The organism is Pseudomonas sp. F007, assembly GCF_057814275.1.
In genome coordinates this window covers 230,687-285,727 of the sequence record NZ_JBVATA010000002.1, presented here as the reverse complement: position 1 = coordinate 285,727, position 55,041 = coordinate 230,687, and the positions used below count along the sequence as shown (strand labels likewise).

Genomic DNA, 55,041 nt, shown 5'->3' with positions numbered 1-55,041 from the left:
GCCCAACGCCAGGCCGACACTCAGGACCGACGCCAAAACGGCGAAATAGGTGCCCCAACGCATGTTCCACGCTCCTGTGGATAATTTTTATGGCAGAGACAACACAGCCGGGCCTTCTTGCGAAGAGCCCGGCTGCGAGTGGATCAAGGCAGGCGTGGTACGCCCGCCAGAGAAGTTACAGCTTGATCCAGGTCGCCTTCAGTTCGGTGTACTTGTCGAACGCGTGCAGCGACTTGTCACGGCCGTTGCCCGACTGCTTGAAGCCGCCGAACGGTGCGGTCATGTCGCCACCATCGTACTGGTTGACCCACACGCTACCGGCGCGCAGGGCCTTGGCGGTCAGGTGCGCCTTGGAGATGTCCTGGGTCCATACCGCTGCGGCCAGGCCGTAAGGCGTGTCGTTGGCGATCGCAACGGCTTCTTCGGCGCTATCGAAAGTAATCACCGACAGCACGGGGCCGAAGATTTCTTCCTGGGCGATTTTCATCGCGTTGCTCACACCGTCGAAAATGGTCGGCTCGACGTAGGTACCACCGGTTTCCTCGAGGATGCGCTTGCCGCCGGCAACCAGTTTGGCGCCGTCGCTGTGCCCGGACTCGATGTACGACAGGACGGTGTTCATTTGCTGGGTGTCGACCAGCGCACCCACAGTGGTCGACGGATCCAGCGGATTGCCCGGCTTCCAGGTTTTCAGCGCCTCGATCACCAGTGGCAGGAATGTGTCCTTGATCGAACGCTCCACCAGCAGGCGCGAGCCGGCGGTGCACACCTCGCCCTGGTTGAACGCGATGGCGCCGGCTGCGGACTCTGCAGCGGCCTGCAGGTCCGGCGCATCGGCGAACACGATGTTCGGGCTCTTGCCACCGGCTTCCAGCCACACACGTTTCATGTTCGATTCGCCGGAATAGATCATCAGTTGCTTGGCGATCTTGGTCGAACCGGTGAACACCAGGGTATCGACGTCCATGTGCAGGGCGAGCGCCTTGCCCACGGTGTGGCCGTAACCCGGCAGCACGTTGAGCACGCCTTTCGGGATACCGGCTTCGACGGCCAGTGCGGCGATGCGGATGGCGGTCAGCGGTGATTTTTCCGACGGCTTGAGGATCACCGAGTTACCGGTGGACAACGCCGGCCCCAGTTTCCAGCAGGCCATCATCAACGGGAAGTTCCACGGCACGATAGCGCCCACCACGCCCACTGGCTCACGGGTCACCAGACCTAGCTGGTCATGGGGAGTTGCAGCCACTTCGTCGTAGATCTTGTCGATGGCCTCGCCGCTCCAGCTCAGCGCCTGGGCAGCACCGGGAACGTCGATGTACAGCGAGTCGCTGATCGGCTTGCCCATGTCCAGGGTTTCAAGCAAGGCCAGTTCTTCGGCATGCTGCTTGAGCAGGCCGGCAAAACGAATCATGGTGGATTTGCGCTTGGCCGGCGCCAGGCGCGACCAGACACCGGAATTGAAGGTGGCGCGGGCGTTTTCCACGGCGCGCTGGGCGTCGGCGGCGTCACAGCTGGCGATCTTGCCCAGCAGACGACCATCGACCGGGCTGATGCACTCGAATGTCTCGCTGGAGACCGCATCGGTGTATTCGCCATTGATATAGGCGCGGCCTTCGATTTTCAGGTCGCGGGCACGTTGTTCCCAGTCGGCACGGGTCAGGGTGGTCATGCGAGTGTCCTCCTCTTATTGAAAACGACGCCCGCGTCGTTGGCGGGCGCTGTCAGGAATTGGGCCCGGCCAGCCTGAAAATCGGCCCTGGGCACCCGCCACCCTAAACCAGCCACACCCGAAGTTTCAATATATTTGACAAATGCTCAACAAACGGCCTTGCGATGTTCATTTTAATAAACATAGACTCGGCCTTTTCCAACCACTCGCGCCGCAATCACGGGGGATTACAAGAATGAGCATCCAGGACGTCGTCGACTTCAGCCAAGCCACCACTGCCGCCGAGCGCTACCGCCCGGACCCGGCCAAAGTCCTCAAGGGCGATCCGGAACAAACCGTCTACAACCACTACAACAGCCCCTGTGGCCAGTTGAATGCCGGCGTGTGGGAAGGTGCGGTTGGCCACTGGACGGTGAATTTCACCGAACATGAATACTGCGAAATCGTTCAGGGCGTGTCAGTTCTGCGGGACCAGGACGGCAATGCCAAGACCCTGCGCACCGGCGATCGGTTTGTCATCCCTGCCGGGTTCAAAGGCACCTGGGAAGTGCTGGAACACTGCCGCAAGATCTACGTGGCGTTTGAGGCAAAAGCCTAACTATTTACCGCATCGCGGGTCATGCACGGGAGGAGGATCGCCCTGTCCATCCGGACACCTCACTTCATTAATGGAATAATGAACATGACCAACGAAGAAGCTCTACAGGCACTGCAACACCTGATCGGCCAGCCATACAGCACGTCTGTGAAGGCTACTGTCAGCCAACTGACCGGCCGTAACCGCGTTGTAGGTGCCAATGAAGTCGCGACCAAGGAAATGGATCCTGCGCGCATTCACATCATCGTCAGTGCCAGCGGCACCATCGAAGCCTTCCGCTTCGGTTGATACTCGCTACATCTGTTAAGCGCACTATGAGGAAGGCCCGTCTCTCGTGAGACGGGCCTTTTCCGTATCAACGGGAGCGCACAGGATTTGTGCTACCCGAAACCCGCAAGGAGGCACCATGCCTGATACACAAGACCCCTGCGATATTTCGGTCGCCCAATACACGGTGGGCCAGACGTTCACCACGCAATTGCTCGAAGAAGTGCGCGCCAGGGCAAATGGCGCACCAGTGCGGGTCACGGGCCCACGCTACGCATCAGACTTCAGACGCGTACCGCGCCGGATCAGCCTGCTGACCAACGCCGAGAATGTCATTGTCGCGATTCAGTGCGGCTGATTGACCGGCAGCTTTTCAAACGAAACAAAAAAGGCCCGTATCTCGCGATACGGGCCTTTTTCGTAAGAGGGGAAAATCAATTACTTGATTTTGCCTTCCTTGTAGATCACGTGCTTGCGAACAACCGGATCATATTTCTTGATCTCGATTTTGTCCGGGGTAGTACGCTTGTTCTTGTCGGTAGTGTAGAAGTGACCAGTACCGGCGCTCGAGATCAAACGAATCAATTCACGCATGATTAGCTCCCTTAAACCTTGCCATCGCGACGAAGTTCGGCCAGCACTACGCTGATGCCGCGCTTGTCGATGATACGCATGCCTTTGGCGGATACGCGCAGACGCACGAAACGTTTCTCTTCTTCAACCCAGAAGCGGTGATGCTGCAGGTTCGGCAGGAAACGACGACGGGTTTTGTTGTTTGCGTGGGAAATGTTATTCCCGGTTACCGGACCCTTACCGGTAACTTGACATACTCTAGACATGCCTCAGCCCTCTAAAACCACATGCCCAACCCGGCATGGGTTGGCCGCTTAATCTCTAGTCATTGTGGCGCCAGGCGCCGCGATTCTTTAGAGGTCTTACCGGCTACACCTACAGTGAAGGAACCGGGCCCCTAGAAAAGAGCGCTGCTTTATACCAGAAAGACCTCAGGGCAACAACTATTGGTGTAAACAGAGTTTTCCAAAAGCCCGAAATTCCGGCGCCAGGCGCTTTGGATAAAGGCTATCGACGGCAAAGACCACTCGTCGCAGAACATCGACCAAGTGCCTCACCCTCACGCCACACCGGCGCCACTTTACGCTAATTCGCCCCGCCGCGGGACCTTGCCCGGCTTATAAGAGCACCGACAAAACGAAAAAGGGGATAGTCATTTGCAGGACAGCCCACTAGGGTAGGCCTTTTCCAGACTGCACTCGCAGATGGGCCTTCGATCTGCAAAGGAATCCACACATGCGCCTCGCTGCCCTACCGCTGTTGCTTGCCCCACTCCTGCTGAGCCCACTGGCCCAGGCAGCCGCCCTGAGCGTCTGCACCGAGGCCAGCCCGGAGGGCTTCGATGTCGTCCAATACAACTCGCTGACCACCACCAACGCGTCGGCCGACGTCTTGATGAATCGCCTTGTGGATTTTGACACCCAGAGCGCCAAGGTGGTCCCAAGCCTGGCCGACAGTTGGGAAGTCTCGCCCGACGGCCTGACCTATGTATTCAAGCTGCACCCACAGGTGAAGTTCCACCGCACCGACTACTTCACCCCGACCCGTGAGCTGACGGCCGAAGACGTGAAGTTCAGCTTCGATCGCATGCTCGACCCGGCCAATCCCTGGCACAAGGTCGCCCAGAGCGGCTTCCCCCATGCCCAGTCGATGCAGTTGCCTGCACTGATCAAGAAAATCGACGCCCTTGACCCACTGACAGTGCGCTTCACTCTCGACCACGCCGACTCGACGTTTCTCGCCACCCTGAGCATGGGGTTCGCCTCGATCTATTCGGCGGAGTATGCCGATCAACTGCTCAAGGCCGGCACCCCGGAAAAGCTCAATACCCAGCCGATTGGCAGTGGCCCGTTCGTTTTTGGTCGTTTCCAGAAAGACGCTTCGATCCGCTACAAATCCAACCGTGACTACTTCGCGGGCAAGCCGGCGGTCGATACCCTGATCTTCGCCATCACCCCGGATGCCAACGTGCGCCTGCAGAAACTGCGGCGCAATGAATGCCAGATCGCCCTGTCGCCCAAGCCATTGGACGTTCAGGCTGCGACTCAGGAACCGACCCTCAAGGTCGAGAGCACGCCTGCGTTCATGACCGCGTTCGTGGCAATCAACAGCACCCATCCACCGCTGGACAAGCCGGAAGTACGCCAGGCGATCAACCTTGCGTTCGACAAGCCGAGCTACCTCAAAGCCGTCTTCGAGGACACCGCGCAAGCCGCCAACGGCCCATACCCGCCCAATACCTGGAGCTATGCCAAGGACGTGCCCGGCTACCCGCAGGACCTCGCCAAGGCCCGTGCACTGATGGCCAAGGCCGGCCTCAAGGAAGGTTTCCAGACCACCATCTGGACCCGCCCGTCCGGCAGCCTGCTCAACCCCAACCCGAGCCTGGGCGCCCAACTGCTGCAGGCGGATCTGGCGGAGATCGGCATTCAGGCGGAAATTCGTGTGATCGAATGGGGTGAACTGATTCGTCGCGCCAAGGCCGGCGAACACGACCTTCTATTCATGGGCTGGGCCGGCGACAACGGTGATCCGGATAACTTCCTCACCCCGCAATTCTCCTGCGCTGCGGTGAAATCGGGCACCAACTTTGCCCGGTATTGCGATCAGGGCCTGGATAAATTGATCAACGCCGGCAAGACCACCACCGAGCAAGGCGTGCGCAGCAAACTCTACGAGCAGGCCCAGGCGCAGATCCACCAGCAAGCCCTGTGGCTGCCCCTGGCCCACCCGACCGCCTACGCGCTGACGCGCAAGGACGTCGAGGGTTACCAGGTCAGCCCGTTTGGGCGGCAGGATTTTTCGAAGGTCAATCTCAAATAACCCGCAAACCTCTGTAGGAGCGAGCCTGCTCGCGATGGCGCCGTGTCAGTCGCCCCATGCGGCAATTAAAAAATGGCATCGCGAGCAGGCTCGCTCCTACAGGGGGCTCGGCGTTTACATCCAGCCGTATTCGGCCATCGACAGTGGATCACCGTCGCCCACGATAAAGTGGTCGAGCACCCGCACGTCGATCAACTCCAGAGCCTCCTGCAAACGCTTGGTCAGCACCCGGTCAGCCTGACTGGCCTCGGTGTGCCCGGAAGGATGGTTGTGGCAGAGGATCAACGCTGCGGCATTGTGGGCCAGGGCGCGCTTGACCACCTGGCGCGGATGCACGCTGGTGTTGTCGATCGAGCCGCGGAACAGCGTCTCGAAGGCCAGCACCCGATGCCGGGTATCCAGGAACAGGCAGCCAAACACCTCATGCGGCTCGTGTCGCAACATGGCCTTGAGGTAGTTGCGCACATCGACCGGGCTCTTGAGCACCGAGTCCAGGCTCAAGCGCTCGGCCAAGTGCCGGCGCGCCATCTCCAGCACCGCCTGCAACTGGGCGAATTTCGCCGGCCCCAGCCCCAACTGGCTGGCAAACGCCTGCTGGTCCGCCTCGAACAGACTGCGCAGGCTGCCGAATTGCTGCAACAGATGCCGCGCAAGGTCGACGGCACTTTTGCCGGTGACTCCGGTGCGCAGGAATATCGCCAGTAACTCGGCATCAGACAGGCTCGCCGAGCCCTGCTCCAGAAGTTTTTCCCGTGGCCGTTCCGTCGCCGGCCAATGTCGAATGCTCATAGCACCTCCCTGTATGTGGGCGCCGCTGTTCCGTTGCGGTCGCTGTGATATCGTAGCCCATCTTTTTTGCAGGCGATTTCACCCTGGGGAGGGGGTTTCGCCCTGCAGTCATCAACGAAATGAAAGGCAGACCTATGCAGCGGCTGTATCGGAAACGCATCGTTCTGGGCGTCGGCGGCGGCATTGCTGCCTACAAGAGCGCCGAACTGGTTCGCCGCCTGATCGACCAGGGCGCAGAAGTGCGCGTCGTCATGACCCGTGGCGGCAGCGAGTTCATTACTCCGCTGACCATGCAGGCCCTGTCCGGGCACCCGGTGCACCTGGACCTGCTGGACCCGGCAGCCGAAGCCGCGATGGGCCACATCGAACTGGCCAAATGGGCCGACCTGGTGCTGATCGCCCCGGCCACCGCGGACGTGATCGCCCGCCTGGCCCAGGGTATCGCCAACGACCTGCTGACCACCCTGGTGCTGGCCACCGATGCCATCGTCGCCCTGGCGCCCGCCATGAACCAGGCCATGTGGCGCGACCCGGCCACCCAGGCCAATACCCAACTGCTCGAGAGCCGGGGCCTCAAGGTCTTCGGCCCGGCGTCGGGCAGCCAGGCCTGCGGCGACGTGGGCATGGGCCGCATGATGGAAGCCGACGACCTGGCCCAGTGCGCCGCCGATTGCTTCCAGCGCCAGGCGCTGACTGGCCGCCACGTACTGATTACCGCCGGCCCGACCCAGGAAAACATCGACCCGGTACGCTACATCACCAACCACAGCTCCGGAAAAATGGGCTTTGCCCTGGCCGAAGCTGCCGTTGAAGCAGGTGCCCGCGTAACCCTGATCACCGGCCCGGTGCATTTGCCGACGCCGGATCGGGTGACGCGCATCGACGTGGTCAGCGCCCGCGACATGCTCGCGGCCTGTGAAGCGGCGATCCCCTGTGATCTGTTTATTGCTTCCGCCGCAGTAGCTGACTACCGCCCGGAAGTCGTTGCACCACAGAAACTCAAGAAAGACCCTACGACCGGCGACGGCTTTGTCCTGCAAATGGTGCGCAATCCAGACATCCTGGCCACCATTTCCACCCGTCCCGACCGTCCGTTCAGCGTCGGTTTCGCCGCCGAGACCGAACACCTGCTCGATTACGCCGCACGCAAGCTCAAGGACAAAAATCTCGACTTGATCGTCGCCAATGACGTGGCCAACCCCAGCATTGGCTTCAACAGCGAGGAGAACGCTTGCAGCGTGATCGACCGTGAACTGCACGCTACCCTTTTCGCCCAGACCAGCAAGGGCAAGATTGCCCGCCAGCTGATCACCTTTATCGCCGAACGTCTGAACCAGGTTTAACTCGTATGCACGCTTTGCAAGCCAAGATCCTCGACCCACGCATCGGCCGCGAATTCCCGCTGCCCCAGTACGCCACCCCGGGCTCCGCCGGCCTTGACCTGCGGGCCATGCTGGATCAGGACACGGTGATCAAACCGGGTGAAACCCTGCTGATTCCTACCGGCCTGTCGGTGTACATCGGCGATCCAGGCCTGGCAGCGCTGATCCTTCCGCGCTCGGGCCTGGGCCACAAGCACGGGATCGTGCTGGGCAACCTGGTCGGCCTGATCGACTCCGACTACCAGGGCCCGCTGATGGTGTCCTGCTGGAACCGCGGCCAGACCGATTTCACCATGACCGTCGGCGAGCGCCTGGCGCAGCTGGTGCTGGTGCCGGTGGTGCAGGCACATTTCGAGATGGTCGAGGAATTTGTCGAAACCCAGCGTGGGACCGGCGGATTCGGACATTCGGGCACTCAATGATTACACCCGTGCCGATATCGAGCGCACTGCCCGGTTCGGCACTTTGTTTTGCATTTCAGGATGAAACTTTGCACAGACATCATCTGCAGGGTTGAACGACTACCGACTCGGCCAAAGTCGACCGCACAGATGCCAGACCGCAAGGCCTGATACCTGCGCCCCACGAACTCTATGCCGAAAACGTCGTCTTACCCTTCAGTTTGAACCCGTCAACGAGCCCCTCGTCGACCCGTCCGGCAACCTTTGAATTGGAGCTAGCCAGTAATGAGCAACACGACCCGCGTCGCCCCTGCATTTCCCGACAGCATTTTCCGCGCCTACGACATTCGCGGCACGGTGCCGGAATTCCTCAATGCCGAAACGGCCTACTGGCTCGGCCGCGCCATCGGCGCGCAGACGCTGGCGCAGGACGAACCGAACATTTCGGTGGGCCGTGATGGGCGCCTGTCGGGTCCAGAGCTGGTAGAACAACTGATCCAGGGCCTGGCCGACAGCGGCTGCCATGTCAGCGACGTTGGCCTGGTACCGACACCGGCGCTGTACTACGCCGCCAACGTGCTGGCCGGCAAGTCCGGGGTGATGCTCACTGGCAGCCACAACCCGTCGAACTACAACGGTTTCAAGATCGTCATTGCCGGCGACACCCTGGCCAATGAGCAGATCCAGGCGCTGCATGAGCGCCTGAAAAGCAACAATCTGACCAGCGGTCAGGGCAGCGTCACCCGGGTTGAAATTCTCGATCGCTACACCACTGAAGTCGTCCAGGACATCAAGCTCGCCCGTCGCCTGAAAGTCGTGGTCGATTGCGGCAACGGTGCCGCTGGCGTCGTCGCCCCGCAACTGATCGAAGCGCTGAACTGCGAAGTGATTCCGTTGTTCTGCGAAGTCGACGGCAACTTCCCCAACCACCACCCGGATCCGGGCAAGCCAGAGAACCTGGTCGACCTGATTGCCAAGGTCAAGGAAACCAAGGCTGACCTGGGCCTGGCATTCGACGGTGATGGCGACCGCGTCGGCGTGGTGACCAACACCGGCGACATCGTCTTCCCGGACCGCTTGCTGATGCTGTTCGCCAAGGATGTGGTCGCCCGCAACCCGGACGCCGAGATCATCTTCGACGTCAAATGCACCCGCCGCCTGACCCCGCTGATCAAGGAGTACGGTGGCCGTCCATTGATGTGGAAAACCGGTCACTCGTTGATCAAGAAGAAAATGAAACAGTCCGGTGCCTTGCTGGCCGGTGAAATGAGCGGGCACATTTTCTTCAAGGAGCGCTGGTTCGGTTTCGACGACGGCATCTACAGCGCTGCACGGCTGCTGGAAATCCTCAGCCAGGAAAAATCCACCGCGCAGGAACTGTTCGAGACCTTCCCGAACGATATTTCCACGCCGGAAATCAATATCCATGTGACCGAAGAGAGCAAATTCAGCATCATTGATGCACTGCACGATGCGCAGTGGGGCCCAGGCGCCGACCTGACCACCATTGACGGCGTGCGGGTCGATTACGCAAAAGGCTGGGGCCTGGTGCGCGCCTCCAACACCACACCGGTGCTGGTACTGCGCTTCGAGGCCGATGACGAGGCTGAATTGCAGCGCATCAAGGACGTGTTCCATAGCCAGCTGAAACGTGTTGCACCTGATCTCCAACTACCGTTCTGATTCACCCGGAGCCCTGAATGACCCTCGAACGCGAAGCCGCCGCCCACACCGCCCAGGTCCTGTCCGAAGCGTTGCCTTACATCCGACGTTATGTCGGCAAGACCCTGGTGATCAAATACGGCGGCAACGCGATGGAAAGCGAGGAGCTGAAAACCGGCTTTGCCCGCGACATCGTCTTGATGAAAGCCGTGGGCATCAACCCGGTGGTGGTTCACGGCGGCGGCCCGCAGATCGGTGATCTGCTCAAGCGCCTGTCGATCGAAAGCCACTTCGTCGACGGCATGCGCGTGACCGACGCCGCGACCATGGACGTGGTGGAAATGGTCCTCGGCGGCCAGGTGAACAAGAGCATCGTCAACCTGATCAACAGTCACGGTGGCAGCGCCATCGGCCTGACCGGCAAGGACGCCGGACTGATCCGCGCGAAGAAGCTCACGGTCACCCGCCAGACCCCGGAGATGACCCAACCGGAAATCATCGACATCGGTCAGGTAGGCGAAGTGACGGGCATCAACACCGAGCTGCTGAACCTGCTGGTCAAGGGCAACTTCATCCCGGTGATCGCGCCGATCGGCGTAGGGGATAATGGCGAGTCGTACAACATCAACGCCGACCTGGTGGCCGGCAAGGTGGCCGAAGCGCTGAAAGCCGAGAAGCTGATGCTGCTGACCAACATCGCTGGCCTGATGGACAAGTCCGGGCAAGTCCTGACCGGCCTGACCACCCAGCAAGTCGACGAGTTGATCGCCGACGGCACCATCTATGGCGGCATGCTGCCGAAGATCCGTTGCGCACTGGAAGCGGTGCAAGGCGGCGTCGGCAGCTCGCTGATCATCGACGGCCGCGTGCCGAATGCGATCCTGCTGGAAATCTTCACCGACACGGGTGTGGGTACCCTGATCAGCAATCGCAAGCGTCCGTAAGCAACACCGCACACAAAAAGACCCCGCTCAGCCTGGCTGAGCGGGGTCTTTTTGTGTTGGGCGAAAAACCTGTGATCAGACGCCGAACTGCGCTCGGTACGCTTCCACGGCTGGCAAATGCTGCTTGAGCTGCGGATCGTCGGCGAGGAATTCCAGCACCTGGTTCAGCGAAACGATGCTGATCACCGGAATGCCGAAATCGCGCTCCACTTCCTGGATCGCCGACAATTCACCATTGCCGCGTTCCTGGCGGTTCAACGCGATCAACACGCCGGCGGCCTTGGCACCGTCCTGGGAAGCGATGATCTGCATCACCTCGCGGATTGCCGTGCCAGCCGTGATCACGTCGTCGATGATCAGCACCTCACCGGTCAGCGGCGCGCCCACCAGGCTGCCACCTTCACCATGGGCCTTGGCTTCCTTGCGGTTGAAGCACCAAGGCAGGTCACGGTCGTGATGCTCGGCCAGCGCCACGGCCGTCGTTGCCGCCAGGGGAATACCCTTGTAAGCCGGGCCGAAGAGTACGTCGAAGGAAATTCCGCTCTCGGCGATGGCCGCGGCGTAGAAACGCCCCAGCTGCGCCAGCGCCGAACCCGAGTTGAACAGGCCGGCATTGAAGAAGTAAGGACTGGTACGCCCGGACTTCAGGGTGAACTCACCGAAGCGCAAAACGCCGCGATCGATGGCAAAACGAATGAAATCGCGCTGATACGCCTGCATGTAAAAAACCCCAAATACCACGGATTTAGCTAATTAGCTTGACGCCGTGTATCATACACGCACGCGATTTTTGGGGCCATTTATGCGGATCATCAGTGTGAACGTCAATGGTATTCAGGCGGCAGTCGAGCGCGGTTTGCTCAGTTGGCTGCAGGCCCAGAATGCCGACGTCATCTGCTTGCAGGACACCCGCGCCTCCGCCTTTGAACTGGACGATCCAGCCTTCCAACTGGATGGCTACTTCCTTTATGCCTGCGATGCCGAAGTTCCCGCCCAAGGCGGCGTGGCTTTGTATTCGCGGCTGCAACCGAAGGCGGTCATCAGCGGTCTCGGTTTCGAGACGGCAGACCGCTACGGGCGCTACCTGCAAGCCGATTTCGACAAGGTCAGCATCGCGACCTTGCTGCTCCCTTCGGGGCAGAACGGCGATGAAGACTTGAACCAGAAGTTCAAGCTAATGGACGATTTCGCCCGTTATCTGGATAAACAGCGGCGCAAACGGCGCGAGTACATCTACTGTGGCTCGTTGTACGTGGCGCAACAGAAGCTGGATATCAAGAACTGGCGCGATAGCCAGCAATCCCCGGGCTTCCTGGCACCTGAGCGTGCCTGGATGGACGAGATTGTCGGCAACATGGGTTACGTCGACGCGCTGCGCGAAGTCAGCCGTGAAGGCGATCAGTACAGCTGGTGGCCAGACAACGAACAGGCTGAGATGCTCAACCTGGGCTGGCGTTTCGACTATCAGCTGCTAACCCCGGGCCTGCGTCGCTTTGTGCGCAGCGCACGCCTGCCACGTCAGCCGCGGTTCTCGCAACACGCGCCGTTGATCGTGGACTATGACTGGACGCTGACGATCTAAATGATCGGTGACAGACGTTCATAAAAAATGCCCGTATCGCAGGATACGGGCATTTTTTTGCGTTCCAACCAATGGCTTCCCGCGCCCCACACTTCAAGCGGCGGTGAAAAACGGCAACACCAGGTACAACTTGATCACGATGACGTTAACAATGTCGATGAAGAAAGCACCGACCATGGGTACCACCAGGAACGCTATCTGCGAAGGGCCGTAGCGCTGCGTCACCGCTTGCATATTGGCAATGGCCGTTGGCGTGGCACCCAGGCCGAAACCGCAATGTCCCGCCGACAGTACTGCCGCGTCATAATTACTGCCCATGATCCTGAACGTCACAAAGATGGCGAACAGTGCCATGACCAGCGTTTGCGCAGCCAGGATGATAAATATCGGCAATGCCAATGCAGCCAGATCCCAGAGTTTAAGTGACATAAGTGCGATCGCCAGGAACAGCGACAAACTGACATTACCCAGAACGGAAACTTCTCGTTCAAACACCTGATACAGGCCAAGCGCTGATAGCCCATTTCTTAACAGTACGCCGACAAACAATACGCAAACAAAGGTCGGTAATTCAAACGCGGTTCCCAGCAGCAGGCCATTGAGCTGAGTACCCGCCAATAGACTGACCGCAATCAATGCCAGGGTTTCGATAAACGAAAATGGCGTGATTGCCCGCTCCTTGTTTGGCTGCTCAAAGCCTTTTGGACATTGCGGCTTTCCATGGTCAAGGCCAGGGGTCTGGACACGACTGATGAGCAGGCGCGCAACAGGACCACCAATCAAGCCACCCAGCACCAAGCCAAAGGTCGCGGAAGCCATCGCCAGTTCAGAGGCGGAGGCCAGGCCGTACTGTTCACTGAAGGTCGCCCCCCACGCAGCGCCAGTACCATGGCCGCCTGCCAATGTAATCGAGCCGGTCAGAAGGCCCATCAACGGATCGAGCCCCAACGCCGTGGCAAGTCCAATGCCCATGGCGTTTTGCACAACCAGTAGTCCGGTGACCGCCAGCAGGAAGATCCCCACTACCCGGCCACCTTTCTTCAAACTCGCGAAGTCGGCACTCAGGCCAATGGTGGCGAAAAACGCCAGCATCAACGGCGTTTGCAGGGAAGTATCAAATCGAACTTCAATATCAAGTACGCGCAAGATCAAAAGAAACAGAGCGACTACCAGTCCGCCCGCTACAGGTTCAGGAATATTGTAAGTGCGAAGAAATCCGAAACGGGCAACAAGTCCACGCCCCAATAACAGCACTAAAGAGGCGGCGACAAGCGTCCCATAAAAATCGAGCTGAAGCATTTGCAAGTTCTTTATCATTCATTCAGAGGCGAACTGTTTACCTGGACACGCCTCTTGAACAGGTTGATTCGTCTCAACACCGGCTAGCTTTTAATTCAACGACCGTCAATGGCCCGAATATATCGAAATATTTCTGAACGAATATTACGTGGCGCAACTTTATCAATCGTTAAATCTGATTGCCAAGCATTCAAGACATTGCAGCTTGTAACTGGATATTTTATATATCAGCTATATATACGAATGAGTTTTATTTATAGGGCAGCCATCTACTGAAATTGTCAGAAGAATCCAACCCTGGAAAAACAAATGCCCCGATATATCGGGGCATTTGCTTGAGCTGCGGGCTTATTTGATCAACCGCCAGGTAAATGGATACCGATAAGGCACCCCTTCATTGGCTTTGACCCCAGCAATGATCGTCAACACCAGCGCGCCAATGGCCACCAGGCCGAACAGGAAGAAGCCAACCACCACGACCATCAACAGCAGGCAGATGGCCGAGGCGATGGCCACGCTGATCTGGAAATTCAGCGCCTCCTTGCCCTGATCGTCGATGAACGGATGCATTTCCCGCTTCATCTGCCACAGAATCAGCGGCCCGATCAGCGAGCCGAAAGGTACCCAGATCCCCAGCAAGGCCGAGAGATGGCAGAACATCGCCCACTGGCGAACCTGACGGCTCGGCGTGGGCAGCGGCAGTTGCTCATCACTCATGACGCTCTCCTTGCTGGCAACGGATCAATCAGTCCGCCAGTGCGGCTTGTTGCAGGGCGAAGATTTCGCCCATGCCTTTTTTCGCCAGCTCCAGCATCGCGGTCAGCTCTTCAGGCTGGAACGGCGCGCCTTCGGCAGTGCCCTGAACTTCGATGAAACCACCGGTGCTGGTCATCACCACGTTCAGATCGGTCTCGGCAGCCGAGTCTTCGAGGTAGTCGAGATCCAGTACCGGCTCGCCCTGATACATGCCCACCGACACCGCGGCAATCATTTGCTTGAGCGGATCGCCGCCTTTAAGGCCGCCGCGCTTCTTGATCACTTTCAAGGCATCGACCAGGGCCACCATGGCACCGGTGATCGATGCGGTACGGGTACCGCCGTCGGCCTGGATCACGTCGCAGTCGACATACAGGGTCACGTCGCCCAGCTTGGACATGTCCAGCGCAGCGCGCAGGGAGCGGCCGATCAGGCGCTGGATTTCCAGGGTGCGACCGCCTTGCTTGCCGCGGCTCGCCTCACGTTGGTTACGTTCGCCGGTGGCGCGCGGCAGCATGCCGTATTCGGCGGTCAACCAACCCTGGCCCTGGCCCTTGAGGAAACGCGGCACACCATTCTCGACGCTGACGGTGCAGATCACCTTGGTATCACCGAACTCGACCAGTACAGATCCCTCGGCGTGTTTGGTGTAGTTGCGGGTGATGCGGATCGAGCGGAGCTGATCGGCGGCGCGACCACTTGGACGTTTCATAGAGGAACACCTGTACGGAGGACGGAAAACTACCCGGCATTATAGGGCGACCGGGCACGCCTGGGCAGTTCTAAAAAAAACCGGCGACGAGCGAAGGCTCTACGGCGCCCGCCGCGAGGCGCTGGCGCGCTTTGTCACACGCCCGGTTTGGGAGCATCCCTTGCTCTGCGTTACAATCCTGCGCCTTTGCAGCCTGTGGGCTTTAATTCATTCAATCAGGAGCGTCGAACCTCGCGGTTTGGCGCCGACCTGTATCGCGAGGTACCTCCATGGTGCACAGCATGACCGCCTTCGCCCGCGTCGAAAAAGCCGGCAGCCAGGGCACCCTGAGCTGGGAGCTGCGCTCGGTCAACAGCCGCTACCTGGAACCGCACCTGCGCCTGCCGGAGTCGTTCCGCGACCTCGAAGGCAACGTGCGCGAGGCGCTGCGCCAGGCCCTGTCGCGCGGCAAGCTGGAGTGCACGCTGCGCTTCACCGAAGAAAGCACAGGCAAGACGCTGCAGGTCGACCAGGTGCGCGCCGCGCAATTGATTGCCGCCGCCGAAACCGTCGCCAGCCTGATCACCAATCCGGCCGCCCTCAACCCGCTGGAAGTGCTGGCCTGGCCCGGCGTCCTGGTGGGCGATGCAACCGACCCGCAAGCCCTGAATGCCGAAGCGCTGGCGCTGTTCAACCAGGGCCTGAAAGAACTCAAGGCCGGCCGTGAGCGCGAAGGCGCGGAACTGGCGCGCCTGATCAACGAGCGCCTGACTTCGATTGAACAGGACGTCGTGACCCTGCGCGAACTGGTGCCGCAAATGCTCGCCACCCAGCGCCAGAAAGTCCTCGATCGCTTCGCCGACATGCAGGCCGAACTCGATCCGCAGCGCCTCGAGCAGGAAATGGTCATGCTCGCGCAAAAGAGCGACGTCGCCGAAGAACTGGACCGCCTGAGCACCCATATCATTGAAGTGCGCCGCGTGCTCAAGTCCGGCGGCGCTGCTGGCCGACGCCTGGACTTCCTGATGCAGGAACTCAACCGCGAAGCCAACACCCTCGGCTCCAAGGCCTTCGACCCGCGTAGCACCCAGGCGGCGGTCAACCTCAAGGTATTGATCGAGCAAATGCGCGAACAAGTGCAGAACATAGAGTAAGGCTACCCCGACATGACCCACAGCACCGGCACCCTGTACATCATTTCCGCCCCTTCGGGCGCGGGCAAAAGCAGCCTGGTCAAGGCCCTCACCGACGCCGACCAGGAGATCCGCGTCTCCGTCTCCCATACCACCCGCGCCATGCGTCCGGGTGAAGTAAACGGGGTGAACTATCACTTCGTCGAGCGCAGCGAGTTCGTCAAGATGATCGAGCACGGTGACTTCCTGGAGCGCGCCGAAGTCTTCGGCAATCTCTACGGAACGTCGCAAAGCCACCTGCAGCAGACGCTGGACGAAGGCCACGACCTGATCCTGGAGATCGACTGGCAGGGCGCCGAGCAAGTGCGCAAGCTGATGCCGCAGGCGCGCTCGATCTTCATCCTGCCACCGTCCTTGCAGGCGCTGCACCAGCGCCTGACCAACCGCGGCCAGGACAGTGACGAGATCATCGACGGGCGCATGCGCGAAGCCGTCAGCGAGATGAGCCACTATGTCGACTATGACTATCTGATCATCAACGACGATTTTGCCCACGCCCTGCACGACCTGAAGGCGATTTTTCGCGCCAATCAGTTGCACCAGAAACGCCAACAGCAGCGTCACGGCAAATTACTGGCCGAACTGCTGGGCTGAATCAGCACTTCCCAAAACCGCTGCAAGGGCTTTACATTGGCACTTGCAGCGCGTTGAAGGGCTTGGTTAAAAAATCAGCGCTTCCCTAATCGCTGGTGTTTTTTTAAACTGTCGAGTCCGCTCGCCCAACCGGGCAGCGCGCATATTGCATTCGCTCCGAGGAATACCATGGCCCGCGTAACCGTTGAAGACTGCCTAGAACACGTGGAAAACCGCTTTGAGCTGGTCATGCTCTCTACCAAGCGTGCCCGTCAACTGGCCACCGGCGGCAAAGAGCCACTGGTCCAGTGGGAAAACGACAAGCCTACCGTTGTCGCCCTGCGTGAAATCGCCGAAGGCCTGATGAGCTACGAGTTCATCGCCGAGCAGGAAATCGTCCAGGATGAACCGCTCTTCGCTGCATTCGAGGACGAGTCCAACGAGGCCGTCTAAGCCTATGCCTGGTCGACGTAGCACGGCGCGGGAACACAGCCTACGGCAGGAGTCATCATGCCGAGCATAGACGCCCTCGCCGATCGCTTATCGACCTACCTCGGCAATGACCAGGTCAACCTGGTCCGCCGAGCGTATTTCTACGCCGAACAAGCCCACGACGGTCAACGCCGCCGCAGTGGCGAGGCGTATGTCACGCATCCTCTTGCCGTGGCCAATATTCTTGCCGACATGCACATGGACCATCAGAGCCTGATGGCTGCGATGCTGCATGACGTGATCGAAGACACCGGCATCGCCAAGGAAGCGCTACAAGCGCAGTTCGGCGAAACCGTGGCCGAACTGGTCGACGGGGTCAGCAAACTGACCCAGATGAACTTCGAGACCAAGGCCGAAGCGCAGGCCGAAAACTTCCAGAAAATGGCCATGGCCATGGCGCGCGACATTCGCGTAATCCTGGTCAAGCTGGCCGACCGCCTGCACAACATGCGCACCCTGGAAGTGCTGTCCGGTGAAAAACGCCGGCGCATCGCCAAGGAAACCCTGGAAATCTACGCACCCATTGCCAACCGGCTGGGCATGCACGCCATTCGTATAGAATTCGAAGACCTCGGTTTCAAGGCCATGCACCCGATGCGCTCCGCGCGCATCAATCAGGCCGTCAAGCGCGCCCGGGGCAACCGCAAGGAAATCGTCAACAAGATCGAAGAGTCCCTGGGTCATTGCCTGGCGGTTGATGGCATCCAGGGTGAAGTCAGCGGTCGGCAGAAACACCTCTACGGCATCTACAAGAAAATGCGCGGCAAGCGTCGGGCCTTCAACGAGATCATGGACGTCTATGCGTTCCGGATCATCGTCGACAAGGTCGACACCTGCTACCGCGTGCTAGGCGCCGTGCACAACCTGTACAAGCCCCTGCCGGGACGCTTCAAGGATTACATCGCGATCCCCAAGGCCAACGGCTACCAGTCGCTGCACACCACGCTCTTCGGCATGCATGGCGTTCCGATCGAAATCCAGATCCGCACCCGTGAAATGGAAGAAATGGCCAACAACGGCATCGCCGCGCACTGGCTGTACAAGTCCAGTGGCGACGAGCAGCCGAAAGGCACCCACGCCCGCGCCCGCCAGTGGGTCAAGGGCGTACTGGAAATGCAGCAGCGCGCCGGCAACTCGCTGGAATTCATCGAGAGCGTGAAGATCGACCTGTTCCCGGACGAGGTCTACGTGTTCACGCCCAAAGGCCGGATCATGGAGCTGCCCAAAGGCTCCACGGCGGTCGACTTTGCCTATGCGGTGCACACCGACGTCGGCAACAGCTGCATCGCCTGCCGGATCAACCGCCGTCTCGCACCACTGTCCGAACCGCTGCAAAGCGGCTCCACCGTCGAGATCGTCAGCGCACCCGGCGCACGCCCGAACCCGGCCTGGCTCAACTTTGTGGTCACCGGCAAGGCCCGTACGCATATTCGCCACGCCCTGAAACTGCAGCGTCGTTCCGAGTCCATCAGCCTCGGCGAACGCCTGCTGAACAAGGTCCTCAACGGTTTCGACAGCTCGCTGGAGCAAATCCCGGCCGAGCGCGTCAAGGCGATGCTCGCCGAGTACCGCCTGGAGCTGATCGAAGATCTGCTGGAAGACATCGGCCTGGGCAATCGCATGGCCTACGTCGTGGCGCGCCGCCTGCTGGGCGAGGGCGAACAGCTGCCCAGCCCCGAAGGTCCGTTGGCAATTCGCGGCACCGAAGGCCTGGTGCTCAGTTACGCCAAGTGCTGTACGCCGATTCCGGGCGACCCGATCGTCGGCCATCTGTCCGCCGGCAAAGGCATGGTCGTGCACCTCGACAACTGCCGCAATATCAGCGAAATCCGCCACAACCCGGAAAAATGCATCCAGCTCTCGTGGGCCAAGGATGTCACCGGCGAATTCAATGTCGAGTTGCGCGTCGAGCTGGAACACCAGCGCGGGTTGATCGCGCTGCTGGCCAGCAGCGTCAACGCCGCCGACGGCAACATCGAGAAAATCAGCATGGACGAGCGCGATGGTCGCATCAGCGTGGTTCAACTGGTGGTCAGCGTGCACGACCGCGTACACCTGGCCCGCGTGATCAAGAAACTGCGCGCCCTGACCGGGGTGATCCGTATCACCCGCATGCGTGCCTAAGCCATTTATTACAAGGAGTCATACATGACCAAGACCGTTATCACCAGCGACAAGGCCCCGGCTGCCATCGGCACCTACTCCCAGGCAATCAAGGCTGGCAACACTGTCTACATGTCCGGTCAGATCCCGCTCGATCCAAAAACCATGGAACTGGTCGAGGGCTTCGAAGCCCAGACCGTCCAGGTATTCGAGAACCTCAAGGCGGTTGCCGAAGCCGCTGGCGGCTCGTTCAAGGACATCGTCAAGCTGAACATCTTCCTCACCGACCTGAGCCACTTCGCCAAGGTCAACGAGATCATGGGCAAGTACTTCGACCAGCCTTACCCTGCTCGCGCCGCCATCGGCGTAGCTGCCCTGCCGAAGGGCTCCCAGGTTGAAATGGACGCCATTCTGGTCATCGAGTAACACGCCCGGCGCATCCCCCAGCGGTTGCGCCAGCTCCGCCCCCAAAGGATTTCCTCATGCGCAAAGCGCTAGCTCTCTCGTTGCTCGCGGTGTTTCTGGGCGGCTGTGCCAGTGACCCTGCAGACCGCGACATCAGCGGCACCTGGATCAACCAGGCGGCAATCGATGCAGCCGCCAAAGGCGTTCCCCTGCGTGAAGCACTGCAAGCCAATGGCCCGAACCTGGAATGGGACGTCAACACCAAGGCCAGCCAGGCGCGCTACACCAATGGCTTTGAAAATGTCGAAGGCAAGGTGTTGGGCGAGCAATCCGGTGCCTGGAAGATCGAGATCTACGGCAGCTCCGGCACCGAATTGAAGCGTGACGGCAAACAACTGCAGCAAGTGGCCAACGACAACGAGCCAGAACAGCTGTTTGACCGCCCCAAGGACGTGGTTCCGGAAGGTGCACCGCTGGGCGCCAGCTTCGAACGCGCGCTGTACGCCGCCTACCTGGGTGGCAGCTGGAAGATCGTTGATGGCCAGGGCCAGGGCAACACCGTGCAGTTCCAGGCCGACGGCGCTGTCCAGGGCTTGCCTGGTGCCGATCGTTACGCCCTGTGCCTGGCGGGCGACTGCGCCTCGATGAGCGGCGGCAACGACACCATCTGGCTGCAACTCAATGGCCAGGGCAACCCATGGATCTTTAGCCGCAAGGGCAACGACCTGGAAATCTTCCAGGCCGTGAACCGGGCGCAGGCCGACGAAGTACCGTCGTTCGCCCCGGGCAATCGCCAATGGACACTGGAAAAACAGTGATCCTCGCCGTGGCAGGAGCGAGCCTACTCGCTCCTGCCACTCACTGCGGCTGACCGGCCAATATCGCCGCATAACCCTCGCGAAAGCTCGGATACCTGGGCTGCCAACCCAGCGCCTTGATCCGTGCGTTGCTGCAGCGCTTGCTGCCGGTACGGCGCACGCTGGCATCTTCCGCCCATTCGGTCACGCCCAGATACTCGCGTAGCCAGGCCACCACCTCTGCCAGGGGCGCCGGCGCATCGTCGACGCCGATGTAGCACGCTTGTAGTGCAACGCCCTGCCGATCAGCATTGAGTAGAAATGCCAGCAAGCCGGCCGCGTCATCGGCATGAATACGATTGCCATACAACGGCGGGTCGACCGCCACTCGATAACCTCGACGCACCTGGGTCAGCAACCATTCGCGACCTGGGCCGTAAATACCGGTCAAGCGCACCACGCTGGCCGGAATCCCGCTGTCGAGCGCCACTTGCTCGGCTTCGCGCATGATGCGCCCGGAGTACGCCGACGGCTGCGCCGGCGAAGTCTCGTCGACCCAGGACCCATCCTTTTGCTCGTAGACACTGCTACTTGAGACGAACAGCAAGCGCTCCGGCACCTGGCCATAATCTCCGAGCCAGCCCAACACATGGCGCAGCCCCTGGACATAGGCCGCGTGGTAGCCGGCCTCATCGTGATCGGTGGCGGCCGCGCAATACACCAGGTAATCCACCGCCCCCACGGGCCAGGTTGCTGGACAGTCCTCGCTGAACAGATCACCAGCAACGCCGATCACCCCAGCCGGCAACCGCGCAATGTTGCGGCGCAAACCATAAACCTGCCAGCCTTTTGCCAGCATTTGCTCGGCCAAACGGCTGCCGACATCGCCGCAACCGGCGATCAAAACAGTAGGCGCGGACATCGAAAATCCCCTCAAACAAAGGCACAGACTAGCGCCGGCAATAGACGAGCGGCTAGTAATGGAAGAAAAAAAGAGACGCTATTACTTCTGTTAACAAGAATTAATTGCAATAATGCCCGCCACTTTGTTCTCGGCCCCACGAGGCCTGGAAGGACATTAACCCTCTTTTTCTCTCAGGTCCGGCCAGCATGACACGCAATCCACTCTCCGCTTCGCCTACCACGCCCGCTCGTCCACTTCGCGCCTTGAGCGCTGCGGCCGCGCTGCTGTTCAGCCTGCTGCTGGCGCCAACCGCTGCCTTTGCCGACGAGACGACCACGGCTGCCACACCCGCAGCAGCCACCGCGCCGGCTGCTGCCGACGCTGCTCATGGCACTGCTGACCATGGCACACCAGCCGTGACACCGGTAAGCACCGATCCGGTCCAGGCCATCGACAGCGTTGACGCCGACCAGCCGGAAGTCCTCGAAGCCGACAACACCCTGGGCATGGCCCATGACCTGTCGCCGTGGGGCATGTACCAGAACGCTGACATCATCGTGAAAATCGTGATGATCGGCCTGGCGATCGCCTCGATCATCACCTGGACCATCTGGATTGCCAAAGGCTTCGAGCTGATGGCTGCCAAGCGCCGCCTGCGTACCGAGATCGCGCACCTGAAGAAGGCCACCACCCTCAAGGAAGCCAGCGCTACCGCAACCAAGCCTGGCACCCTGGCCAACCTGCTGGTTCACGACGCCCTGGAAGAAATGCGCCTGTCGGCCAACAGCCGCGAGAAAGAAGGCATCAAGGAACGCGTCAGCTTCCGTCTGGAGCGCCTGGTCGCTGCCTGCGGCCGCAACATGAGCAGCGGCACCGGCGTGCTGGCGACCATCGGTTCCACCGCGCCGTTTGTCGGCCTGTTCGGTACCGTGTGGGGCATCATGAACAGCTTCATCGGTATTGCCAAAACCCAGACCACCAACCTCGCCGTCGTTGCCCCCGGCATCGCCGAAGCGCTGCTGGCTACCGCACTGGGCCTGGTCGCGGCGATCCCTGCCGTGGTCATCTACAACGTCTTCGCACGCTCCATCGCCGGCTACAAGGCCCAGGTTTCCGACGCTTCGGCCGAAGTCCTGCTGCTGGTCAGCCGTGACCTCGACCACCAGCCAGGCGAGCGTTCCGCGCAACCGCACATGGTTAAAGTAGGGTAAGCGACCATGGGCCTGCATTTGAAGGAAGGCGCGAGCGACGACCTCGCCGAGAACCACGAAATCAACGTCACGCCGTTCATCGACGTGATGCTGGTGCTGTTGATCATCTTCATGGTGGCCGCCCCGTTGGCCACTGTCGACATCAAGGTTGACCTGCCCGCCTCGACCGCCAAGCCGGCGCCGCGGCCGGAGAAACCGGTGTTCCTCAGCGTCAAGGCCGACCAGCGCCTGTACCTGGGCGAAGACGAGGTCAAGGCCGAGAGCCTCGGCGCGACCCTGGATGCACGCACTCAGGGCAAGAAAGACACCACCATCTTCTTCCAGGCCGATAAAGGCGTGGACTACGGCGACCTGATGCACGTAATGGATGCCCTGCGGGCAGCCGGTTACCTGAAAGTCGGCCTGGTCGGACTCGAGACGGCAGCCAAAAAATGATCACGACGCGCCAAAAGCTGACGCGTTACAGCGCTAGCCTGGCGGTGGTGCTGGGCGTCCACGCGGTCGCGGTAATCCTCGCGCTCAACTGGAAGTCCTCACCCCCGGTCACGCTGCCGCCGATGGCGATGCTGGTCGAACTGGCGCCGGTCCCGGCCCCGCCACAACCGGCTCCCCCCAAGGTTGTAACGCCGCCTCAACCCCCGGCTCCGGTCGAAGAACTGCCGTTGCCCAAGCTGGCCGAAGCGCCCAAGCCGACCATTTCGGTGCCCAAGCCGAAACCCAAGCCCAAGCCCAAGCCGCAGCCGCCCAAACCGGTGGAGAAAAAGCCCGAGACGCCGAAGGAAAAACCTTCCGACACACCGCCGTCCGAAGCCCAGCCAAGCACTGCGCCGCCCGCCAAATCGGCTCAGCCCAATCCGGGGCCGACCGCTGCGCAGAACGCGGCCAAGGCCAGCTGGCAAGGCACCTTGCTGGCGCACCTGCAGAAGTACAAGAAATACCCGCCAGGCGCCCAGGCGCGCGGCAAGGAAGGCTTGAACCGCTTGCGTTTCGTGGTGGATGCCGAAGGCAAGGTGTTGTCCTTTGAGCTGGTAGGACGCTCCGGCAATGCCGATCTGGACCGCGCCACTCTGGAAATGATCCGCCGCGCCCAGCCGCTGCCCAAGCCTCCGGCCGACATGCTGACCAACGGCTCGATCGAAATCGTTGCGCCGTTCGTGTATTCGCTGGAGAAAAAACGCCGATAAGCCGGCGGAGTTGTTCACAAGGCACCGAAAGGTGCCTTGTGCATTTCTGGCAACGACAAAGCTGTATTGTCCAGTGTCACTCAACCGGCCCAGTCTGATAACGTGCGTCTATCGATTGCAGCCGGTATGCTTGGCTCGCAACTTCATGGACGCCCGCTATGACCCTCACAGAACTGCGCTACATCGTCACCCTCGCCCAAGAACAGCATTTCGGCCACGCGGCCGAGCGCTGCCACGTCAGCCAGCCAACCCTGTCGGTGGGCGTGAAAAAACTTGAAGACGAACTCGGTGTGCTGATCTTCGAGCGCAGTAAAAGCGCGGTGCGCCTGACCCCGGTCGGCGAAGGCATCGTCGCCCAGGCGCAAAAGGTGCTGGAGCAAGCCCAGGGCATCCGCGAACTGGCCCAGGCCGGCAAGAACCAGCTGACCGCGCCACTGAAGGTCGGGGCGATCTACACCGTCGGCCCGTACCTGTTCCCACACCTGATTCCGCAACTGCACCGGGTGGCCCCGCAGATGCCGTTGTACATCGAAGAAAACTTCACCCATGTGCTGCGCGACAAGCTGCGCAATGGCGAGCTGGACGCGATCATCATCGCCCTGCCATTCAACGAAGCCGACGTGCTGACCCTGCAACTCTACGACGAGCCGTTCTACGTGCTGATGCCGGCCCAGCATCCCTGGACCCAAAAAGCCACGATCGACGCCAACCTGCTCAACGACAAGAGCCTGTTGCTGCTGGGCGAAGGCCACTGTTTCCGCGACCAGGTGCTCGAAGCCTGCCCGACCCTGACCAAGGGCAACGACGGCGCCAAGCACACCACGGTCGAGTCCAGTTCGCTGGAAACCATCCGGCACATGGTCGCTTCCGGCCTGGGCATCTCGATCCTGCCGCTCTCGGCGGTCGACAGCCACCACTACGCGCCAGGCGTGATCGAAGTGCGCCCGCTGACCCCACCCGTGCCGCTCCGTACTGTCGCCATCGCCTGGCGCGCCAGCTTTCCGCGGCCCAAGGCGATTGAAATCCTCGCCGATTCGATTCGCCTGTGCTCGGTAGCCAAGCCGACCGCAGTTGCCGGTTAAGCGTCGATCATGACTGAGCTGTCGCAGGTGTCGGTCACGGCACTCAAGGGTGTCGGCGAAGCCATGGCCGAAAAGCTGGCCAAGGTCGGCCTGGAGAACCTCCAGGATGTGCTGTTCCACCTGCCGTTGCGTTATCAGGACCGCACCCGAGTGGTGCCCATCGGCCACCTGCGACCCGGCCAGGACGCGGTCATCGAAGGCACTGTCAGTGGCGCCGACGTGGTCATGGGTCGCCGTCGCAGCCTGGTGGTGCGCCTGCAGGACGGCACCGGCGGCCTGAGCCTGCGCTTCTACCATTTCAGCAATGCGCAGAAGGAAGGTCTCAAACGCGGCACCCGGGTGCGCTGCTACGGCGAAGCGCGGCCCGGCGCGTCGGGGCTGGAGATCTATCACCCGGAGTACCGCGCCATCACTGGCGACGAACCGCCACCGGTGGATGAAACCCTGACCCCGGTCTACCCGCTGACCGAAGGCCTGACCCAGCAACGCTTGCGCCAGCTGTGCCAGCAGACCCTGACCCTGCTTGGTCCCAGCAGCCTGCCCGACTGGCTGCCCGACGAGCTGGCGCGGGACTACCAACTGGCACCGCTGGCCGATGCCATCCGCTATCTGCATCACCCGCCCGCCGATGCCGATGTCGACGAGCTCGCCCTCGGTCATCACTGGGCCCAGCACCGGCTGGCATTCGAGGAATTGCTGACCCACCAGCTGTCGCAGCAGCGCCTGCGCGAAAGCATGCGCGCGCTGCGGGCACCGGCCATGCCGAAGGCCACGCGGCTGCCGAAGCAATACCTGGCCAACCTGGGCTTTGCGCCGACTGGCGCCCAGCAGCGCGTCGGCAATGAAATCGCCTACGACATGAGCCAGCACGAGCCCATGCTGCGGCTGATCCAGGGCGATGTCGGCGCCGGCAAGACCGTAGTCGCCGCCCTTGCCGCGCTGCAGGCGCTGGAGGCCGGTTATCAAGTGGCCCTGATGGCGCCCACCGAGATTCTTGCCGAACAACACTTCATCACCTTCAAGCGCTGGCTCGAACCACTGGGCCTGGAAGTCGCCTGGCTGGCCGGCAAGCTCAAGGGCAAGAACCGTGCGGCCGCGCTCGAACAGATTGCCGGCGGCGCGCCGATGGTGGTCGGCACCCACGCGCTGTTCCAGGACGAAGTGCAGTTCAAGAACCTGGCGCTGGTGATCATCGACGAACAGCACCGTTTTGGCGTGCAGCAACGTCTCGCACTGCGCCAGAAAGGCGTGGGCGGACGGATGTGCCCGCACCAGTTGATCATGACCGCCACACCCATTCCGCGCACCCTGGCCATGAGCGCCTACGCCGACCTCGACACTTCGATCCTCGATGAGCTGCCGCCTGGGCGAACCCCGGTCAACACCGTGCTGATCACCGATACCCGGCGCGTCGAAGTGATCGAGCGGGTTCGTGGCGCCTGCGCCGAAGGCCGTCAGGCGTATTGGGTGTGCACGCTGATCGAAGAATCCGAAGAGCTTACCTGCCAGGCGGCCGAGACCACCTACGAAGACCTCACCGCCGCGCTTGGCGAACTCAAGGTCGGGCTGATTCATGGCCGCATGAAACCGGCGGAAAAGGCCGCGGTGATGGCCGAGTTCAAGGCCGGCGCCCTGCAATTGCTGGTGGCGACCACCGTGATCGAAGTCGGGGTCGACGTGCCCAACGCCAGCTTGATGATCATCGAAAACCCCGAACGCCTGGGCCTGGCGCAGCTGCACCAGCTGCGCGGACGGGTCGGTCGCGGTAGCGCCGCCAGCCACTGCGTGCTGCTCTATCATCCGCCGCTTTCGCAGATCGGCCGTCAGCGCCTGGGCATCATGCGTGAAACCAACGACGGCTTCGTCATTGCTGAAAAAGACCTCGAACTGCGCGGCCCTGGCGAAATGCTCGGCACCCGGCAAACCGGCCTGCTGCAATTCAAGGTCGCCGACCTGATGCGCGACGCCGACCTGCTGCCGGCTGTACGCGATGCGGCGCAGGCGTTGCTGGAACGTTGGCCGCAGCATGTCAGCCCACTGCTGGATCGCTGGTTACGGCACGGTCAGCAATACGGCCAAGTGTGACGCGCTTCACGGCGGCAAAGAACCAAAGGTGCTAACAAGCTGGTTATACTCTCGAAATTGTAGGAATCGAGTACTGACCATGACAGAAGCTGCCCAAGCCAACGAAGTCCCGCACACTCCGTCTGTTATCCGACAGTTGCTCGGTGGCTTGGGCATCAACTACACCGAAGTGCCAGAGCGTCCGGGCCTGAACGCCGAACGCAAGGTCCAGGCCGTTTTGCTGGACGATACCATCGGCGTGCTCATGGTGCTGTTCCCGCAAAGCCAGCTGCTGGACCTCAATCGCCTGGCCGAACTCACCGGCCGACGCCTGACTGCGGTGCCCGCGGACCGACTCCAACGCATGCTCGGCAAACACAGCCTGAGCCTGTTGCCCGGCTTGCCCGCGCTCACCAGCTCTCCGTGCCTGTACGAAGAAAGACTGCTGAGCCAGCCGTTGTTGCTGATTCACTCCGGTGAACCGGGCATGCTGCTGGAAGTCAGCAGCGAAGACTTCAAGCGCCTGTTGACCAAGGCCAGTTCGGCGAGGTTCGGCGAAACCCTCAGCAGCATTCGCCCCAACCTCGACCGCCCGGATGACGACCGCGAGGAAATCACCCAGGCCGTCCATGCGTTCACCGCGCGCCGCATCCAGCAGCGCCTGGAAGCCACCATCGAGATTCCGCCGCTGGCCGAATCCGCGCAAAAAATCATCAAATTGCGGGTCGACCCCAACGCCACCATCGACGACATCACTGGCGTGGTGGAAACCGATCCGGCGCTGGCGGCGCAGGTGGTCAGCTGGGCGGCATCGCCGTACTACGCTTCACCGGGCAAGATTCGCTCGGTGGAAGACGCAATCGTCCGGGTACTGGGCTTTGACCTGGTGATCAACCTGGCCCTGGGCCTGGCCCTGGATAAAACCCTGAGCCTGCCCAAGGATCATCCGCAACAGACCACGCCGTACTGGCAGCAGTCGATCTACACCGCTGCCGTCATCGAAGGCCTGACCCGCGCGATACCGCGTGCCCAGCGGCCCGAGGCCGGCCTGACGTACCTGGCGGGCTTGCTGCACAACTTTGGCTACCTGGTGCTGGCCCACGTATTTCCGCCGCACTTCTCGCTGATCTGCCGCCACCTGGAGGTTAACCCGCACCTGTGCCACACCTACGTCGAACAACACCTGCTGGGCATCAGCCGGGAACAGATCGGCGCCTGGCTGATGCGCCACTGGGACATGCCCGACGAACTGGCCACCGCCCTGCGCTTCCAGCACGACCCGGCATACGACGGCGACTATGCCGAGTACCCGAACCTGGTCTGCCTGGCCGTGCGCCTGCTGCGCAACCGCGGGATCGGCTCGGGCCCGGACGAAGTCATCCCGGACAGCCTGCTCGAACGTCTGAGCCTGAGCCGCGAAAAAGCCAATGACGTGGTCAATAAAGTGCTTGAGGCCGAAGTGTTGCTGCGGGAACTGGCTGCGCAATTCTCACAAGGCTGAAGGCAATCGCGGGCAAGCCCGCTCCCACAGGATTCAGTGTGGGAGCGGGCTTGCCCGCGATGAATAAGGCTCAAGCCTTGGGCTTGGCCTTCTTCGGCTTCAGATACTTGGTCAGCCCCTGAAACCACATCACCAGCGCCGGGTTGCCCTTGATCTGGATCGACTTGTCCTGAATCCCGGTCATGAATGCCAGCTGCTTGTTCTTTGCCTGCATCGTCTCGAAAGCGAAGCCGGCGTCCTTGAACGCAATGGCAAACGCCGGCTCCGCATAGAGCCCCGATTGGCTGGTGATGCGCTGATCCTTGACCCGGAAATGTCGTGCCACCTTGCCGTCCAGTGTCTGCAACTGGAACACCAGGTCCTTGTCACCCAACTGCTGCTGGAACGCCGGATTGGTGCGGCTGGCCTTGCCCATCAGCAAGCCCATCACCCACAGAAGAAAACGAAATTTCATGCTCGAGCCCCAGAGGAAAAAATGAACGCTGGGGCAGTGTAACGACTTCGATCAAGAACTCCACTGTTTCGCAACGTTCCCGGAAGTTGAACCGTTTATTCCTGACGATGACTGCCAAGTCACGATTTCGCACTTCATCCAGGCAAGAAAAATGGGCACCCAACCCGGCTGGCGTGCCCATTTTTCTTGCCTGCTGAGCCACCGTGCGGCGGCGCCAGGTGTGTTAAGGGTTGACGCTGTCTTTGAGCGACTTGCCTGGCTTGAAGGCAACGGTGTTGCTGGCCTTGATTTTCACGGGTTCACCGGTTTGCGGGTTTTTACCGGTGCGGGCACCGCGATGGCGCTGCAGGAAAGTGCCGAAGCCGACCAGGGTGACGCTGTCTTTGCGGTGCAGAGCGCCGGTGATCTCTTCGAGGACGGCGTTGAGGACACGATTGGCCTGCTCTTTGGTGAGATCAGCTTTTTCGGCGATGGCGGCGGCGAGTTCTGGTTTACGCATAGTGAAGCCTCTTTGACGGTTTTTTGTTGTTATGTCCGTGCTGTTCTTCCGGAACAGCGCCCAAGGCGCCGCAGGCTCTACTCTGCGGCAGACGGGTGTGAGGATGGCACGCGGTTAAGGGCTGCGCCAGTCTCGGCGCGACCTTTGTAGGGACAAAAGCGGGGTGATTCCGACAGAACGACCAGTATTTAAGCCAGAAGCGCCGGAAGCTCCCTGTTTAGAGCCAATTTGTCCATCACGGCGGCTCCGGTGAGGGCGTAACCGAGCAGTTTTCCGCTGCCGTCACGGCACAGTGCCTTGATGTCCGCACCCTGCCCTTCCACGCTCCAAACGCCTTCCGTACCTCGTGGTGGCGGGGAGACCACCAATGGGCAGACCGGGGTTTTCACGGTGATCGGCATGGCGCCGTAGCTGACTGCAGTGGGGGTGCCGGCCAGGGTTTGCGCCAAGGCCCGGGCACAACTCATCAACGGCATGACGTAGAGCAGATTAAGGCCGTCGACTTCGGCGCAGTCGCCCAGCGCATAGATGTTGGCATGAGAGGTTTTCAGCGAGCGGTCAACCACCACCCCGCGATTGACCTGCAAGCCCGCGGCGGCGGCCAGATCGGTGCGCGGACGCAGGCCAATGGCCGAGACCACGGCATCGCATGGGATGACCTGGCCGTCGGACAAATGCGCCTCGAGGCCGTCTTCGCAACGCTGCAGCCGGTTGAGCACCGGCCCCAGATGGAATTTCGCGCCCAGGCTTTCCAGCCCGGCTTGTACCGCTACCGCTGCGGCCGGGTGCAACAAAGTCGGCATTACCTGTTCGCAGGGTGCAACCAGTTGCACCTCGTAGCCACCGAGGATCAGGTCATTGGCAAATTCGCAGCCGATCAGGCCGGCGCCCAGAATCAGCACCCGTCGCTTGCCGGCGACCGCCGCGCGAAAGCGTGCGTAATCTTCCAGGTCATTGATCGGAAAGATCGCCTCGGGCGCATCACCCTCGATCGGCACACGCACGGTTTGCGCGCCGCACGCCAGGATCAGGTCGCGGTAGACCACCGCTTCTTCACCGATCCACAGGCGCTTGTGGCCCGGATCGATACCGCTGATGCGGGTATGGGTGCGCACTTCGGCCTTGAGCGTTTCGGCCATGGCGCCGGGCTCGGCCATGCTCAAGCCGTCGGCGTCCTTGTTCTTGCCGAAACCGGTGGAGAGCATCGGTTTGGAGTAGGAGCGCCCGTCATCGGCGGTAATCAGCAACAGCGGGGTTTCGCCATCGAGTTTGCGAAACTCCCGGGCCAGGTTGTAGCCAGCCAATCCGGTACCGACGATCACGACAGGTGCATTCATTGCCAACTCCTCCAATGTCTCAGGCGATTTCAATCATTTCAAAGTCCATCTTGCCGACGCCGCAGTCCGGGCACAGCCAGTCTTCCGGTACGTCCTGCCACAGGGTGCCTGGCGCGATGCCGTCATCCGGCCAGCCGTCGGCTTCGTTGTAGATCAGCCCACAGACCACGCATTGCCACTTCTTCATTGCTTGTTTCCTCGAGTTCTCAGGCTTTTTCCGGCACAGACGGTCGCCCACTGTGGGTCCGCCGTCCGGCTCAGGGCGTTTTGTACTGATCGCACCCGCCAGATGCAAGCGCGTTCGACGCAACTGCCCGGTTAGATCAGTAAAAACCGCCAACCGTCATGGTAAGCTCGCCACCTCTTTTGCTGCCAATAATGACTCACTGTGCCGCACTCAAAAGCCCTCGCCCCGACCTGGCTACCTCGAAGCCTGCTGACTCCCCTTCCCGACGCGCACACCCTCGACTGGCTGTTCGATGAAGGCTCGCTCACCCGCCGCCTCACCGGCTTGTCGGACGAGCACTTCAGCGTCACGCCACTGGTCGAAGGCTGGCAACCCCTGCGCGCCGATGAATGCCTGGCGCTCGACCTGCCCGAGCACAGCGAAGGCTGGGTGCGCGAGGTGTACCTGCGCGGGCATGGCGAAGCCTGGGTGTTCGCCCGCAGCGTCGCGGCGCGCAGCGCGTTGCAGGGCGACGGCTTGCACATGGATGAACTGGGCAGCCGCTCCCTGGGCGAATTGCTGTTCTGCGACCAGGCTTTTCAGCGTCGGGCCATCGAGGTTTGCCACTATCCTCAAGCATGGCTGCCCGAACAGGTGCAAGCGTCCGCCCTGTGGGGCCGGCGTTCGCGCTTCGACCGTGGCGCCCTGAGCGTGCTGGTCGCAGAAATCTTCCTGCCGGCCCTGTGGCGCACGGCCAGCGCGCAAGCGGAGATCAGTTGATGTACCAGAACCTGCTGAAATCGTTGAACCGCCTGACCCCACGCGCCTGGGATTTCGTGCAGTTGACGCGCATGGACAAGCCGATCGGCATCTACCTGCTGCTGTGGCCGACCCTGTGGGCACTGTGGATCGCCGGCAAAGGCTCGCCATCACTGGCCAACATCGTGATTTTTGTCCTCGGCGTGGTCCTGACCCGCGCCGGCGGTTGCGTGATCAACGACTGGGCCGACCGCAAGGTCGACGGCCATGTGAAACGCACCGCCCAACGGCCGTTGGCGGCCGGCAGAATCAGTTCCAAAGAGGCACTGGTGTTCTTCGCCCTGTTGATGGCCCTGAGTTTCCTGCTGGTGCTGTGCACCAACGCGGCGACCATCTGGCTGTCTTTCGGCGGCCTGGCACTGGCCGCCAGCTACCCGTTCATGAAGCGCTACACCTACTACCCGCAAGTGGTGCTGGGCGCGGCGTTCTCCTGGGGCATGCCGATGGCGTTCACCGCCGAAACCGGCGAGCTGCCGGCCATCGCCTGGCTGCTGTGGATCGCCAATCTGCTGTGGACGGTGGGTTATGACACCTATTACGCCATGACCGACCGCGACGACGACCTGAAAATCGGCGTGAAATCCACCGCGATCCTGTTCGGCGAAGCCGACCGCATCATTATCCTGACCCTGCAATGCATGGCGCTGGGCTGCCTGCTGCTGGCCGGTTCGCAGTTCGAGCTGGGCGGCTGGTTCCACCTCGGCTTGCTGGCGGCAGCCGGTTGTTTCGCCTGGGAATACTGGTACACCCGCGACCGCGACCGGCTGAAATGCTTCAAGGCATTCCTGCACAACCATTGGGCGGGCTTGGCCATTTTCGTCGGGATTGTGCTGGATTACGCGTGGCGTTGAGGGACGGGCGGTTGACCGCTGCCCGCAATTGCTCCGGGCAGCGACCAGGGGCCAGGGTTATTTCTGCGACATGTGCACCACGTGCCAGACGTCTTTCATCTTGTCACCGGTCATGTCTCCAGGGGCCTTGTCTTTGACAAAGGTGTACAACGGCTTGCCGTCATACGCCCACTGCATCTTGCCGTCGTCACGCTTGACCGTTGACCACTTGCCTTCGGCCTTGGCATCCGCAGGCGCCATCAGCGGCGGCCAGCTGGTAGCGCACTCGCCATTGCACATCGATTTACCGCCAGCATCCTTGTCGAAGGTGTACAGCGTCATACCCTTGTGGTCAGTCATCATGCCGTTTTTATCCGCCATCGCCGGGTCGGCAGCAAAGGCCATGCCCGGCAAGACCAACGCAGCGGTCAACATCAGGGCTTTCAAGGAGCGAGCATAGTGAGTCATGGAAACCTTCTTTTGTGGTTGTCAGGATTCGGACTTAGAGCTTAGCCCAGGATCATGACAATCGCCGTGACACAAATTGGTGTAACACGACTGCAATAATTCCGTTATCTAATGCGGCGCAAGACAGTTAAATGACAAGAGGATTAAACCCATGGTTGGCAGGAGCATTCTGATCGTCGACGACGAAGCGCCCATCCGCGAGATGATCGCCGTGGCCCTGGAAATGGCCGGCTATGACTGCCTGGAGGCCGAGAACTCCCAGCAGGCGCACGCCATCATCGTCGACCGCAAGCCCGACCTGATCCTGCTCGACTGGATGCTGCCCGGGACCTCTGGCATTGAACTGGCCCGTCGCCTCAAGCGTGATGAACTGACCGGGGATATCCCGATCATCATGCTCACCGCCAAGGGCGAAGAGGACAACAAGATCCAGGGCCTGGAAGTCGGCGCTGACGACTACATCACCAAGCCCTTCTCCCCACGGGAACTGGTAGCCCGCCTCAAGGCCGTGCTGCGTCGCACCGGCCCGACCGAAGGCGAAGCGCCGATCGAAGTCGGCGGCCTGCTGCTGGACCCGATCAGCCACCGCGTGACCATCGACGGCAAACCCGCGGAAATGGGCCCCACCGAATACCGCCTGCTGCAGTTTTTCATGACCCACCAGGAACGCGCCTACACCCGCGGGCAATTGCTCGATCAGGTCTGGGGCGGCAATGTGTATGTCGAGGAGCGCACGGTGGATGTGCACATCCGTCGCCTGCGCAAGGCCCTGGGGGATGCCTATGAGAATCTGGTACAAACCGTGCGTGGCACCGGCTACCGCTTTTCAACGAAGGCCTGACTCGGCCCCACATGACCGAGACGCTGACAAGGACGCATATTCTCCGTGAACCAAAACTGGCATGGCACTCTGATCCGCCACATGCTGTTACTGGTCACCGGCTGCCTGGTGATCGGTCTGATCAGCGGCTATTACGGCTGGAGCCTGGCCGCTGGCCTGGGGATTTACCTGGGGTGGACCCTCAAGCAATTGCTGCGCCTGCACGAATGGCTGCGCCTGCACCAACCCGATGAAGCACCGCCCGATGGCTACGGCTTGTGGGGCGAGGTGTTCGACAGCATCTATCACCTGCAACGCCGCGACCAACGGGTGCGCGGACGCCTGCAGGCGGTGATTGACCGCGTCCAGGAGTCCACTGCGGCGCTCAAGGATGCGGTGGTCATGCTCGACAGCGACGGCAACCTGGAGTGGTGGAACCGCGCCGCCGAAACCCTGCTCGGCCTCAAGACGCCGCAGGACAGTGGCCAGCCGGTGACCAACCTGGTGCGTCACCCGCGGTTCAAGGAGTACTTCGAGCAGGACAGCTACGCCGAACCGCTGGAAATCCCCTCGCCGACCAACGACCGGATGCGCATCCAGCTGTACATCACCCGCTACGGCAACAATGAACACCTGATGCTGGTGCGCGACGTGACACGTATCCACCAGCTCGAGCAGATGCGCAAAGACTTCATCGCCAACGTCTCCCACGAACTGCGTACCCCGCTGACGGTGATCAGCGGCTACCTGGAGACCCTGCTCGACAACGTCGAAGACGTGAACCCGCGCTGGACCCGCGCGCTGCAGCAGATGCAGCAGCAAGGCGGGCGCATGCAGACCCTGCTCAATGACCTGCTGTTGCTGGCCAAGCTGGAAGCCACCGATTACCCCTCGGACAACCAGCCAGTGGCCATCGACAGCCTGCTGCAGTCGATCAAGAGCGACGCCGTGGCCCTGTCCGGATCGCGCAACCAGCGCATCACCCTGGAAGCCGACCCGACGATTGCGCTCAAGGGCAGCGAGGCCGAACTGCGCAGCGCGTTTTCCAATCTGGTGTTCAACGCCGTGAAGTACACCCCGGCCGACGGCAATATCCGCATCCGCTGGTGGGGCGACGAGCAAGGCGCGCACCTGAGCGTGCAGGACTCGGGAATCGGCATCGACAACAAGCACCTGCCGCGCCTGACCGAACGTTTCTACCGCGTCGACTCCAGCCGCAACTCCAACACCGGCGGCACCGGCCTCGGCCTGGCGATCGTCAAGCACGTGCTGCTGCGCCACCGGGCACGCATGGAAATCAGCAGCGTGCCGGGTCACGGCAGCACCTTCACCTGCCATTTCGTACCGGCACAGGTCAGCAAATCCCCCGTCGGCAGCCTGACCGACTAGCACCCGGCGCCATCTACCCCTAGGCAATTGCCCTATCAGCCGCTACATTGGCTGACTTGGGCCTGCCTTTCAGGCTCGCTTTTCGACCTTTTATTCGTCTACACGGAACCCGCAAAACTCCATCATGGACCCTTCCCCTGGCTTGTCCCTCGCTACACTCTTCGCCGATTTCGGCATGATTCTTTTTGCACTGATCCTGGTTTTGCTCAACGGTTTCTTCGTTGCGGCCGAGTTCGCCATGGTCAAATTGCGCTCGACCCGGGTCGAGGCGATCGCCGACCAGAACGGCTGGCGCGGGCATATCCTGCGCACCGTGCACAGTCAGCTCGACGCCTACCTGTCGGCGTGCCAACTGGGTATCACCCTGGCCTCCCTCGGCCTGGGCTGGGTCGGTGAGCCGGCCTTCGCGCACATCCTCGAGCCGTTGCTCGCGGCGGTGGGTGTCGACTCGCCGGAAGTGATCAAAGGCGTATCGTTCTTTACCGCCTTCTTCATCATTTCCTACCTGCACATCGTGGTCGGTGAGCTGGCGCCGAAATCCTGGGCCATTCGCAAGCCGGAACTGCTGTCGCTGTGGACCGCGGTGCCGCTGTACCTGTTCTACTGGGCCATGTACCCGGCCATCTACCTGCTCAATGCCAGCGCCAACGCGATTCTGCGGATCGCCGGCCAGGGTGAGCCCGGGCCCCATCACGAACACCATTACAGCCGCGAAGAACTGAAGCTGATCCTGCACTCCAGCCGTGGCCAGGACCCGAGCGACCAGGGCATGCGCGTGCTGGCATCGGCCGTGGAAATGGGTGAACTGGAGGTGGTCGACTGGGCCAACTCGCGCGAAGACCTGGTGACCCTGGAGTTCAATGCGCCGCTCAAGGAAATCCTCGCGATGTTCCGCCGCCACAAGTTCAGCCGCTACCCGGTGTACGACAGCGAGCGCCAGGAGTTCGTCGGCCTGCTGCACATCAAGGACCTGCTGCTGGAACTGGCGGCGCTGGACCATATTCCCGAGTCGTTCAACCTGGCCGAGCTGACGCGCCCGCTGGAGCGCGTTTCCCGGCACATGCCGCTGTCGCAGTTGCTGGAGCAGTTCCGCAAGGGCGGCTCGCACTTCGCCGTGGTCGAAGAGGCCGATGGCAACATCATTGGTTACCTGACCATGGAGGACGTGCTGGAAGTGCTGGTTGGCGACATCCAGGACGAACACCGCAAGGCCGAGCGCGGCATCCTCGCTTACCAGCCGGGCAAGTTGCTGGTGCGCGGTGACACGCCACTGTTCAAGGTCGAGCGCCTGCTGGGGATCGACCTCGATCACGTCGAAGCCGAAACCCTTGCCGGGCTGGTCTATGAAAGCCTCAAGCGCGTTCCGGAAGAGGAAGAAGTGCTGGAAGTCGAAGGCTTGCGGATCATCATCAAGAAGATGAAAGGGCCGAAGATCGTCCTGGCCAAGGTGTTGATGCTCAACTGACTGAAATAAACACAAGTAAACCTGTAGGAGCGAGCCTGCTCGCGAAGCTTTTGGCGCCCTCAAAGACGCCTTCGCCGGCAAGCCGGCTCCTACACAGTTCATTTGCCGAAGGCAAAATTCACCAGGCCGCCTACCGGCTGGTTGAACTGATACGGAATCGACACCAACCCCATCCCGGTATTTCGCTGCACCACGAAATGCAGGTGCGGGCCGCTGCTGTTGCCGGTATTGCCCGATAACGCCAGCGCACTGCCCACCGCCACCCGCTGCCCTTCGCGTACGCGCACCGAGCCTTGCTTGAGGTGCAGGTACACGCCCATGGTCCCGTCATCGTGCAGCACCCGCACGAAGTTGCCTGACGGATGGCTGCCACGACCGCTCTGTGAATTTTCGGTCTTCACCACGACTCCGCCACGGGCGGCGATGATCGGCGTGCCTTCGGGCATGGCGATGTCCACGGCATAGCGGCTCTTCGGCCCGAAGTGGCTGTATTGACCGTTGGCCCCCTGACTGATGCGAAACGGGCCGCCACGCCAGGGCAACGGGTAGCGATAGGCCTTGGCGGTGCCTGACGGATCGCCCAGCGAATACTTGAGCCTGGGAATGTACGCCAGCGGTCTTGCGGCTTGCGTCGCCGTGAGCTGCACCAGGCGCACGCTGGTGCGCAGCGGAATGACCCGACGGATAGGCTTGCGCGGCGCACCGCTGACGTTCTTCACGGCGGCGAAACTCAACTCGATCTCGACCGGTGCATACAGGTCGTTGCGCACGTAGACGCTGTCCACGCCGTTCTTTTTCAGGATCACGTAATACACCTGGCGCTCCAGGTGCTCGTCCATCTGATCGCGAAAAATGAACACTTTCGAGCCTTGCGTGGGGCGGTCGCTGTAGCTGACCACGCCATTGGCATCAGTGGATTGATAAATCGTCCCGGCGCCCGCCGTAGCGCACGCCATGAACAGGGCACAACAGAGCAGCAGGCGCGCGAGCATGGGCAGGATTCTGTCGACGGAAGGCTTGGAAATCAGCCTAGCAGCCAGAATTGCCCTGCGTGGTCGGCAGCTGTTGCAAAGCGTGCTGCGCCGGTTACGCCCCCGGAATGAAGTGCTTCTGCGCGGTCCCACGGGCGATCAGGCGCGAGATGTAGTCGAGCTTCTGGGCGTCCTGGTCGACGAAGCGAAACGTCAGCTGCAACCAGTCGCTGTCGGGCTTCGGCTCATGGGCGACGATGGCGTGCAGGTAGCCGTTGAGGCGCGCCGTTTCGGCGTTGTCGCCCTGCTCCAGGTCGAGTACGGCGCTGTCCAGCACCTGCGGCAGGGTTTCGGTGCGCTTGACCACCAACAGCGCCTCCTTGATGCTCAGGGCCTTGATCACGCAGGGCTGGCTGCCGCTGGGCAGGCGCAACTGACCCTGGCCGCGACCACCGGACGCCGCAGGCGCGGCCGGCTTGACCGGGGGACTGCTGAGTATGCCCTTGCTCGCCTCTGGAGCGCTGGCGCCCTGCAGGTAGGCGTTGGCAGCCACTGCTGCCGCCGGTGCCGGCGAAGCTGTCTTGCCCGCCGTCAGAGCGCTGAGCGAGTCGTTGGCGAATGCCGGTGCCAGCCGGGTCGGCGCCTGATTCATCAAGGCATCGAGCTTGCCGATCTTGTTCAGGGCCTGCTTGACCTTGGTCAGCAACTGCTCGTTGGTGAACGGCTTGCTGACATAGCCGGAAACGCCGGCCTGGATCGCCTGGACCACGTTCTCCTTGTCGCCGCGGCTGGTGACCATGATGAATGGCATGCCCCTTAGCGCGGGCTGCTCGCGGCACCAGGTGAGCAACTCGAGCCCGGACATCTCCGGCATCTCCCAGTCGCACAGCACCAGGTCGAAAGGCTCACGAGCGAGCAAGGCCTGGGCCTTCTTGCCGTTGACCGCGTCTTCGATGCGCATGCCCGGGAAGTAGTTGCGCAGGCACTTTTTCACCAGGTCCCGAATGAACGCAGCATCGTCCACGACCAACACACTGACCTTACTCATCGACCACCCCTTGTGCATGCCCCGACCAGGCACTTTGTCAAAACACTTCAGTCACGCCGGGACTTTTCTCGTTCGCGGGCGCCAAAAATCCAATCGCCCAAACGAAAACGCCCGGCCAAAAGGCCGGGCGCTTCGATTGGGCAATCTTACTTATCGTCCGTTTCGCCCGGAACATTAGCGGATTCACCGCTAGTGCCCTCAACTTCTTCCTTCATGCGCTTGAGGCCCATGTGCCGCACATCGGTGCCGCGCACCAGGTAGATCACCAGCTCGGAGATATTGCGCGCGTGGTCGCCGATGCGTTCCAGGGAGCGCAGGACCCAGATAATGCTCAACACCCGCGAGATCGAGCGCGGATCTTCCATCATGTAGGTGGCCAGTTCGCGCAGCGCGGTCTTGTATTCGCGGTCGATGATTTTGTCGTACTGGGCCACGGACAAGGCCAGGTCAGCGTCGAAACGGGCGAACGCATCCAGGGCGTCACGGACCATGTTGCGCACCTGATCGCCGATATGCCGCACTTCGACGTAGCCACGCGGGGCCTCGCCTTCTTCACACAGCTGGATGGCGCGGCGGGCGATCTTGGTCGCTTCGTCACCGATGCGTTCCAGGTCGATCACCGACTTGGAGATGCTGATGATCAACCGCAGGTCGGACGCCGCCGGCTGGCGCCGGGCGAGAATGCGCAGGCATTCTTCGTCGATATTGCGCTCCATCTGGTTGATCTGGTCGTCGATCTCGCGCACTTGCTGCGCCAGTCCGGAGTCCGCCTCGATCAGCGCGGTGACCGCGTCATTGACCTGCTTCTCCACCAGCCCACCCATCGCCAGCAAATGGCTGCGCACTTCTTCCAGCTCAGCGTTGAACTGCGCGGAAATGTGGTGGGTTAAACCTTCCTTCGAAATCATGGGTTTGCTCCGCAAAAGCTGTGAGCTGTGAGCTGCAAGCGTCAAGCTGCAAGCTGCAAGCTGATGTGTGTCGTTACTCGGACCGCTCTGACTTGCCGCTTGCAGCTTGGCGCTCGCGGCTGCCTCAATCAGCCATACCGCCCGGTGATGTAGTCTTCGGTCTGTTTTTTCGCCGGGTTGGTGAACAGCGTGTCGGTGTCGCCGAATTCCACCAGTTTGCCCATGTACATGAACGCCGTGTAGTCGGAAACCCGCGCCGCCTGTTGCATGTTGTGGGTCACGATGACGATGGTGAACTTGGATTTCAGCTCGTAGATCAGCTCTTCGACTTTCAGCGTCGAGATCGGGTCGAGTGCCGAGCACGGCTCATCGAGCAGCAGCACTTCCGGCTCGACGGCGATGGTGCGGGCGATCACCAGACGCTGCTGCTGACCACCGGACAGGCCCAGTGCCGACTCGTGCAGGCGGTCCTTGACCTCGTCCCACAGCGCCGCGCCCTTCAGTGCCCACTCGACCGCTTCGTCGAGCACGCGCTTTTTGTTGATGCCCTGGATGCGCAGACCGTAGACCACGTTTTCATAGATGGTCTTGGGGAACGGGTTGGGCTTCTGGAACACCATGCCGACGCGACGACGCAGCTCGGCGACATCCTCGCCCTTGCGGTAGATGTTGTTGCCGTACAGGTTGATCGCACCCTCGACCCGGCAACCGTCCACCAGATCGTTCATCCGGTTGAAGGTGCGCAGCAGGGTCGACTTGCCACAGCCGGACGGGCCGATGAAGGCGGTCACGCGCTGTTTCGGGATGTTCATGCTGACGTCGAACAGCGCTTGTTTCTCGCCGTAGAACAGGCTCAGGCCCGGCACTTCGATGGCCACGGTTTCCTGTTCGAGGTTCAGGCTCTGTTTGTCGCGACCCAGGGCTGACATGTTGATGCCGTGGGTGTGGGTTTCGTGTTGCATGGGAGGCTCCCTGTGCTAACAAATTCGGTTCAGTGAGCCGCAGGCCTCACAAGATGGGCCGGCGGTGTCGCCGCTCTGCAGGAGCCGGCTTGCCGGCGAAGGCGTCCTTGAAATCGCCTTCGCTGGCAAGCCAGCTCCTACAGGCTTTAGCTATCCAGTGCTTTGTATTTTTCGCGCAGGTGGTTACGGATCCACACGGCCGACAAGTTCAAGGTGGCGATCACCAGCACCAGCAGCAAGGCCGTGGCGTACACCAGCGGTCGCGCGGCTTCGACGTTCGGGCTCTGGAAGCCGACGTCATAGATATGGAAGCCCAGGTGCATGATTTTCTGGTCCAGGTGCAGGTACGGGTAGTTGCCGTCCAGCGGCAGCGACGGCGCCAGCTTGACCACCCCCACCAGCATCAACGGCGCCACTTCACCGGCGGCACGGGCCACCGCGAGGATCATGCCGGTCATCATCGCCGGGCTGGCCATTGGCAGGACGATCTTCCACAGCGTCTCCGCCTTGGTCGCGCCGAGGGCCAACGAACCTTCACGCACGGTACGGGGAATCCGCGCCAGACCTTCTTCAGTCGCCACGATCACCACCGGCACCGCCAGCAGCGCCAGGGTCAGCGAGGCCCAGAGCAGGCCCGGGGTACCGAAGGTCGGCGCCGGCAGGGCTTCGGGGAAGAACAGGCGATCGACCGAACCGCCCAGTACATAGACGAAGAAACCGAGACCGAACACGCCGTAAACGATCGCTGGAACGCCCGCCAGGTTGTTCACCGCGATGCGGATCACCCGGGTCAGGGTGTTCTGCTTGGCGTATTCGCGCAGGTACACCGCCGCCAGTACGCCGAACGGGGTGACGATCATCGCCATGATCAGGGTCATCATCACGGTGCCGAAGATTGCCGGGAAGATCCCGCCTTCGGTGTTGGCTTCACGCGGGTCGTCGCTGAGGAACTCCCACACCTTGCTGAAGTAGAAACCGATCTTGGTGAAGGTGCCCATGGCATTCGGCTGGAAGGCATGAACCACCTTGCCCAGCTCGATGTCGACTTCCTTGCCGTTGCCATCGCGGGCCGTCAGGCTGTCGCGGTTGAACTGCGCGTGCAGTTCGCTCAGGCGCTTCTCGATGTCCTGGTAGCGGGCATTCAACTCGGCGCGCTCGGACTCCATGTCGGCCTGGGCCGCGGCGTCCAGCTTGCCGTTGAGCTCCAGTTTGCGACCGTGCAGGCGGATGCGCTCGAGACCGGCGTTGATCGCGCCAATATCGGACTTCTCCAGAGTCTTGAGTTCGGCGGCCAGCTTGCTGACGCGCTCGATCCGCGCTTGCAGCTCGGGCCAGGCGGCCTCGCCTTCGGCGACGATCTTGCCGTCCTGCTTGACGTTGACCAGGTAGCCGTAGAAGTTGCCCCACTCGCGACGCTCCAGCGCCATCAACTCCGGTGGCGTGGTCTGGTCAGTCAGCCACTCGCCGACGATCCAGGTGAAATCAGTGCCGTTCAGGTCGCGGTTGCCGACCTTGATCAGCTCGCGGGTCATGAACTCAGGGCCCACATCCGGCACCGGCAAGCCGGCGCTTTTCAGGCGCTCACGAGGCACCTGCTCTTTCTGCACCACTTCGCCGATGACCACCTGGCTGCCCTGGCCCGGCACTGCGTACTGCGCATGCACCAGGTCGGCGGGCCAGAAGTGGCCCAGGCCGCGCACGGCAATCACGGCCAGCAAACCAATGGTCATGATGACCGCGATGGCCACCGCGCCACCGCTGATCCAGACGCCGGGAGCGCCGCTCTTGAACCATCCATTCAGGGAGTTCTGTTTCACAGACTTCTACCTTTATTAAAGCGACGAGTATTTCTTGCGCAGACGCTGACGAATCAGTTCCGCGAGGGTGTTCATGACGAAGGTAAACAGCAGCAGGACCAGGGCCGAGAGGAACAGCACCCGGTAGTGACTGCCGCCGACTTCCGACTCCGGCATTTCCACCGCGACGTTGGCTGCCAGGGTGCGCAGGCCTTCGAACAGGTTCATCTCCATGACCGGGGTGTTGCCGGTGGCCATCAGCACGATCATGGTTTCGCCCACCGCACGGCCCATGCCGATCATCAATGCCGAGAAGATCCCCGGGCTGGCGGTGAGAATCACCACCCGGGTCATGGTCTGCCATGGCGTCGCACCCAAGGCCAACGAGCCCAGGGTCAGGCCGCGCGGCACGCTGAACACGGCGTCTTCGGCGATCGAGTAGATATTCGGGATGACCGCGAAGCCCATGGCCAGGCCGACCACCAGGGCGTTGCGCTGGTCGTAGGTAATGCCCAGGTCGTGGGAGATCCACATGCGCATGTCGCCGCCGAAGAACCAGGTCTCCAGGTACGGGCTCATGTACAGCGAGAGCCAGCCGACGAAGAGGATCACCGGGATCAGCATCGCGCTTTCCCAGCCATCCGGCACTTTCAGGCGAATCGACTCAGGCAGGCGGCTGAAGGTGAAACCGGCAACGAGGATGCCGATCGGCAGCAACATCAGCAGGCTGAAGATCCCCGGCAAATGCCCTTCCACGTAAGGCGCGAGGAACAGGCCGGCGAAGAAACCGAGGATCACCGTCGGCATCGCTTCCATCAGCTCGATCACCGGCTTGACCTTGCGCCGCATGCCCGGCGCCATGAAGTAGGCGGTGTAGATCGCTGCGGCGACGGCCAGCGGTGCCGCCAGCAACATGGCGTAGAACGCGGCCTTGAGCGTACCGAAGGTCAGTGGCGAGAGGCTCAGCTTGGGTTCGAAGTCGCTGTTGGCCGCCGTCGATTGCCAGACGTATTTAGGCTCGTCGTAGTTTTCGTACCAGACCTTGCTCCACAGCGCGCTCCAGGACACTTCCGGATGCGGGTTGTCGAGCAGCAGCGGTTGCAAGGCGCCGCCTTGCTCCACAACCACCCGGTTGGCCCGCGGCGACATGCCGAACAGGCCCTGGCCTTCGACCACCTGATCCACCAGCAGGGTGCGGTGCGCGGTGCTGTGGAACACGCCGAACTTGCCCGATGCATCCAGGGCAACGAAGCCCTTGCGACGTTCTTCGGCAGTGATTTCAACGATAGGCGCGGTGCCCATCTGGAAGGAGCGAATCAGTTTCAGACGTTGCTCGCCATCCGGATCGCGGGCCATGAACCACTGGGACAGGCCGCCTTTGGAGTTACCGATGATCAGCGAGATACCGCCCACCAATTGGGCAGCGGCGGTGACTTGGGCTTCGCCGTCTTCCAGCAGTTTGTAGCGACCGTTGAGGCTCTTCTCGCGCAAGCTGAAGACGTCGGCCTGGGCACGCCCGTTGATCACATACAGCCACTGCTGGCGCGGGTCGATGAAGATGTTCTTCACCGGCTCGGTCATCTGCGGCAGGTCGATGCGTTGCTGATCACTGGTGACCTCACCGGTCATCATGTTTTCTTCTTTGGTCAGCGCCAGCACGTGCAGGTGAGCACCATTGGAGCCGGCGACCATCAGCGTCGAGTCGCTGGCATTCAGGCTGACGTGCTCCAGCGCGCCGCCCTCCTCGTCCAGGGCAATCGGCGTTTCGCCGTAGGGGTACTCGATGGCCGGCGAAATGGTCTTCTTGCCGTCCGGGTAGCTGACTTTATAGGTGTGACGGAACACCAGCGCCTGGCCATCGGACAGGCCGACGATCACCAGCGGGTTGCCCGGCTGGTCCTTGCTGATCGAGGTCACGCGGGTGCCTGCCGGAATCGGCAGATCGACCCGACGCAGCTCGGCGCCGCTGTCGAGGTCGAAAAACAGTGCCTGGCCCTTGTCGGAAACCCGCATCGCGACCTGGTTCTGCTCTTCAAGGGCGATCATCAGCGGCTTGCCGGCGTCCTGCATCCAGGCTGGGGTGAGCTTGTCCTTGGCGGTCAGCTCGGCCCCCTGGAACAGTGGGGCCACGACGTAGGCAAGAAAGAAGAAGATCAGGGTGATTGCACCGAGCACGGCGAGGCCGCCGATCAGCACGTACCAGCGGGTCAGCCGGTCCTTGAGCGCCCGCAGACGACGCTTGCGTTGCAATTCAGGCGTATTGAAGTCAATTCGCTTGGGAGGGGAAGTCGTAGTCATTGGGGAATTGGCCAGATCATTCATGCGCACACCCTAGCGATCCTGTATGACAGAAAGATGACAATCAAGTGACGCAACAAAGCCACCGCCAGTGGGGACTGGCAGTGGATAAGGAATTTGTCGGTAGGAGCGGGCTTTCGTTTGGGCTGGCTGGCGATGCGGGCAACGCGGTCCGACAGGTAATCCGCGTTGATGCGTTCGCCAGCGAGCTGGCTCCTACAGAGTCCGGGGCGAGCCCGGACTCAATTTATTACTTCTTTGCGACGTTCTCGCCGCCTTCCGACAGACCCAGGTCAGCCAGTGCTTTTGCAGCAACCTTGGCCGGCAGCGGGATGTAGCCGTCTTTCACCACGACTTCCTGACCCTGCTTGGACAGCACCAGCTTCACGAACTCGGCTTCCAGCGGCGCCAGCGGCTTGTTCGGGGCCTTGTTGACGTACACGTAGAGGAAACGCGACAGCGGGTACTTGCCGTTCAGGGCGTTTTCTTCGGTGTCTTCGATGAAGTCAGTGCTGCCTTTCTTGGCCAGGGCCACGGTCTTCACGCTGGCGGTCTTGTAACCGATACCCGAGTAACCAATGCCGTTCAGCGAAGAGCTGATCGACTGCACGACCGAAGCCGAGCCAGGCTGTTCGTTGACGTTCGGCTTGAAGTCGCCTTTGCACAGGGCTTCTTCCTTGAAGTAGCCGTAGGTGCCGGATACCGAGTTACGACCGAACAACTGCACTGGCTTGTTGGCCAGGTCGCCGGTCACGCCCAGGTCACCCCAGGTTTTCACGTCGGCCTTGCCACCGCACAGGCGGGTCGAGGAGAACACCGCGTCAACCTGTTCCATGGTCAGGTGCTTGATCGGGTTGTCCTTGTGCACGAACACCGCCAGGGCATCGACAGCCACTGGAATAGCGGTTGGCTTGTAGCCGTACTTGGTTTCGAACGCCTGCAGTTCGTTGTCCTTCATCTTGCGGCTCATCGGGCCCAGGTTGGCGGTGCCTTCAGTCAACGCAGGGGGCGCGGTGGAGGAACCGGCGGCCTGAATCTGGATATTTACGTTCGGGTATTCTTTTTTGTAGTTCTCAGCCCACAGGGTCATGAGGTTGGCCAGGGTATCGGAACCGACGCTGGACAAGTTGCCCGACACACCAGTGGTCTTGGTGTAGCTCGGGATAGCAGGGTCAACAGCGGCCACTGCGTTGGCAGTCGCGACGCCAGCAGCGACAAAGGTCATTGCCGCCATCAAACGCTTCAGTTTCATGCCTTACTCCAGGAAATAGGGGGGACTTGAGTCGGGGCCAAGTATCGGCAGGTCGTATGAACACTCTATGACTGGATTGTGACAATTAGATGAAAGGCCAGCATCCGGGAAGAATGCTGGCCTTCATCGAGAGACAGGCTGGAACTGCGATTTTCAGCGCCTCAACGGCCTTTTTTCCACAGGTAGCCACCGACGATGATGCCTACGCCGCAAATGATCGCAACATAGTAGGCCGGGCCCATCTGGCTTTCCTTGAGCAGCAGGGTCACGACCATCGGCGTCAGGCCACCGAAGATCGCGTACGCCAGGTTGTAGGAGAACGACAGGCCGCTGAAACGCACCACCGCCGGGAACGCCTTGACCATCACATAGGGCACGGCACCGATGGTGCCGACCAGCAGGCCGGTCAGCGAATACATCGGGAACAGCCAGTCCGGATGGTTGAACAGGCTGTGATAGAAGGTCCACGAGCTCAGCAGCAACAAGGCGCTGCCAACCACGAACACCCGACCGGCACCAAAGCGGTCAGCCAGTGCACCGGAGATCACGCAACCCAGGCTGAGGAACACGATCGCCAGGCTGTTGGCCTGCAGCGCGGTGGTCGCCGGGAAGTGGTAGACGGTCTGCAGCACGGTCGGGGTCATCAGGATGACGACGATGATCCCGGCCGACAGCAGCCAGGTCAGCAGCATCGAGATCGCAATGGCGCCGCGATGGTCACGCAGCACCGCGCGCAGCGGCACTTCTTCGGCCAGGGCCTTGCGCTGTTGCAGCTCGGCGAACACCGGGGTTTCGTGCAGCCAGCGGCGCAGGTAGACCGAGAACAGGCCAAACACCCCACCCAGCAGGAACGGGATCCGCCAGGCGTAGTCGGACACCTGCTCCGGGGTATAAATGCTGTTGATTGCGGTGGCGACCAGCGAGCCGAGGAGAATCCCGGCGGTCAGCCCCGAGGTCAGGGTGCCGCAGGCATAGCCGATGTGGCGCTGCGGAACGTGTTCGGAGACGAAAACCCAGGCGCCCGGCACTTCACCGCCGATGGCAGCGCCCTGGATCACCCGCATCAATAGAAGCAGGATCGGTGCCCACATGCCGATCTGCGCGTAGGTTGGCAGCAGGCCCATGATCAACGTCGGCACGGCCATCATGAAAATGCTCAGGGTGAACATTTTCTTGCGCCCCAGCAGGTCGCCGAAGTGCGCCATGACGATGCCGCCCAATGGCCGCGCCAGGTAACCGGCGGCGAAGATGCCGAAGGTCTGCATCAGGCGCAGCCACTCGGGCATGTCGGCCGGGAAGAACAGCTTGCCGACCACCGTGGCGAAGAACACGAAGATAATAAAGTCGTAGAACTCCAGCGCACCGCCCAGGGCGGACAGCGACAGAGTCTTGTAGTCATTGCGGGTCAAGGGTCGTGCGGGCTGCGCGGGTGACGCTATGCTCGATGGCGCTGTGGTCATGGCAAGGGCTTCTCTTATAGTCGGATCTGCAACCCCAACAACGCTGGCTGGAGCTTGGGCAGGTTTGGCACGATAACAAATTGTTTGAAAAAGCACAGGATGCGCGTATTTGACAGGCAAAATGAGAACCGGACGGTCGTCGCGCGGTCTACCGCTCGATATACTCGCAGCCTGCAACATGCTGCAAGGGTTGCTGTGCGAAGACGCTGCTGGTGCGACCAGTCGATTTCGCAGAGTTTCCCTTTAGCACGCCTTATGGAAAACACGACGAACGCAGTGTGTTCGGGCTGAATCGTTTTTCGAAAGACGGCTATTCACCTGAAATACCAATGAGAGTCACGGGTAAGAGGCACCCCCGGCATGATAGAACTCGAACAAGACGATCCGATCCCGCAAGGCGACCTGGCCCTGCAAATCACTGCGCTTCCTCGCGAAACCAACGGCTTTGGCGATATTTTCGGCGGCTGGCTGGTGTCCCAGATGGATCTGGCCGGCACCGCCATGGCCAGCAAGATCGCCGGTGGCCGCGTTGCCACGGTAGCGATTGATCGCATGGCGTTCCTGGTCCCGGTGGCCGTTGGCGCGCAGTTGTCGTTCTACACCCAGGCCCAGGAAATTGGTCGCACCTCGATCAAGATGCTGGTCGAGGTCTGGAGCGACGATCCGCTGTCCAGCGAGTGGCGTAAAGTGACCGAAGCCGCGTTCGTCTTCGTCGCCATCGATGGCAGCGGTCGCACCCGCTCACTACCACCACGCGCCTGATACCGTCCCTGTTGCCGATCGAGAGTTGCCCCAATGAACACGCCCAACGTTGAAGCTGTGACCCTGGATCAACTGAACTGCTGGCGGATTCGCCACGGTCAGGCCGAACTGCTGGTCGCCCAGCAAGGCGCGCACATCCTCAGCTATCAACTGGATGGGCAGCCGCCAGTGATCTGGCTCAACGATGAGGCGGTGTTCAAGACCGGTAAAAGCATTCGCGCCGGCGTGCCGGTGTGCTGGCCCTGGTTTGGCAATCTCCAGCGCAACCCGGACAGCGTCCAGGCAATGCGCGTCAGCAACGAACCCGCCCCTGCTCACGGGCTGGTGCGGGCGTTGGACTGGGAGTTGGGCGAGATCGGCACCACTGACGGTGGCCTGAATGTCGAGTTCATCCTGCCGGTGCCGGAAAATGGCCTGCCAGGTTGGCCGCATCAGGTTGATCTGCGCCTGAGCATTCGTCTCGATGAACAGCTGCACGTCAACCTGACCAGCCATAACCGCGGCGCTGACAGCGTGAGCATCAGCCAGGCGTTGCACAGCTATTTCGCCGTCAGCGATGTGCGCAATGTGCAGGTTGAAGGTGTCGATGGGCTGGATTACATCGAAACCCTGGATGACTGGAACATCGTCAAGCAACAGGGCGACCTGCACTTTACCGGCGAAACCGACCGGATCTACCTCGATACCCCGGCCAAACTCAGCATCGTCGACCCAACCTGGGAACGCCGCATCGAGTTGACCGCCAGCGGCTCGCGCAGCGCCGTCATCTGGAACCCCTGGATCGACCGCGCGGCAGCGTTCAGCGACATGGCCAACGACGGTTGGCAGCGCATGCTGTGCATCGAAACCGCCAACGTGATGGATGACATCGTCCACCTGGCGGCGGGTGCCAGCCACACCCTGGGCGTGAGCATCGCCAGCAAGCCGCTGTAAGCCGGCAGGCTCGCCGCTACAGATCCGCTTCCTCGACCACCCGTACCTGCGCTGCATCCAGCGCGTAGGCGGCGTCGGCCAGGTCGTTGTTGACCGTCTCGACCTTCAGCGTGCCGGTGACCCACAGCGGCGTGTAGATATCATCCAGCTTCAGGCCCTTGGGGTAGCGCACCAGCACCAGTTGATTGGGCGGCGGTGGCGGTACGTGGATGCAGGCGCCCGGGTACGGCACCAGGAAGAACAGCGTGCTGCGCCCCTTGCCATCGGTTTCCAGCGGCACCGGATAGCCACCCAGGCGGATGCGCTTGTCATTCATCGCGGCCACGGTCTTGGTCGAATACATCACCGCCGGCAAGCCCTTGCTCTGCTTCAGGCCACCCTTGTCGGTAAAGGTGCCGTTGGCTTCCGGGGAGTCGTGGTCGATTTCGGGCATGGCTTCGAGCGCCTTCTGGTCCGACTTGGGCATCAGCTCCAGCCAATCGGTTTCCGGCAGGTCGCCAGCGTGCGCCAGGCCAGCGCCCAGCAAGACAAGGGTTAACAGAAGACGGCGCATGACGGTGCTCGGCAAGAAGGGATGATGGGACGCCGGGCATTCTAGCCCTCTGCGCGCCGATCGCGCAGAGGGCTTTGTCGCGTGAATCAGTTCTTTTTGACCAGGCCGTAGATCACCAGCAGCACCACCGCGCCCACCAGCGCGCCGATGAAGCCCGCGCCCTGGCCTGCCTGGTAGATGCCCAGCGCCTGACCGCCGTAGGTGGCGGCCAGCGAGCCACCGATACCGAGCAGGATCGTCATGATCCAGCCCATGCTGTCGTCACCCGGTTTGAGGAAACGAGCCAGCAGGCCCACGATCAGTCCGATGAAGATGGTTCCGATAATTCCCATGGCGTTTCCCTCTGAGTGAAGTAGCTATGCCAAAGCCTAGACAGACTTTGGCATCCTGCCATCAGAGAGCACCGGGCACCGAAGGTTCCCGGCGTATCCAAGACTTACTGCTCGGCGATGAGCGCTTCGACCTTGCGGATCTGCCGCTCCAGCGTGGCCTTGTCGGCGCAGCGCAGGTTGGCATGTCCGACCTTGCGCCCGGCCTTGAACGCCTTGCCGTAGTGGTGCAGGTGGCAATCGTCGATGGCGATGACCTTGTCCACGGGCGGCACCACACCGATGAAGTTGAGCATGGCGCTCTCGCCGACCTTGGCCGTCGAACCCAGCGGCAAGCCGGCAACGGCGCGCAGGTGGTTTTCGAACTGGCTGCACTCGGCGCCTTCGGTGGTCCAGTGCCCGGAGTTGTGCACGCGCGGGGCGATTTCGTTGGCCTTGAGGCCGCCGTCGACTTCAAAGAACTCGAAAGCCATCACGCCGACGTAATCCAGCTGCTTGAGCACACGGCTGGAGTAGTCCTCGGCCAGGGCTTGCAATGGATGCTCGGTGCTGGCCACGGACAGCTTGAGAATGCCGCTGTCGTGGGTGTTGTGCACCAGCGGATAGAAGCGGGTTTCGCCATCGCGGGCACGCACGGCAATCAACGACACTTCGCCGGTAAACGGCACGAAGCCTTCCAGCAGGCAGGCGACGCTGCCCAGCTCGGCGAAGGTGCCGACTACATCCTCAGCCGTGCGCAGGACTTTCTGGCCCTTGCCGTCATAGCCCAAAGTGCGGGTCTTGAGCACGGCCGGCAGGCCGATGGCAGCCACGGCCGCGTCGAGGTCGGCTTGCGATTGAATATCGGCGAACGCCGGAGTCGGAATGCCCAGGTCCTTGAACATGCTCTTCTCGAACCAGCGGTCGCGAGCGATGCGCAGCGCTTCGGCACTTGGGTAGACCGGGACGAATTGCGACAGGAAAGCCACGGTTTCCGCCGGGACGCTTTCGAATTCGAAGGTCACCAGGTCGACTTCGTCGGCCAGCTGGCGCAGATGGTCCTGATCGCCGTAATCGGCACGCAGGTGCTCACCCAGTGCCGCGGCACAGGCGTCCGGCGCGGGGTCCAGGAAAGCAAAGTTCATCCCCAGCGGAGTACCCGCCAGGGCCAGCATGCGACCCAACTGGCCGCCACCGATTACACCGATCTTCATCGTCAACAACCTCAGGCGATGCGTGGGTCTGGATTTTCCAGGACGCTGTCAGTCTGCTCAGCGCGGAAAGTCTTCAGCACTTCATGGAACTGCGGGTGCTTGGCGCCCAGGATACTCGCCGACAGCAGCGCTGCGTTGATCGCGCCAGCCTTGCCGATCGCCAGAGTAGCAACCGGAATACCCGCAGGCATTTGCACAATAGAGAGCAGCGAGTCGACGCCCGACAGCATCGCCGACTGCACCGGCACGCCCAGCACCGGCAGGTGGGTCTTGGCCGCACACATGCCAGGCAGATGCGCCGCGCCGCCGGCACCGGCGATGATCACCTCGATGCCACGGGCCTCGGCTTCTTCAGCGTACTGGAACAGCAAGTCCGGGGTACGGTGGGCAGAGACCACTTTCACCTCATAGGGAATGCCGAGCTTTTCCAGCATATCGGCGGTGTGGCTAAGGGTGGACCAATCGGACTTGGAGCCCATGATCACGCCAACCAGTGCACTCATCGTCGCGCCTCTTCTCTCTGGGCGCCCGCAGGCGCGTCATAAAACAACAAGCCACGCAGGATGCGTGGCTTGATTGTACGAATTATGGCCGGGCGAACCGGCCGAAGGCCGCGCAGTATACCGCAATGACGCAGATAAACAGCCCCTGTAACGACCATCTGTCACATGGCTCCGCACAGCGGTTTTATTGACCTGAAAATCAAGATTTTTTACTGAAGCAAACACACGCGACGCCGCTGAATACTTATCAAGTTCTGCAGCCTGGTGAGTTATCCCACTATGGACCCGACCATAAAAATAACATGCTACCGCAAGTATAAATTCGCTCGACTGTTGAATGCCAGTGACTGATTAAAACAGCCATCTGTTATCAGTCAGACCTTCAACCCACGAGAATAGATCATGCGCAACCTGATAAAAAAACTACTGACATCCATCACGATTGCCTTACTCGGATCAGGCACCGGCATGGCCGATGAATCTGCCCGCCTTTTAAATGACCTGGACAACCCGATAAGAATTTACGCAATCTTTCACGACGACATTCCAGAGTCAAAACGAAAATCCATCTATGGCACATTTATCCTGCCATTCACCGAAGAGTTCGAACGTATTACCGGACGCAAGGTGAACATTATTTTTGACGAAAACAAACCTCCGTACAGCAACTTTGACTATAAAAGCGATGACCCGAACAAGGTGGTATTCCAATGGGAAAAATTGGCTATTGAATACCGACTCAAACGTGAAACAGATAGAGAGTTCAAGCGTTCCAGGCATGACCGGGTGCTCTTGATCACCCTCGACGGAATCAATCAACGCGTGGGCGGCGTGATCGTCTCTCAACCCGGCCACAGCATCATCGCTTCCATTCGATCGCGGCAGGCGATCGTGCACGAGCTGGGTCACTCCTTCGACGCCGGCCACAGTGACGGCGCGGTGAATTACAACGGCTGGTGGTGCGAAACATTCATGTACCCCACGCTCAGCCTGAGATACAGCTGCCTGGTGTTCAGCGAGCGTAACCGCGAGCGCATCAAGGCCTATGTCGATGGCCTGTACGACGGACGGCCATTCGTGCATGAGTTCCCAAAGTATCCGGCGATCATTCTGGACTGAGCGTCCGCTCTCAAGCCCCCGCCAACGCCCATTCACCGTTCAATCAAATCTTGATTCAGCTCGGATACCCAGCGTATGACTAACGACACACCAGCAAAAAACAGTATTACCATCTTCGTCGTTATGCACGATGACGTACCACCAGCGAAGAGAAAAAATGCTTACTCGGATTACTTTCTGCACTTGAAAACCGAACTGGAAAGCTTCATCGACCGCGACGTGCACATCATCTTTGGCAGCGGCAGCCCGCACAGCAGTTTTGAGTACAAAGGTGAAAACCTTACCCAGATACTGGAGCGATGGGAATTGCTGGCCATCAATTACTTGAACAAAGCCAGAGAAGAAGGGCTTATTACAAACTCATTAACAAAAGTCGTTCTATTAACCAATGACCCCATCAATGCCAAAACAGGTGGCGTCGCCGCCCTCAACTCGTCGACCAGAACAGGAAGCTACGCCATCGCCTCATTGAGCAGTTACCTGGTACCGGCGCATGAGATCGGCCACTTGTTGGGGGCAAAACATGAAGACTTCGAAGTTCAATACAATGGCTGGTGGGGTGAAACTTACATGACGCCACAGCGAAACCCGATCCGATCCATCAGCTATCACTTCAGTCCTGCCAATCGGCAAAACATCAAGAATTACCTGGCCAAGCATGCTTGACCGTTCGAAGTGACAGGCGCGGAGCCGCACAACTCACGGCTCCGCGTTTTCACATCATTGCTGGGTGCCCGCCGCTCCACCCTCAAGCTTGCGCCACAACAACCGCACGTTGGCCTTGCGCACCAACGCACAGCGGTACAGGCGAATTTCCAGCGGCACATGCCATTGCGGGCCACCGCAGACCACCAACTCGCCGCGCGCCAGCTCGGCGCGCACGCTCAACTGCGGCACCCAGGCGATGCCCAGCCCCTCAAGGGCCATGCTCTTGAGGCTATCGGCCATTGCCGTTTCATAGATCGTGGTAAATCGCAGCGCTCGCTGGCGCAACAGCATGTTCACCGAGCGCCCGAGAAACGCCCCGGCGCTATAGGCCAGCAGCGGCACACTGGCTTCGCCTTCGAGGTCGAACAGTGGCTTGCCATCGGCATCGGCCGCGCACACCGGGAGCATTTCGGTGTGGCCCAGGTGCAGCGAGGGGAAGATCTCCGAATCCATCTGCATCGCGGCGTCGGGGTCGTAGAACGCCAGCATCAGATCGCAGCCGCCTTCGCGCAACGCGTGCACGGCGTCACCGACGTTGGTGGCCACCAGGCGCGTGGCGATGTTCAGGCCGTCGTTGCGCAGTTGCGCAATCCAGCGCGGAAAGAACCCCAGGGCCAGGGAGTGGGCCGCCGCCACCTGGATCACCTCGCCCTGCCCGCCTTCAAGGTGATGCAGGTGGCGCAAGACTTCGCCGAGCTGTTCAACCACGGTGCGCGCGGTAACCAGAAACAGCTGCCCGGCCGCCGTCAGTTCGATCGGCGTGCGCGAGCGGTTGACCAGCGTCAGCCCCAGCGCCGCTTCCAGGCTGCGGATGCGCCGACTGAATGCCGGCTGCGTCACAAAGCGCCGCTCGGCCGCCTGGGAGAAGCTGCGGGTGGCGGCCAGGGCGCTAAAGTCCTCCAGCCATTTGCTTTCCAGATTCATCGAGCCCTCCCGGACACGCACCAAAATAGGTCGCACGCTCGCCGTACACACGGCGTCACATCGGCATTATGCCGAATATGCATAGGCTAGTGTTTAACAGCATTGGCCCAAAATTCACCACAAGCCTAGCATTCACAGCGTTCCGGCACAGACCGGGTCCATATCGAGATGATTTCCGTCATGTCCTCCGCTGCATCATTCCGCACAGAAAACGACCTGCTTGGCGCCCTTGAAGTACCTGCTCAAGCGTATTACGGCATCCAGACCCTGCGAGCGGTGAACAACTTCCGCCTCTCCGGCGTTCCGATTTCGCATTACCCGAAACTGGTTGTTGGCCTGGCCATGGTCAAACAGGCCGCCGCTGACGCCAACCGCGAGCTGGGTCACCTGTCCGAGGCCAAGCACGCTGCCATCAGCGAAGCCTGTGCACGTTTGATTCGCGGCGACTTCCACGAAGAGTTCGTGGTGGACATGATCCAAGGCGGCGCTGGCACTTCGACCAACATGAATGCCAACGAAGTGATCGCCAACATCGCGCTGGAGGCCATGGGCCACCAGAAAGGCGAATACCAGTACCTGCACCCGAACGACGACGTGAACATGGCGCAGTCGACCAACGACGCCTACCCGA

Annotated in this window: 58 protein-coding genes and 1 pseudogene (2 of these 59 only partly in view); 31 read left to right on the top strand and 28 right to left on the bottom strand. The window is 61.1% G+C overall.

The genetic code is table 11. From position 1 onward, the window contains the following. Positions 1-63, bottom strand: partial view of an MFS transporter gene (locus ACZYR5_RS05470; RefSeq protein WP_489088836.1) — the start only. 1,080 nt of this gene lie to the left of the window's left edge; only the first 63 of its 1,143 coding nucleotides appear in the window; its start codon is at positions 61-63; its stop codon lies beyond the left edge, outside the window. A 112-nt stretch (positions 64-175) separates the two neighbouring features. Continuing rightward, positions 176-1,669 carry an aldehyde dehydrogenase gene (locus tag ACZYR5_RS05465; RefSeq protein WP_489088837.1) on the bottom strand — a complete coding sequence of 498 codons (1,494 nt, stop codon included), beginning with the start codon at positions 1,667-1,669 and terminating at the stop codon, positions 176-178. Positions 1,670-1,904: 235 nt separating this feature from the next. Here ACZYR5_RS05465 and ACZYR5_RS05460 point away from each other — a divergent pair, with 235 nt between their 5' ends. The 3 genes from ACZYR5_RS05460 (at position 1,905) to ACZYR5_RS05450 (ending at position 2,892) form a co-directional block, all read left to right on the top strand. After that, complete coding sequence (locus tag ACZYR5_RS05460; RefSeq protein WP_489088838.1) at positions 1,905-2,267, top strand: cupin domain-containing protein; 363 nt, start codon at positions 1,905-1,907, stop codon at positions 2,265-2,267. Between the two features lie 84 nt (positions 2,268-2,351). Further along, a complete protein-coding gene (locus tag ACZYR5_RS05455) occupies positions 2,352-2,555 on the top strand; it encodes an I78 family peptidase inhibitor (protein WP_489088839.1) in 204 nt (67 codons plus the stop codon). Between the two features lie 118 nt (positions 2,556-2,673). Then, a complete protein-coding gene (locus tag ACZYR5_RS05450) occupies positions 2,674-2,892 on the top strand; it encodes an I78 family peptidase inhibitor (RefSeq protein ID WP_489088840.1) in 219 nt (72 codons plus the stop codon). An 80-nt stretch (positions 2,893-2,972) separates the two neighbouring features. Here ACZYR5_RS05450 and rpmG read toward each other — a convergent pair whose 3' ends face one another. Then, a complete protein-coding gene (rpmG, locus tag ACZYR5_RS05445) occupies positions 2,973-3,128 on the bottom strand; it encodes a 50S ribosomal protein L33 (RefSeq protein ID WP_003177274.1) in 156 nt (51 codons plus the stop codon). A gap of 11 nt (positions 3,129-3,139) precedes the next feature. Further along, positions 3,140-3,373, bottom strand: coding sequence for a 50S ribosomal protein L28 (gene rpmB / locus ACZYR5_RS05440; RefSeq protein ID WP_003177273.1), 234 nt, complete (start codon positions 3,371-3,373; stop codon positions 3,140-3,142). Between the two features lie 469 nt (positions 3,374-3,842). On the opposite strand from rpmB, the gene ACZYR5_RS05435 reads away from it, so the two are divergent. Next, positions 3,843-5,429 carry an ABC transporter substrate-binding protein gene (locus tag ACZYR5_RS05435; protein WP_489088841.1) on the top strand — a complete coding sequence of 529 codons (1,587 nt, stop codon included), beginning with the start codon at positions 3,843-3,845 and terminating at the stop codon, positions 5,427-5,429. Positions 5,430-5,543: 114 nt separating this feature from the next. Here the strand turns inward: ACZYR5_RS05435 and radC are convergent, their stop codons facing one another. Then, complete coding sequence (radC, locus tag ACZYR5_RS05430; protein WP_489088842.1) at positions 5,544-6,218, bottom strand: RadC family protein; 675 nt, start codon at positions 6,216-6,218, stop codon at positions 5,544-5,546. A 134-nt stretch (positions 6,219-6,352) separates the two neighbouring features. Here radC and coaBC point away from each other — a divergent pair, with 134 nt between their 5' ends. The 4 genes and pseudogenes from coaBC (at position 6,353) to argB (ending at position 10,607) form a co-directional block, all read left to right on the top strand. Then, positions 6,353-7,561, top strand: coding sequence for a bifunctional phosphopantothenoylcysteine decarboxylase/phosphopantothenate--cysteine ligase CoaBC (gene coaBC, locus ACZYR5_RS05425; RefSeq protein WP_489088843.1), 1,209 nt, complete (start codon positions 6,353-6,355; stop codon positions 7,559-7,561). Between the two features lie 5 nt (positions 7,562-7,566). Beyond that, the gene (dut, locus tag ACZYR5_RS05420) at positions 7,567-8,022 is read left to right on the top strand and encodes a dUTP diphosphatase (RefSeq protein WP_489088844.1); all 456 of its coding nucleotides are present in this window, start codon (positions 7,567-7,569) and stop codon (positions 8,020-8,022) included. 258 nt (positions 8,023-8,280) lie between these two features. Next, positions 8,281-9,684, top strand: a pseudogene (locus tag ACZYR5_RS05415) (phosphomannomutase/phosphoglucomutase); the annotation flags it as partial. 17 nt (positions 9,685-9,701) lie between these two features. Beyond that, positions 9,702-10,607, top strand: coding sequence for an acetylglutamate kinase (argB, locus tag ACZYR5_RS05410; RefSeq protein ID WP_027616816.1), 906 nt, complete (start codon positions 9,702-9,704; stop codon positions 10,605-10,607). 75 nt (positions 10,608-10,682) lie between these two features. On the opposite strand, the gene pyrE is transcribed toward argB, so the two are convergent. Then, positions 10,683-11,327 carry an orotate phosphoribosyltransferase gene (gene pyrE, locus ACZYR5_RS05405; RefSeq protein ID WP_027616815.1) on the bottom strand — a complete coding sequence of 215 codons (645 nt, stop codon included), beginning with the start codon at positions 11,325-11,327 and terminating at the stop codon, positions 10,683-10,685. Positions 11,328-11,409: 82 nt separating this feature from the next. Between pyrE and crc the strand changes: the two genes are divergently transcribed. Next, positions 11,410-12,189: a catabolite repression control protein Crc gene (gene crc / locus ACZYR5_RS05400; protein ID WP_003176915.1), complete on the top strand. Its 780-nt coding sequence runs from the start codon at positions 11,410-11,412 to the stop codon at positions 12,187-12,189. A 93-nt stretch (positions 12,190-12,282) separates the two neighbouring features. Here crc and gltS read toward each other — a convergent pair whose 3' ends face one another. From gltS to rph, 3 genes are all read right to left on the bottom strand, one after another. Next, positions 12,283-13,488, bottom strand: a complete 1,206-nt coding sequence (gltS, locus tag ACZYR5_RS05395; protein ID WP_489088845.1) for a sodium/glutamate symporter — start codon at positions 13,486-13,488, stop codon at positions 12,283-12,285. A 348-nt stretch (positions 13,489-13,836) separates the two neighbouring features. Continuing rightward, positions 13,837-14,205: a DUF4870 domain-containing protein gene (locus ACZYR5_RS05390; protein ID WP_489088846.1), complete on the bottom strand. Its 369-nt coding sequence runs from the start codon at positions 14,203-14,205 to the stop codon at positions 13,837-13,839. Positions 14,206-14,233: 28 nt separating this feature from the next. Next, a complete protein-coding gene (rph, locus tag ACZYR5_RS05385; RefSeq protein ID WP_489088847.1) occupies positions 14,234-14,956 on the bottom strand; it encodes a ribonuclease PH in 723 nt (240 codons plus the stop codon). A gap of 269 nt (positions 14,957-15,225) precedes the next feature. Between rph and ACZYR5_RS05380 the strand changes: the two genes are divergently transcribed. The 6 genes from ACZYR5_RS05380 (at position 15,226) to ACZYR5_RS05355 (ending at position 20,519) form a co-directional block, all read left to right on the top strand. Next, the gene (locus ACZYR5_RS05380) at positions 15,226-16,089 is read left to right on the top strand and encodes a YicC/YloC family endoribonuclease (RefSeq protein WP_489088848.1); all 864 of its coding nucleotides are present in this window, start codon (positions 15,226-15,228) and stop codon (positions 16,087-16,089) included. 12 nt (positions 16,090-16,101) lie between these two features. Continuing rightward, positions 16,102-16,722 (top strand): guanylate kinase, encoded by a 621-nt coding sequence (gmk, locus tag ACZYR5_RS05375; RefSeq protein WP_027616810.1) that lies wholly within the window; start codon positions 16,102-16,104, stop codon positions 16,720-16,722. Positions 16,723-16,890: 168 nt separating this feature from the next. Beyond that, on the top strand, positions 16,891-17,154 hold the full coding sequence (gene rpoZ, locus ACZYR5_RS05370) for a DNA-directed RNA polymerase subunit omega (RefSeq protein WP_008030604.1): 264 nt from the start codon (positions 16,891-16,893) through the stop codon (positions 17,152-17,154). Between the two features lie 57 nt (positions 17,155-17,211). Next, positions 17,212-19,317 (top strand): bifunctional GTP diphosphokinase/guanosine-3',5'-bis pyrophosphate 3'-pyrophosphohydrolase, encoded by a 2,106-nt coding sequence (gene spoT, locus ACZYR5_RS05365; RefSeq protein WP_489088849.1) that lies wholly within the window; start codon positions 17,212-17,214, stop codon positions 19,315-19,317. A 24-nt stretch (positions 19,318-19,341) separates the two neighbouring features. Then, complete coding sequence (locus ACZYR5_RS05360) at positions 19,342-19,722, top strand: RidA family protein (RefSeq protein WP_003229509.1); 381 nt, start codon at positions 19,342-19,344, stop codon at positions 19,720-19,722. A gap of 56 nt (positions 19,723-19,778) precedes the next feature. Then, on the top strand, positions 19,779-20,519 hold the full coding sequence (locus ACZYR5_RS05355; protein WP_489088850.1) for a hypothetical protein: 741 nt from the start codon (positions 19,779-19,781) through the stop codon (positions 20,517-20,519). Between the two features lie 40 nt (positions 20,520-20,559). Here the strand turns inward: ACZYR5_RS05355 and ACZYR5_RS05350 are convergent, their stop codons facing one another. Continuing rightward, the gene (locus tag ACZYR5_RS05350) at positions 20,560-21,420 is read right to left on the bottom strand and encodes an SDR family oxidoreductase (protein WP_489088851.1); all 861 of its coding nucleotides are present in this window, start codon (positions 21,418-21,420) and stop codon (positions 20,560-20,562) included. Positions 21,421-21,608: 188 nt separating this feature from the next. Between ACZYR5_RS05350 and exbB the strand changes: the two genes are divergently transcribed. From exbB to ACZYR5_RS05320, 6 genes are all read left to right on the top strand, one after another. Beyond that, positions 21,609-22,613 (top strand): tonB-system energizer ExbB, encoded by a 1,005-nt coding sequence (gene exbB / locus ACZYR5_RS05345; RefSeq protein WP_489088852.1) that lies wholly within the window; start codon positions 21,609-21,611, stop codon positions 22,611-22,613. 6 nt (positions 22,614-22,619) lie between these two features. Then, a complete protein-coding gene (exbD, locus tag ACZYR5_RS05340; protein WP_027616805.1) occupies positions 22,620-23,048 on the top strand; it encodes a TonB system transport protein ExbD in 429 nt (142 codons plus the stop codon). After that, on the top strand, positions 23,045-23,797 hold the full coding sequence (locus tag ACZYR5_RS05335; RefSeq protein WP_489088853.1) for a TonB family protein: 753 nt from the start codon (positions 23,045-23,047) through the stop codon (positions 23,795-23,797). The genes exbD and ACZYR5_RS05335 overlap by 4 nt, the downstream gene beginning before the upstream one ends. Positions 23,798-23,955: 158 nt before the next feature. Further along, complete coding sequence (locus tag ACZYR5_RS05330; RefSeq protein ID WP_489088854.1) at positions 23,956-24,879, top strand: hydrogen peroxide-inducible genes activator; 924 nt, start codon at positions 23,956-23,958, stop codon at positions 24,877-24,879. Positions 24,880-24,888: 9 nt separating this feature from the next. Further along, positions 24,889-26,964 (top strand): ATP-dependent DNA helicase RecG, encoded by a 2,076-nt coding sequence (recG, locus tag ACZYR5_RS05325; RefSeq protein WP_489088855.1) that lies wholly within the window; start codon positions 24,889-24,891, stop codon positions 26,962-26,964. A 79-nt stretch (positions 26,965-27,043) separates the two neighbouring features. Then, positions 27,044-28,444, top strand: coding sequence for an aminoacyl-tRNA deacylase and HDOD domain-containing protein (locus ACZYR5_RS05320; protein ID WP_489088856.1), 1,401 nt, complete (start codon positions 27,044-27,046; stop codon positions 28,442-28,444). A 70-nt stretch (positions 28,445-28,514) separates the two neighbouring features. On the opposite strand, the gene ACZYR5_RS05315 is transcribed toward ACZYR5_RS05320, so the two are convergent. The 4 genes from ACZYR5_RS05315 to ACZYR5_RS05300 all read right to left on the bottom strand — a co-directional run bounded on the left by ACZYR5_RS05315 (position 28,515) and on the right by ACZYR5_RS05300 (position 30,921). After that, complete coding sequence (locus ACZYR5_RS05315; RefSeq protein ID WP_489088857.1) at positions 28,515-28,898, bottom strand: SCP2 sterol-binding domain-containing protein; 384 nt, start codon at positions 28,896-28,898, stop codon at positions 28,515-28,517. A gap of 223 nt (positions 28,899-29,121) precedes the next feature. Then, complete coding sequence (locus ACZYR5_RS05310; protein WP_003213368.1) at positions 29,122-29,397, bottom strand: HU family DNA-binding protein; 276 nt, start codon at positions 29,395-29,397, stop codon at positions 29,122-29,124. A gap of 188 nt (positions 29,398-29,585) precedes the next feature. After that, positions 29,586-30,734, bottom strand: coding sequence for an NAD(P)/FAD-dependent oxidoreductase (locus ACZYR5_RS05305; RefSeq protein WP_489088858.1), 1,149 nt, complete (start codon positions 30,732-30,734; stop codon positions 29,586-29,588). A 19-nt stretch (positions 30,735-30,753) separates the two neighbouring features. Continuing rightward, entirely contained in the window at positions 30,754-30,921 is a 168-nt protein-coding gene (locus ACZYR5_RS05300; protein WP_027616797.1) for a rubredoxin, read from the bottom strand. Between the two features lie 201 nt (positions 30,922-31,122). Between ACZYR5_RS05300 and ACZYR5_RS05295 the strand changes: the two genes are divergently transcribed. Both ACZYR5_RS05295 and ubiA read left to right on the top strand, forming a co-directional pair. After that, positions 31,123-31,680, top strand: a complete 558-nt coding sequence (locus tag ACZYR5_RS05295; protein WP_489088859.1) for a chorismate--pyruvate lyase family protein — start codon at positions 31,123-31,125, stop codon at positions 31,678-31,680. Then, entirely contained in the window at positions 31,680-32,570 is an 891-nt protein-coding gene (gene ubiA, locus ACZYR5_RS05290) for a 4-hydroxybenzoate octaprenyltransferase (protein WP_489088860.1), read from the top strand. The genes ACZYR5_RS05295 and ubiA overlap by 1 nt, the downstream gene beginning before the upstream one ends. A gap of 57 nt (positions 32,571-32,627) precedes the next feature. On the opposite strand, the gene ACZYR5_RS05285 is transcribed toward ubiA, so the two are convergent. Then, positions 32,628-33,017 (bottom strand): COG4315 family predicted lipoprotein, encoded by a 390-nt coding sequence (locus tag ACZYR5_RS05285; RefSeq protein ID WP_489088861.1) that lies wholly within the window; start codon positions 33,015-33,017, stop codon positions 32,628-32,630. Positions 33,018-33,168: 151 nt separating this feature from the next. Between ACZYR5_RS05285 and phoB the strand changes: the two genes are divergently transcribed. The 3 genes from phoB to ACZYR5_RS05270 all read left to right on the top strand — a co-directional run bounded on the left by phoB (position 33,169) and on the right by ACZYR5_RS05270 (position 36,691). Next, a complete protein-coding gene (phoB, locus tag ACZYR5_RS05280) occupies positions 33,169-33,858 on the top strand; it encodes a phosphate regulon transcriptional regulator PhoB (protein WP_489088862.1) in 690 nt (229 codons plus the stop codon). Between the two features lie 81 nt (positions 33,859-33,939). Then, positions 33,940-35,226: a phosphate regulon sensor histidine kinase PhoR gene (phoR, locus tag ACZYR5_RS05275; protein ID WP_489089057.1), complete on the top strand. Its 1,287-nt coding sequence runs from the start codon at positions 33,940-33,942 to the stop codon at positions 35,224-35,226. A 124-nt stretch (positions 35,227-35,350) separates the two neighbouring features. Continuing rightward, positions 35,351-36,691, top strand: a complete 1,341-nt coding sequence (locus tag ACZYR5_RS05270; RefSeq protein ID WP_489088863.1) for a hemolysin family protein — start codon at positions 35,351-35,353, stop codon at positions 36,689-36,691. A gap of 98 nt (positions 36,692-36,789) precedes the next feature. On the opposite strand, the gene ACZYR5_RS05265 is transcribed toward ACZYR5_RS05270, so the two are convergent. The 8 genes from ACZYR5_RS05265 to ACZYR5_RS05230 form a co-directional block, all read right to left on the bottom strand. Next, a complete protein-coding gene (locus ACZYR5_RS05265; RefSeq protein ID WP_489088864.1) occupies positions 36,790-37,683 on the bottom strand; it encodes a peptidoglycan DD-metalloendopeptidase family protein in 894 nt (297 codons plus the stop codon). Positions 37,684-37,777: 94 nt separating this feature from the next. Continuing rightward, on the bottom strand, positions 37,778-38,710 hold the full coding sequence (locus tag ACZYR5_RS05260) for a response regulator (RefSeq protein ID WP_489088865.1): 933 nt from the start codon (positions 38,708-38,710) through the stop codon (positions 37,778-37,780). Positions 38,711-38,856: 146 nt separating this feature from the next. After that, positions 38,857-39,618 (bottom strand): phosphate signaling complex protein PhoU, encoded by a 762-nt coding sequence (gene phoU / locus ACZYR5_RS05255; RefSeq protein WP_027616788.1) that lies wholly within the window; start codon positions 39,616-39,618, stop codon positions 38,857-38,859. Between the two features lie 128 nt (positions 39,619-39,746). After that, on the bottom strand, positions 39,747-40,580 hold the full coding sequence (gene pstB, locus ACZYR5_RS05250) for a phosphate ABC transporter ATP-binding protein PstB (protein WP_027616787.1): 834 nt from the start codon (positions 40,578-40,580) through the stop codon (positions 39,747-39,749). Positions 40,581-40,726: 146 nt separating this feature from the next. Beyond that, positions 40,727-42,397, bottom strand: coding sequence for a phosphate ABC transporter permease PstA (pstA, locus tag ACZYR5_RS05245; RefSeq protein ID WP_489088866.1), 1,671 nt, complete (start codon positions 42,395-42,397; stop codon positions 40,727-40,729). A gap of 15 nt (positions 42,398-42,412) precedes the next feature. After that, a complete protein-coding gene (locus ACZYR5_RS05240; protein ID WP_489088867.1) occupies positions 42,413-44,698 on the bottom strand; it encodes an ABC transporter permease subunit in 2,286 nt (761 codons plus the stop codon). 226 nt (positions 44,699-44,924) lie between these two features. Further along, entirely contained in the window at positions 44,925-45,926 is a 1,002-nt protein-coding gene (locus ACZYR5_RS05235) for a phosphate ABC transporter substrate-binding protein PstS (RefSeq protein WP_027616784.1), read from the bottom strand. A gap of 161 nt (positions 45,927-46,087) precedes the next feature. Further along, positions 46,088-47,386, bottom strand: a complete 1,299-nt coding sequence (locus ACZYR5_RS05230) for an MFS transporter (protein ID WP_027616783.1) — start codon at positions 47,384-47,386, stop codon at positions 46,088-46,090. Between the two features lie 360 nt (positions 47,387-47,746). On the opposite strand from ACZYR5_RS05230, the gene ACZYR5_RS05225 reads away from it, so the two are divergent. Both ACZYR5_RS05225 and ACZYR5_RS05220 read left to right on the top strand, forming a co-directional pair. Continuing rightward, positions 47,747-48,148 carry an acyl-CoA thioesterase gene (locus ACZYR5_RS05225; protein WP_027616782.1) on the top strand — a complete coding sequence of 134 codons (402 nt, stop codon included), beginning with the start codon at positions 47,747-47,749 and terminating at the stop codon, positions 48,146-48,148. Positions 48,149-48,181: 33 nt separating this feature from the next. Continuing rightward, complete coding sequence (locus ACZYR5_RS05220; RefSeq protein ID WP_489088868.1) at positions 48,182-49,081, top strand: D-hexose-6-phosphate mutarotase; 900 nt, start codon at positions 48,182-48,184, stop codon at positions 49,079-49,081. A gap of 16 nt (positions 49,082-49,097) precedes the next feature. Here the strand turns inward: ACZYR5_RS05220 and ACZYR5_RS05215 are convergent, their stop codons facing one another. The 4 genes from ACZYR5_RS05215 to purE all read right to left on the bottom strand — a co-directional run bounded on the left by ACZYR5_RS05215 (position 49,098) and on the right by purE (position 51,659). Then, entirely contained in the window at positions 49,098-49,634 is a 537-nt protein-coding gene (locus ACZYR5_RS05215; protein WP_489088869.1) for a DUF3299 domain-containing protein, read from the bottom strand. Between the two features lie 86 nt (positions 49,635-49,720). After that, entirely contained in the window at positions 49,721-49,966 is a 246-nt protein-coding gene (locus tag ACZYR5_RS05210) for a GlsB/YeaQ/YmgE family stress response membrane protein (protein ID WP_007928514.1), read from the bottom strand. Positions 49,967-50,070: 104 nt separating this feature from the next. Continuing rightward, entirely contained in the window at positions 50,071-51,156 is a 1,086-nt protein-coding gene (locus tag ACZYR5_RS05205; RefSeq protein ID WP_489088870.1) for a 5-(carboxyamino)imidazole ribonucleotide synthase, read from the bottom strand. A gap of 11 nt (positions 51,157-51,167) precedes the next feature. Then, positions 51,168-51,659: a 5-(carboxyamino)imidazole ribonucleotide mutase gene (purE, locus tag ACZYR5_RS05200; protein ID WP_034149342.1), complete on the bottom strand. Its 492-nt coding sequence runs from the start codon at positions 51,657-51,659 to the stop codon at positions 51,168-51,170. Positions 51,660-52,061: 402 nt separating this feature from the next. On the opposite strand from purE, the gene ACZYR5_RS05195 reads away from it, so the two are divergent. Together ACZYR5_RS05195 and ACZYR5_RS05190 are read left to right on the top strand one after the other, a co-directional pair. Beyond that, positions 52,062-52,778: a hypothetical protein gene (locus ACZYR5_RS05195; RefSeq protein WP_489088871.1), complete on the top strand. Its 717-nt coding sequence runs from the start codon at positions 52,062-52,064 to the stop codon at positions 52,776-52,778. 75 nt (positions 52,779-52,853) lie between these two features. Further along, positions 52,854-53,444: a hypothetical protein gene (locus tag ACZYR5_RS05190; RefSeq protein ID WP_489088872.1), complete on the top strand. Its 591-nt coding sequence runs from the start codon at positions 52,854-52,856 to the stop codon at positions 53,442-53,444. Between the two features lie 54 nt (positions 53,445-53,498). Here ACZYR5_RS05190 and ACZYR5_RS05185 read toward each other — a convergent pair whose 3' ends face one another. Beyond that, positions 53,499-54,410, bottom strand: a complete 912-nt coding sequence (locus ACZYR5_RS05185; protein WP_489088873.1) for a LysR substrate-binding domain-containing protein — start codon at positions 54,408-54,410, stop codon at positions 53,499-53,501. A 180-nt stretch (positions 54,411-54,590) separates the two neighbouring features. Between ACZYR5_RS05185 and ACZYR5_RS05180 the strand changes: the two genes are divergently transcribed. Continuing rightward, on the top strand, positions 54,591-55,041 hold the start of the coding sequence (locus ACZYR5_RS05180; protein ID WP_489088874.1) for an aspartate ammonia-lyase. It continues 974 nt past the right edge of the window; only the first 451 of its 1,425 coding nucleotides appear in the window; the start codon lies at positions 54,591-54,593; the stop codon falls past the right edge of the window.

What these genes read in the sequence shown, in the direction of transcription:
- coaBC (WP_489088843.1), top strand. Translation starts at nt 6,353, where the DNA reads ATGCAGCGGCTGTATCGGAAACGCATCGTTCTGGGCGTCGGCGGCGGC.
- ACZYR5_RS05285 (WP_489088861.1), bottom strand. Translation starts at nt 33,017, where the DNA reads ATGACTCACTATGCTCGCTCCTTGAAAGCCCTGATGTTGACCGCTGCG.
- rph (WP_489088847.1), bottom strand. Translation starts at nt 14,956, where the DNA reads ATGAAACGTCCAAGTGGTCGCGCCGCCGATCAGCTCCGCTCGATCCGC.
- ACZYR5_RS05310 (WP_003213368.1), bottom strand. Translation starts at nt 29,397, where the DNA reads ATGCGTAAACCAGAACTCGCCGCCGCCATCGCCGAAAAAGCTGATCTC.
- ACZYR5_RS05220 (WP_489088868.1), top strand. Translation starts at nt 48,182, where the DNA reads ATGAACACGCCCAACGTTGAAGCTGTGACCCTGGATCAACTGAACTGC.
- phoU (WP_027616788.1), bottom strand. Translation starts at nt 39,618, where the DNA reads ATGATTTCGAAGGAAGGTTTAACCCACCACATTTCCGCGCAGTTCAAC.
- ACZYR5_RS05380 (WP_489088848.1), top strand. Translation starts at nt 15,226, where the DNA reads ATGGTGCACAGCATGACCGCCTTCGCCCGCGTCGAAAAAGCCGGCAGC.
- ACZYR5_RS05360 (WP_003229509.1), top strand. Translation starts at nt 19,342, where the DNA reads ATGACCAAGACCGTTATCACCAGCGACAAGGCCCCGGCTGCCATCGGC.
- ACZYR5_RS05235 (WP_027616784.1), bottom strand. Translation starts at nt 45,926, where the DNA reads ATGAAACTGAAGCGTTTGATGGCGGCAATGACCTTTGTCGCTGCTGGC.
- argB (WP_027616816.1), top strand. Translation starts at nt 9,702, where the DNA reads ATGACCCTCGAACGCGAAGCCGCCGCCCACACCGCCCAGGTCCTGTCC.
- ubiA (WP_489088860.1), top strand. Translation starts at nt 31,680, where the DNA reads ATGTACCAGAACCTGCTGAAATCGTTGAACCGCCTGACCCCACGCGCC.
- ACZYR5_RS05450 (WP_489088840.1), top strand. Translation starts at nt 2,674, where the DNA reads ATGCCTGATACACAAGACCCCTGCGATATTTCGGTCGCCCAATACACG.
- gltS (WP_489088845.1), bottom strand. Translation starts at nt 13,488, where the DNA reads ATGCTTCAGCTCGATTTTTATGGGACGCTTGTCGCCGCCTCTTTAGTG.
- rpoZ (WP_008030604.1), top strand. Translation starts at nt 16,891, where the DNA reads ATGGCCCGCGTAACCGTTGAAGACTGCCTAGAACACGTGGAAAACCGC.
- rpmB (WP_003177273.1), bottom strand. Translation starts at nt 3,373, where the DNA reads ATGTCTAGAGTATGTCAAGTTACCGGTAAGGGTCCGGTAACCGGGAAT.
- ACZYR5_RS05330 (WP_489088854.1), top strand. Translation starts at nt 23,956, where the DNA reads ATGACCCTCACAGAACTGCGCTACATCGTCACCCTCGCCCAAGAACAG.
- ACZYR5_RS05210 (WP_007928514.1), bottom strand. Translation starts at nt 49,966, where the DNA reads ATGGGAATTATCGGAACCATCTTCATCGGACTGATCGTGGGCCTGCTG.
- ACZYR5_RS05320 (WP_489088856.1), top strand. Translation starts at nt 27,044, where the DNA reads ATGACAGAAGCTGCCCAAGCCAACGAAGTCCCGCACACTCCGTCTGTT.
- ACZYR5_RS05185 (WP_489088873.1), bottom strand. Translation starts at nt 54,410, where the DNA reads ATGAATCTGGAAAGCAAATGGCTGGAGGACTTTAGCGCCCTGGCCGCC.
- rpmG (WP_003177274.1), bottom strand. Translation starts at nt 3,128, where the DNA reads ATGCGTGAATTGATTCGTTTGATCTCGAGCGCCGGTACTGGTCACTTC.
- ACZYR5_RS05455 (WP_489088839.1), top strand. Translation starts at nt 2,352, where the DNA reads ATGACCAACGAAGAAGCTCTACAGGCACTGCAACACCTGATCGGCCAG.
- radC (WP_489088842.1), bottom strand. Translation starts at nt 6,218, where the DNA reads ATGAGCATTCGACATTGGCCGGCGACGGAACGGCCACGGGAAAAACTT.
- ACZYR5_RS05240 (WP_489088867.1), bottom strand. Translation starts at nt 44,698, where the DNA reads ATGAATGATCTGGCCAATTCCCCAATGACTACGACTTCCCCTCCCAAG.
- ACZYR5_RS05195 (WP_489088871.1), top strand. Translation starts at nt 52,062, where the DNA reads ATGCGCAACCTGATAAAAAAACTACTGACATCCATCACGATTGCCTTA.
- ACZYR5_RS05355 (WP_489088850.1), top strand. Translation starts at nt 19,779, where the DNA reads ATGCGCAAAGCGCTAGCTCTCTCGTTGCTCGCGGTGTTTCTGGGCGGC.
- phoR (WP_489089057.1), top strand. Translation starts at nt 33,940, where the DNA reads ATGCTGTTACTGGTCACCGGCTGCCTGGTGATCGGTCTGATCAGCGGC.
- pstB (WP_027616787.1), bottom strand. Translation starts at nt 40,580, where the DNA reads ATGCAACACGAAACCCACACCCACGGCATCAACATGTCAGCCCTGGGT.
- ACZYR5_RS05335 (WP_489088853.1), top strand. Translation starts at nt 23,045, where the DNA reads ATGATCACGACGCGCCAAAAGCTGACGCGTTACAGCGCTAGCCTGGCG.
- spoT (WP_489088849.1), top strand. Translation starts at nt 17,212, where the DNA reads ATGCCGAGCATAGACGCCCTCGCCGATCGCTTATCGACCTACCTCGGC.
- ACZYR5_RS05390 (WP_489088846.1), bottom strand. Translation starts at nt 14,205, where the DNA reads ATGAGTGATGAGCAACTGCCGCTGCCCACGCCGAGCCGTCAGGTTCGC.
- ACZYR5_RS05315 (WP_489088857.1), bottom strand. Translation starts at nt 28,898, where the DNA reads ATGAAATTTCGTTTTCTTCTGTGGGTGATGGGCTTGCTGATGGGCAAG.
- phoB (WP_489088862.1), top strand. Translation starts at nt 33,169, where the DNA reads ATGGTTGGCAGGAGCATTCTGATCGTCGACGACGAAGCGCCCATCCGC.
- ACZYR5_RS05300 (WP_027616797.1), bottom strand. Translation starts at nt 30,921, where the DNA reads ATGAAGAAGTGGCAATGCGTGGTCTGTGGGCTGATCTACAACGAAGCC.
- exbD (WP_027616805.1), top strand. Translation starts at nt 22,620, where the DNA reads ATGGGCCTGCATTTGAAGGAAGGCGCGAGCGACGACCTCGCCGAGAAC.
- exbB (WP_489088852.1), top strand. Translation starts at nt 21,609, where the DNA reads ATGACACGCAATCCACTCTCCGCTTCGCCTACCACGCCCGCTCGTCCA.
- ACZYR5_RS05350 (WP_489088851.1), bottom strand. Translation starts at nt 21,420, where the DNA reads ATGTCCGCGCCTACTGTTTTGATCGCCGGTTGCGGCGATGTCGGCAGC.
- ACZYR5_RS05460 (WP_489088838.1), top strand. Translation starts at nt 1,905, where the DNA reads ATGAGCATCCAGGACGTCGTCGACTTCAGCCAAGCCACCACTGCCGCC.
- pyrE (WP_027616815.1), bottom strand. Translation starts at nt 11,327, where the DNA reads ATGCAGGCGTATCAGCGCGATTTCATTCGTTTTGCCATCGATCGCGGC.
- purE (WP_034149342.1), bottom strand. Translation starts at nt 51,659, where the DNA reads ATGAGTGCACTGGTTGGCGTGATCATGGGCTCCAAGTCCGATTGGTCC.
- ACZYR5_RS05260 (WP_489088865.1), bottom strand. Translation starts at nt 38,710, where the DNA reads ATGAGTAAGGTCAGTGTGTTGGTCGTGGACGATGCTGCGTTCATTCGG.
- ACZYR5_RS05215 (WP_489088869.1), bottom strand. Translation starts at nt 49,634, where the DNA reads ATGCGCCGTCTTCTGTTAACCCTTGTCTTGCTGGGCGCTGGCCTGGCG.
- ACZYR5_RS05270 (WP_489088863.1), top strand. Translation starts at nt 35,351, where the DNA reads ATGGACCCTTCCCCTGGCTTGTCCCTCGCTACACTCTTCGCCGATTTC.
- ACZYR5_RS05435 (WP_489088841.1), top strand. Translation starts at nt 3,843, where the DNA reads ATGCGCCTCGCTGCCCTACCGCTGTTGCTTGCCCCACTCCTGCTGAGC.
- ACZYR5_RS05265 (WP_489088864.1), bottom strand. Translation starts at nt 37,683, where the DNA reads ATGCTCGCGCGCCTGCTGCTCTGTTGTGCCCTGTTCATGGCGTGCGCT.
- gmk (WP_027616810.1), top strand. Translation starts at nt 16,102, where the DNA reads ATGACCCACAGCACCGGCACCCTGTACATCATTTCCGCCCCTTCGGGC.
- ACZYR5_RS05305 (WP_489088858.1), bottom strand. Translation starts at nt 30,734, where the DNA reads ATGAATGCACCTGTCGTGATCGTCGGTACCGGATTGGCTGGCTACAAC.
- ACZYR5_RS05465 (WP_489088837.1), bottom strand. Translation starts at nt 1,669, where the DNA reads ATGACCACCCTGACCCGTGCCGACTGGGAACAACGTGCCCGCGACCTG.
- ACZYR5_RS05225 (WP_027616782.1), top strand. Translation starts at nt 47,747, where the DNA reads ATGATAGAACTCGAACAAGACGATCCGATCCCGCAAGGCGACCTGGCC.
- crc (WP_003176915.1), top strand. Translation starts at nt 11,410, where the DNA reads ATGCGGATCATCAGTGTGAACGTCAATGGTATTCAGGCGGCAGTCGAG.
- recG (WP_489088855.1), top strand. Translation starts at nt 24,889, where the DNA reads ATGACTGAGCTGTCGCAGGTGTCGGTCACGGCACTCAAGGGTGTCGGC.
- ACZYR5_RS05230 (WP_027616783.1), bottom strand. Translation starts at nt 47,386, where the DNA reads ATGACCACAGCGCCATCGAGCATAGCGTCACCCGCGCAGCCCGCACGA.
- ACZYR5_RS05190 (WP_489088872.1), top strand. Translation starts at nt 52,854, where the DNA reads ATGACTAACGACACACCAGCAAAAAACAGTATTACCATCTTCGTCGTT.
- ACZYR5_RS05205 (WP_489088870.1), bottom strand. Translation starts at nt 51,156, where the DNA reads ATGAAGATCGGTGTAATCGGTGGCGGCCAGTTGGGTCGCATGCTGGCC.
- dut (WP_489088844.1), top strand. Translation starts at nt 7,567, where the DNA reads ATGCACGCTTTGCAAGCCAAGATCCTCGACCCACGCATCGGCCGCGAA.